The following is a 57,671-nucleotide window of genomic DNA, read 5'->3' on the forward strand; positions in this document are numbered from 1 at the left end:
CTCAAAATGTAGCGATTCATGCAAGCGCCAATGTAGCAATATTTAGTTTGGAGATGGGGGCAGAGCAACTTGTTATGCGTATGCTTTGTGCGGAAGGAAATATTGATGCACAGAGACTAAGAACAGGTAGTCTGGAAGCAGAAGACTGGGGTAAGCTAACGATGGCCATGGGTAGTCTTTCTAATGCCGGTATATACATTGATGATACCCCTGGTGTAAAGGTAAATGAAATACGTTCTAAGTGTAGACGTCTACAGCAAGAACATGGTTTAGACATGATATTGATTGATTATCTTCAGTTGATCCAAGGTAGTGGAAAAAGTCGTGAAAACAGACAGCAAGAGGTTTCAGAGATTTCCAGACAGTTAAAGCAGCTTGCAAGAGAGTTAAATGTTCCACTAATTGCATTGTCTCAGTTATCACGTGGGGTAGAGCAGCGACAAGATAAAAGACCAATTATGTCTGATATTCGTGAATCGGGAAGTATTGAGCAGGATGCCGATATTATCGGGTTCTTATACCGTGATGATTATTACAACCGTGAAGATTCAGAGAAGGAAAATATCATTGAAATCATTATCGCAAAGCAAAGAAATGGTCCGGTTGGTAATGTGGAGCTTGCCTTTGTGAAAGAGTATAACAAGTTCGTCGATTTAGACCATCGATATAGTGCAGAGCAAATACCACCAGCATAAATCTAGGAACCTATTATTAGTTGTCTTAAGCAACTTAATAATAGGTTTTTTTATTGATTAGATATTTAGTCTATCCATCTTAATTGGCAGCTAAGAATCCAATTTGTCCTTGTTCATTCATTTTCATAGGTGACAAAGTATATAAAGAAACGTATTGAAAATACTAGGAATAGCAGGAAATATTACAATTTACGAACAAAATCACATATACATATAAATATGTTCGGTATATATTGACACTTGAATGAGAATATTGATAAAATTGGTAGGTATGAAAAGAAAAAATATAAAACAGATGTTTTGAATAAATAGCAAAACAACTTTGGAGGTGCCTTTATGACAACAGCGGTAGTAGTTGGATCACAATGGGGAGATGAAGGGAAAGGGAAGATTACAGACTTTTTATCTCGCCAAGCCCATATTGTTGCACGATATCAAGGTGGGAACAACGCTGGTCATACAATTAAGTTCGACGGTGAAACCTATAAACTTCACTTAATCCCATCAGGTATTTTTTATCAAGATAAAGTTTGCGTAATGGGTAATGGATTAGTCATTAACCCAAAAGCACTAATGGAAGAAATAGAATATTTAAAAGAACGCAATGTTTCAGTAGATCATTTGAAAATCAGCAATCGGGCACATGTTATCTTGCCTTATCATATAAAGCTAGACCAATTACAGGAAGCTGCCAAAGGGGATAATAAAATTGGTACTACTATGAAAGGTATTGGACCAGCATATACAGATAAAGCATCGCGGGTTGGTATTCGTATGGCTGATTTATTAGATGAAGACATTTTTAAGGTGAAGCTTGAACAAAATTTAAACGAAAAGAACCGTATTTTTGAAAAGCTATATGAATCAACTCCAATGCGTTTTGATGAAATTTATGAAGAGTATTATGCTTACGGTCAACAGTTGAAAAAATTTGTTTGTGATACATCCGTTATTTTAAATGATGCAGCAGATAATGGTGAGCATATTTTATTTGAAGGTGCTCAAGGTGTTATGTTGGATATCGACCAAGGAACTTATCCGTATGTAACATCCTCTAACCCAACTGCGGGTGGTGTTACAAATGGTGCAGGAATTGGTCCATCGAAAATAAACCGAGTGATGGGTGTTTCCAAAGCGTATACAACTCGAGTTGGTGACGGTCCATTCCCAACTGAATTAACAGATGAGATTGGCGACAAGATTCGCGAAGTAGGAAGAGAGTATGGTACGACAACTGGCCGTGCAAGACGTGTAGGTTGGTTTGATGCAGTAGTTGTAAACCATGCACGTCGCGTGAGCGGAATTACGGATTTATCGCTAAACTCTATTGATGTACTAACAGGTATTGAAACAGTAAAGATTTGTGTAGCATATAAACATAATGGACAAAGAATAAATGAGTATCCAGCAAACTTGAACATGCTGGCGAACTGTAAACCAATTTATGAGGAGCTTCCTGGTTGGAAGGAAGACATTACAAATGCAACATCATTTGAAGAACTACCAGAAAATACAAAGACATACATTCGCCGCGTATCGGAATTAACAGGCGTTCCAATTGCAATCTTCTCTGTCGGACCAGATCGTACACAAACGATTGTATTAACCGATATTTACGAATAAACAGAAGGAAGGATGTTTTCCATATTGGAGGACATCCTTTTTTTATTTATATAATCACCTTTTTGATATCTAGTAATCCTCTTTGCTTCTAAAACCACGAAAATCGCAAATTATCGATATAAAGTGCGAAATCAGCTTTATCTTTTTTTACAAATCCTGCACATTTTCTAGTAAATTTAATAAAAATCACCCAATTTATTCAGAAATTTTACAATAATTATACAATTGTGTTACAAATTACTAGAATCTATTTATTTATGTCTTTACTATATGGTAGATTAGTTTGTGTAACTTCATAATCCACAATACCTACAACTTATATACATAAAAGAAAATTTAATTTCAAAAGAAAGGGTGTGAATCACATAAAGAAGAAAGGGAAAGTCCTTTACTCTAGCATTTTAACTACTATTCTTTCGCTTCTAGTTGTTTCTTCTATTCACGCTGACTCAGGCTTATCGACTCTTTATCATGTTTATATAAATGATGAACATATCGGTACAGTTAGTAGTCAGGAAGTTGTAGAAGAATTTATAGAAAAAGAGCGAAAAAAGAAAGAAGCGACTTATGGTGATTTAACACTCACCATTAACGAAAATATTACATACGTCCCAGAAATGTCTTACAATCCTACATATAATAATAGTCTTGTAGAAGCGGAATTAGCTGATCGCCTAACCTATAGTGTTGTAGCCTTACAAGTAGAAATAAAGGACGAAACAATTGGCTTATTTAAAAATGAGTCAGAAGTAAATCAGCTTTTTAAGAAAGTGAAAGCGAAGTATGTACCAGAGGAAGTTCTAGCAAATTTAGATACCGATTTGGTTCAAGTGGAACAGGATGACTTGACGAATGGTATCCAAGAGGAAGATTCCATCGTCCAGTACAAGCTTAGAAGTGCGAAGGAAAAAGATTCGACGAAACAAGTGGACAAGGGATCAAAAATTGTAAATGTTGGACTTTCAGAAGAAGTCCTTATTAAAGAGGTAAAGGTGAATCCAGATGAGTTGAGCACTATTCCAGAGACAATGGAAATACTTGATAAAGGGAAGCTAAAGAATGTTACGTATACCGTTGTTGAAGGAGATACGGTTTCAACTATTTTGGAGAAATATAACCTTACTGAAGAAAAATTGTTAGAGTTAAATCCACAAATTGACAAAGAGTCTCTAACAATTAAAGTCGGACAAGAAATTATAGTTCCAGATTATGTTCCATATATAAACGTAATTGTGACAGAACAGCGTACAGAAGAAAAGGAAATTGATTATACTACCAAATACGTGGAAACAGACGAATTATATGTTGGGGACGAGGAAGTAGTGGAAGAGGGTAAGCCTGGAGTAAAGAAAGTAGAATATGAAGTAATCAAAGTAAATGGGAAAGAACAGAAACGTAAAATCATCAAGGAAGAAGTATTAGAAGAACCGGTTGAAGAAGTTATTGAGAAGGGCACTAAGGAGTATGAGCCAGTTCAACAAAGTGAAAAAATGCTCCCAAGCCAAACCATGAAATCACCTGGTATGTTAGGTTGGCCGACAGCTGGAGGATTTATCACGAGCCATATGGGGCCAAGATGGGGCGGTTATCATAATGGGATTGATATCTCCGGTGTAAGCAATCGAACTATATTTGCAGCAGCTGACGGGGTTGTAACAACTGCATCATACCAAAATAATGGTTACGGAAATCGTGTTGTCATCACCCATAGTAACGGTTTAGTAACAACGTATAGCCATTTATCATCTATTGCAGTTCAATCAGGCCAAACCGTTCAAAAAGGACAAGCAATAGGTGTAATGGGAGCAACCGGTAACTCAACAGGTGTTCATTTACATTTTGAAGTGTACCAAAATGGTTCCATAGTAAACCCAATGAATTTTTACTAAAAGAAAAAAGTAATTCATTAAAAAGAATAGATAAAACCTCTGGCTTTTGGAAGGCTAGAGGTTTTCTTACTTAAAGAATGGAATTAGGTTGTGACGTCTTTTTTAATTGAAAGACTTTTGTTGTAAAATAAGATAAAATAAGTATTGATAACAAATTTTCCACAAGGGAAGTGATGAGTGTTGAGTCATAAAGTGTTAGTCGTTGATGATGAAAAGCCGATTGCAGATATTTTACAATTTAACCTAGAAAGAGAAGGTTATGAGGTTGTTTGTGCATATGACGGTGAGCAGGCGGTGGAGCTTGCACATCAAGAGCGACCAGATTTAGTCTTATTAGACATAATGCTTCCCAAAAAAGATGGTATGGAAGTGTGCCGCGAAATTAGGGGCTCCTATAGCATGCCTATTATTATGTTAACTGCAAAAGACTCTGAAATAGATAAAGTATTAGGCTTGGAACTTGGAGCGGATGATTACGTAACAAAGCCATTTAGTAATCGTGAGCTAATCGCAAGAGTGAAAGCAAATTTACGAAGACATCAAAAAAATGATGAACAAGGAACTGGGGAATCACAGGATATCCATATTGGTAAATTGATTATTCATCCAGATGCATATACGGTGACTCGTGATGGCGATGAGATTGAGTTAACCCATCGTGAGTTTGAACTACTTCATTATTTAGCAAGACATATTGGGCAAGTAATGACCCGTGAGCATTTGCTTGAGACGGTGTGGGGCTATGATTATTACGGGGATGTTCGGACTGTTGACGTGACCGTGCGTAGACTACGTGAAAAGATTGAGGAAAATCCAAGTGATCCAAAATGGATTGTAACAAGAAGAGGCGTAGGTTATTATTTGCGTAATCCAGATCAGGAGTAGTGTTCCATGAAGAAAAAGGTTAAGTTTCATCAATCCATTGGCATAAAAGTAATCATCATTTACATTCTGTTACTCCTTATTGCCGTCCAAGTAATTGGTGCTTATTTTGCCAACCGATTACAACATAATTTAGAGGAGAACTTTAAAAGCTCCGTAATCGATAATCTAGAATTATTAGCACTGCAAATTCAAGAAGAAATCATGCAAGAAAATAGGACAGAAGAAGACCCTACTTTACAACAAGAGATAGGGTCTATTTTGTCTAATTACGATTTAGATAATATCACCGAGGTACAAGTGTTTGATAAGTTTGGTAAAATCCTTGGTACTTCTAATCGATGGGATCAAGACATTGTCGGAAATATAACGAATAACAATAAGGTAAAAGAAGTCATTACGTTTGGAACAGATTATAAACCAGAGATTGTGTATAACCCAGAAACACGTAAAAGAACAGTCGTTAAATACATGCCTATCTTAAATGATGATGATGATCCTATTGGGGCGATTTATCTCCAAGCAAATATTGAAGGCGTGTATGATCAGTTGCAGGATATTAGCAAGATTTTCACCAGAGGTACACTAATTGCCATCACCGTTACAGCAATACTCGGTATCTTAGTTGCTCGAGCGATTACCAAACCAATTTCAGCTATGAGAAGACAAGCACATGTCATGGCTGGTGGAGACTTCTCCAAAAGGGTTAATGTTTATGGAATGGATGAAATCGGTCAGCTTGCAGAATCCTTTAATCATCTTAATGATAAGCTTAGGCAATCTTATGCCACTACGGAGGGAGAGCGTCGTAAGCTAACCTCAGTATTAGCGAACATGAATGATGGCGTTATTGCAACAGACCAAACGGGTGGGATTATTTTAATGAATGATCCTGCTAAAAAGCTACTCGGCGCCTCATTCGAGGAATTGAAGGGTAAGTCTTTATTAGATGTATTAGGTATTGATGAGCAAATAGAAGATATTGAGATCATTCATGAGGTTGGTTCCATGATCATCGATTTCAGTGAAGGTGATGAAATATTACTATTAAAGGCAACCTTCTCTAGTATTCAAGATGAAAACAATCGTATGAATGGGTTCATTACTGTGCTTAGTGATGTAACAGAAGAAGAGAAGATTGAACGAGAACGACGGGAGTTTGTTGCGAATGTTTCCCATGAACTGAGAACACCGTTAACGACGATGCGAAGCTACCTAGAATCTTTAACGGACGGAGATACTTGGAAAGACCCTACTATTGCACCGAAATTTTTGCAGGTCACTCAGACGGAAACAGAGCGAATGATTCGATTAGTAAATGATTTATTGCAGCTCTCCAAAATGGATAATAAGGATTACTATTTAAATAAGGAAAAGGTGTCCTTTAATAAGTTTATCCATCATATTATTGATCGATTTGAGATGAGTAAGCCGGAACACTTACATTTCGAACGAAAAATTACGGATAAACCAATTTGGGTCATCATTGACAAGGATAAAATGACGCAAGTGTTAGACAATGTTATTTCCAATGCCATTAAATATTCCCCTGAAGGTGGTAAAATTATATTTGAAACAAATCTAAAGGGTAATATGATGCAAATGCTAATTACCGATCAAGGGGTCGGAATTCCGGCTGACCAACTAGATAAAATCTTTGAGCGCTTCTACCGTGTAGATAAGGCGAGAACGAGAAAATTAGGTGGAACTGGATTAGGCTTGGCAATTGCAAAAGAGATGGTGGAAGCACATAAAGGAAGTATATGGGCAGAAAGCGAAGAGGGTAAAGGAACAACCATTGGAATATCCTTACCATTTTTGCGTAAGAAACGAGGGGATGCTTCATGAATTTAGAAAGCATCAAAACGTTCATTTTAATCGTGTTAGTGTGCATTAGTTTAATATTTACAATGAGAATTTGGAATTTCTCACCAGGAACATTTGAGGCGGAGGATGCCCCTTCGTCTCGGCAAACATCGATAGGTGGACAGAAGTTTACTGTGAAAGATGTGATTATGCCGAATCAAATGATTTTCCATAAGTATGACAACCACTACCAATTAGCAGTAAAGGATAGTGAGTTAATACTTTATAAGGAAATGCAGCAATGGGTCATTCAGCAGTTTGGTGCCATTAGTATTCAGGAGGACCGTTTGCACTTTGATGAGCCCTTTTTAGAGTTAACCTTCCCAACAGAATTACCAATTGAGATTGTTTCCAAGCTGTTTCGGGTAAGTGATAATGAGGATTTTGCTGGGCTAGAATTCCAGTTTGATCGTATGTATTTTGTTCCTAATGATGATGCGGAGCCTTTGGTGAAGGTAACATTTGCATCAAGTAAGCATAATCAAACCTTAAGTGGAAGCATCTACGTTCAGGAAACAAATCCATATCGAGATTTATTAACTTATATAGAAAATGATGAGGCTTTAGTAGAGCTTATGCCAGTAGAAATTAAAGATGGGAAAATAACGTACCTCCCATCCGAAGAATTAAAGATTGATAGTCAATACTTTGTATTAAATGATATAGCCGATATGCCGTTAATTAATATGTTATTCCAAGATCCTGCTGCTGTAACCTCAAGCTCAGGCTACTTTACGGATGGTGCCCGAAAATTAGAAATTCATAACTTATATAATGGGAAAAAGTATATGGAGTATGTAAATCCTATTTCGAATAATTCGATGACCGTTAGTACCAATGAGCTTATTAATCAAAGCATTAACTATATAAACAACCATGATGGCTGGACAGATAATTTTGCAATGTTGAATTTAGATAAATCGGATATGTCGATTGATTTTCAACTATTGGTCAATGGTTATCCAATATTAGATGGATTAGGGAATCTCCATTTGACAATGAATAATAAAGATGCAATCGAATATAATCGTCCACTGATTAATTTAAATACTCCTCTTGACTTATATGAAGGGGAAACGGATGGATTAGCAAGTGGAAATGTTTTGATTACGTACATTAATTCGGATCATTCCACGATAAGCATGAATCAAATTGAAGATATTCGCGTCGGGTATCGTGTAATTGATGTTGATGAAGAGGTAGAAAATAATGAAGGCTCCTTATTACAACCACGTGAGGGTCTCTTATTAGAGCCTAGCTGGTATGTAAAGGTAAATGGAGCATGGCGTGTGGTTAATATTGATACATCTGAACAAGGAGGCGTGTGAATATGCAATGGGGACAAATTAAAACCATATTCATTATTTGTTTTCTTGTTTTAGATGTGTACTTAATCACACAGGCCGTGGTGAATGACAATGAAAATGAATCGATTGTTATTACAAGTCCAGAAACAACTTCAATAGAGGAGAAGCTGGTAGAGGAAAAAATCAATTTTGATAAGGTTCCAAAGGAGTCACCAAAAGCAACGTATATTTCTGCATTTTGGCATACCTTTACCGAAGAAGAAATCGGCCAACTAGAAGCGAAAGGACAAAAAGTAGCTTATAATGATGGAATGGTATATGCAGAGTTTGAGAAACCTGTACCCATTAAAGTAGAGAGTACTCCTGAGGACATTACGGAAATCATTGGGTCCAAAATCTTATTTGCCGATCAATATACCTTTCACCATTGGAATAAAGACGAGAATGTCATGATTTTTTTCCAGCATTATAATAACCAACCGATCTTTTATAACAATGGTGGATTATTAATGGTCTTCTTAAATGAGAAAAATGAAGCAACAAGCTATTTTCAAGCAAAGCAGGAAGAAATCGAGCAACAGGCAGAAGAAAAAGAAGTTAGTAGACCACTGGAAATTGTTGAAGTTTTATTAAATGAGGATAAAATTAGTGAAGGGGATACGATTTCCTCGATGGAACTGGGATACCATACGTTTTGGCCAGTAGGTGGTGTTCAAGCGTTCGTCCCAACATGGAAAATAAGTGTCAACGAAGCGGAAAACGTCTTCTATGTGAATGCATTGGACGGTAGAACCATTAATATTAATGAAGTAGAGTTTCTTACAGATATAAGAGAAGAAGCAAATAACTTAAAGGCACTACTAGAATTAAAAGAAGAAATGGAAGAGCAGGAAGAAACAGAGGAAGAAATCGAAGCAGAACAAGGGGAGTGAGGAGTCGTGTCATTACATTTTAGCGTTTTAGCATCAGGATCAACCGGCAATGCCTTTTATATCGGAACCGAGAATCAGAAACTCCTCGTAGATGCAGGGTTAAGTGGGAAGCAGATGGATCAATTATTTAAAGATATTCATGTTTCGCCAAGTGAGTTAAATGGAATACTAGTTACACATGAACATAGTGATCATATAAAAGGGTTAGGAATTCTAGCACGGAAATATAATTTACCTATTTACGCGAATGAAAAGACTTGGAATGCGATGGAAGGCCATATAGGGAAGCTTACGACAGATCAAAAGTTTCTATTTGATATGGAAACTACGAAAACGTTTGGAGATATAGAAGTAGAATCCTTTGGTGTGTCCCATGATGCAGCAGAACCAATGTTTTATGTGTTTCATCATGCTGGTAGAAAAGTAGCCTTAGTAACCGATACGGGCTATGTTTCTGAACGGACGAAAAAAATTATAGAAAATGCCGATGCCTTCATATTTGAATCCAATCATGATGTAGGAATGCTGCGTATGGGACGTTATCCATGGAATGTAAAACGTCGTATATTAAGTGATCTTGGCCACGTATCCAATGAGGATGCTGCCATTGCACTGACGGATGTCATCGGAAATGAAACAAAGCGCATTTATTTAGCGCATTTAAGTAAAGATAACAATATGAAAGATTTAGCACGGATGTCTGTATCGCAAATTTTAGATGAGCGTGGTTTTCATGTGGATCGAAATATTGAGCTTCATGATACCGACCCTGCCTCTCCTACGCCAATCTATAAAGTTGGATAACATGTTTAAAATTAGAAAAAAAGAGGAAAATAATTTCTATGAAGTAAATCCATTTCGTATGGTTGTTACGTATTTATAAAGACGAGAGACTATTTAAGAAAGGCCAGGTGAATCATGATGGGTTACTATGATGATCACGCACAAAGTCGAAATACCCAAAAAAAGAAACAGTGGTTCATACCGACATTGATTGGCTTTATTATAGGTGCAGTTTTAGTTGTATTAGCCTTACCTGCTCTCATAGATGCTGATATTTTACCTTATGAAATTGAAAGTGCAAATACGGAGACGAACATAGGGAATCAGACGGAAAATGCTGGACCTACGCAAACCGTAAATGTAGATATTCAGACACAAACGACGAATGTGGTTGCGGAGGTAACAGAAGCGGTTGTAGGGGTTGTAAATGTACAAGGGGATAGCTTTTGGATTGACCAGGCTAGTGATGCTGGTACCGGATCCGGTGTTATTTATAAAAAGACCGATGACGATGCCTTTGTTGTAACGAATCACCATGTTATCCAAGGTGCTGATGAAATTGAAATTTCACTAGCTGATGGAGAAAGAGTACCAGCTAAACTATTAGGTAGTGATCCTTTTAACGATTTAGCAGTGCTACGGATTGATCCAGAGCATGTAGATAAAGTCATTGAGCTTGGGAACTCCGATAATTTGAATATTGGTGAGCCTGTGCTAGCCATTGGTAGTCCATTAGGGCTTCAGTTCTCTGGATCGGTTACACAAGGTATTATTAGTGGGAAGGAACGTGTAGTTCCTCAAGATATAAATGGGGATGGCGTTGAGGATTGGAGTGCGGAGGTTATCCAAACCGATGCAGCTATCAATCCTGGTAACTCTGGTGGAGCACTCATTAATATGAAGGGGCAGTTAGTTGGCATTAATTCCATGAAAATTGCAGAATATGCTGTTGAGGGAATTGGTTTTTCCATTCCAATTAATACAGCAAAGCCTATATTAGACGACATTGAGCAAGATGGAAAAATTACGCGTCCATATATGGGGGTAACCCCAATATCGTTAACAGATATACCAAGCTACAACTGGCGCTACAGTCTAAGGTTACCTGAGGATGTTACACATGGTGTCATTGTGGATAACGTGGAGCGGATGTCACCGGCAGCTCAAGCTGGTTTAGAACCATTTGATGTGATTGTTGAATTAGATGGTGAGCCAATTCAGGATGTCATTGATTTACGTAAACATCTATATATAGATAAGCAGCCAGGAGAGGAAATGGAAGTCACCTATTACCGAAATGGTGAGAAAAATACCGTAACCATAACATTATCGGCAACGGATCTATAGGAAAAGCGGGGATAAAGATATCCTCGCTTTTTCCGTTATCTGAATAAAAAAGGAGACGAAAAGATGAAATATTATGTATGTGATCGTCATGTAGACTATGCATTAGATAAGCTTGTAAATCAGTTTGAACTTCCTCCAACACTAGAGAAATTCACAGGAGAAGACGAGTTATCAACAAACTGTGAATATTGTGGGGAAAAGTCTACATATATAGTGGCGAACATAAATTCGGACACTAAATAAAGTACAAACATATGTGCATATGTGGATAACTTTGTGTATAAGTGGATTATTTCGTGTAAAAGTTGTGAATAAAGGCGATTTTCACATGGTGTGTGGATAGTTTTGTGAATAAAATTGGTTAACTACACAATGGATTATGGTAGCATAAGGATAGCTATTCTGTTTAAGGAGTTTTAATTTATGAAAATCACAATTATTACAGTAGGAAAATTGAAGGAAAAGTATTTAAAGCAAGGCATTGCTGAATATATGAAACGATTAGGTCCTTATGCAAAAGTCGATATTGTAGAATTAGCCGATGAAAAAGCACCAGAAAACTTAAGCGCAGCTCAAGAGGAGGAAATAAAAGCTAAAGAAGGCGAGCGTATTTTGGACAAGCTATCCACAGATACCTTTGTTATCACACTAGAAATTAAAGGCAAACAGTTCACATCAGAGGAATTAGCGGCTAAATTAGATGAGCTTGCTACCTACGGAAAGAGTAAAATTGCATTTGTAATTGGTGGATCGTTAGGCTTGAGTGAAGCGGTGATGAAGCGGAGTAATATGGCATTATCTTTCTCGAAGATGACATTTCCACATCAGTTGATGCGACTTGTGTTGGTGGAGCAAGTTTATCGAGCGTTTCGGATTAATCGGGGGGAACCGTACATCTTTTAAGGGTAAAATATTAAGCGAATCCATCATTTCGCTCAACATTTTACCATCCTCATTTTCTAACATCCATGATTCAACAGGTGCAAAAAAATCCATAGAAACTGTGTCTAATAAATCCAGGGTATGTTCTTCTAATCCCTCTATTGTAAAGTCAAAGTATAGATTGATTTTCTTTATATGTCGCCCAATCCCACGAGGTGCCTCTTTGCTAATCTGTATATTCTTTATGATTAAGCGGAGTAATGCCTTTTGTTGTTCAGGCTCTGCATCCTTTATCACCTTATCAAAGTTTGCTAAAAGGTTATGCAATGCTTGAGCATCAATAGGTGTTGTATCACATTCTTCTAATTCAGTATTTAAAGCTTTAAGTTTGCTTTGGAGCTCTGCTTGTTCTTCGGTAAGCACAGTTAATTTTGGCTTGAAAATAGCAACCAGTGAGGGATCATCCATTAATTTATTCGTAATGTTATTAATTCGAACTTCTACCTTATTCAGCTTAGATTGTAATATCTTAATCTCATCATTAATTGGGGTTCTTGCATCAATACGCTTCTCATTAACATTATCAACAATCCGTTTCAATACATATGGCTCAGACACGATGCGTTCCAATTCCTCAAATACTTGTTCTTCTGCTCGATCTGCACGAATGGAATGTGCACTACATGCTTTGCTACCTTTATTGTGGAATAGTCCACATACATAATAACGGTATTTTTTACCCTTCGCTCCTTTTGATGATCCAGAAACCATCCCATATCCGCATTCAGGGCATCTAATAAGTCCATTTAATATGTATGGATTGTTAGATTGTGCAGGTTTTATTGAGCGTTTTTTTCGAGATTGCTGTACGCGATTCCATTGCTCCTGTTCGATAATGGCTTCATGTTTCCCGTCAACAAGGATATAATCTTTGTTCTTTCCTTTACGATGTTTTTCAGCCCAGTTTTCGTACCTATTAAAACGAATTTTACCTATGTACAGGGGATTGTCTAGGATTTGATTAATGGTGTTAATGGAAAAGTCAAATCCTCGTTTTGTTTTATAGCCCATGGTATTAATACGACTTACAATGGCCTTATAACCTAAATCCTGCTCGGCATAATCAAAGATTAAGCGGATGATATGAGCTTCTTCCTCATTTATCACTAAATGTTTATTGATACTGTCGTAACCTAGCACTCTTCCTCCATTGTAATAGCCTTCTTTGGCACGTTGAACCATCCCCATTTTAGCGCGGTCAATAATAGTGGAACGTTCCATTTCTGCAACTGAACTCAAAATAGTGAAAAACATCTTTCCGCCAGGGGTAGTAGTATCGATGTTTTCAGAATAACTGATTAGCTGAACATTATGGAAATCGAGCTTCTCTGCAATTTCTAATGCATCCTTTGTTTTTCGAGATAGACGATCGAGCTTATATATAATAACGGCATGAAAGTTTTCCTCCCGAGCGTCTCTCAATAGACGTTTCATTTCAGGTCTACCTTCAATACTTTTACCACTTTTTCCTTCATCGATATACTCTTCAATGATTTCAATGTTATTCTTGTTGGCGTATTCGTATAGAAGCTCTTTCTGAGCATTTATACTATATCCTTCTGTAGCTTGTTCTTCGGTACTAACACGTGCGTAAAGTACAGCTTTCATTTTGTTATCCATTATTTCTCCTCCTTAATTGTGGATGAATACGATGATTGGATCAAATCAGAAAGCAAATCAATAAAACGACTTTGGTTATTTTGCTTATCCTTTATCCACTGGGCAATGTTCTTCTCCTTTTCTTCTGTGGAATTTTCTTTTCTATTCAAAGAATCACTCGCTTTCATTCTTGTTTTTGGTTAATTCGTAAATCACATTTGAAAACTGCTTTTTCGAAATGTAGGGGTAAATCTCTTCGGTTGCTTGAAATAATTTCATGCTTTTATCAAAGGGACTTTCCTTTCTAAACAGTTCAGAGATATGAATGGAGTTTTCCATCTGATAAAGCTCTAACTCATAAATAAATCGGGATAGTAATTTAATGAAATCGATGTCTTTTACATGAGCGATTTCTTCATTCAAAACAAATCGAATTTGATTTTCACTATTTGCTTGATATACCAAGATTCCTAGGTTGGGGGCAGAATCGTCGATGATTTCAAAGTCTGTGAAGTCAATATCTACTTCAATTGGATGACCTATTGTAAATAATTTTTCCTCTTCATAAAATTCATTTGTAGCAGCTTCTAAAGGGATACCATATTCTTTAGTCAGCTTATGAATGAGTTGGAAAGAGGGCTTCTTCGATTCCCCTCGCTCAATGGCCGAGATGCTTTGGGGAGTAACACCTACTCTTTCAGCAATAGCAGTTGTTGTGTAATCTTTATCAGGATCAAGCTTTTTGACCTCCATTCTAAAGAACTTTAAACGATCTCCAAGCGAGCTTTTAGCAAGTAATTGAAATTCTAATGAATTGATTTGGCGACTGGACAAGTTATAATTCCACCTTTCGTATTTAGTACTTTACTCAATTATAACTCTTTGTTAACATAAATACAAATATACCATTTATTAAAATATATTTGTTTTTTTATTCGAGGCAATTGTTTGGTAATAGCTATCCTTATTGATGGTCGCATAAGGTTACTTGGAGCCTTGAGTACGAAGGGTTTCCCTATAAAAATATGGAGGGGTAATAAGATGTGGAGATTTAATAAAACGAAACTTGAACAGCAGCTAGCAGGTGTATATGAATTGCAACATATATTATCTAAGATTGAACCCGTCGATTGGACTTGCCCTTATGATGGGATCATTTTTCACTCTGACTTAACTGTGACAAGTAACTTTTGGAACACAGTAAAGCCTGCATCGTATTTCAGTAATGCGTGCCCCGACGATCGATACAGTTATATGCTTTCACATCCGCTATTTCAAGTTGTATGGGGAAGGATATATACTAATCTACCGAATACTATTATCAGAATTAATCCTGATATTAACCATTTAACACCCTCAGATATGTTAGATGTTATAACGTTTATTTTAGGAACTTTTAATGGTGTTGAAGTAGCATCATGGGACGAGAAAATAGATATCGATGCATTCACATCGTTAGAAGTCGCGGAAAGACTATTTGTAGGTTCTCAAAGAAACAATCCCAAAGTGCCTAGTGTAAGTAGTACAACGATTTATTGGGGGAAAAGGAATGGACAACAAGTTAAAGTATATGATAAGGCTAAGCAACGTGGTTTAAAAGGGAAGCAATTAACTAGGATAGAAAGAACACGAAAAATTCCAAAGAAAAATAGAGAAAATGCTTCTTATTTTCTGTTGAACGCAAGAAATGATGGATTTAAAAATATGAATATGGTCGATATTGATTCTATTGACGGCAGGTCTAAAATAAGGAGATTGATAAAAGCTGAAGGCTCGATAAACACTGCGTATAAGAAGTTAACGAGGGCTGAACAGAAGGCATTCAAAAAGCACTCTGCATACGTATATCCGGTTATGGATATACAGAGTGTATTAAGTAAAGATATAGAGGAATGGATGAGAAGATCTCCATTACTCCCTTTAAAGATCATTACTGAGACTTGGAAGGAAATGAGTGTTTGGGGAGGTAGAAATACGTTAGTGGCAGTAGAATGTAATCCGATAGCTCTTCAAACATATGATAAAGTAAGTATAACTGGATGGGACTTTGGTAGAAGGTATAATACAGAAAGGTTTACACATATTGAACCTATAGAATTGTAGTAAGGACTATTATATCGGGAGAGATCATAGATGCAGATACAAATTGTTAGCGTAGGGAAAGTGAAAGAAAAGTATTTAAAATTAGGTATTGCTGAGTTTGAAAAAAGATTACGACCATATTGTAAATTAACAATGGAAGAGGTAAATGATGAACAAGCTCCTGAGCAATTGAGTGATAAAGAGTTAAACCATGTAATTCAAAAAGAAGGAGAGCGGATTTTAAGTAAAATAAAGCCAAACCAATACGTCATCGCTTTGGCGATCAATGGAGAGAGTTGGTCATCAGAACAATTGGCTGATGGGATGGAGAAACTCGGTATTCATGGTAAGAGTCAAATATCATTTATTATTGGTGGATCAAATGGATTAAGTGATGATGTTCTAAATCGTGCAGATCAAAAACTATCTTTCTCAAAAATGACATTTCCACATCAATTAATGAAGCTTATCTTAATGGAGCAGGTTTATCGTGCATTCAAAATACAGAAAAATGAACCATATCATAAATGATTTATATTGATAGTTCACATCTTCGTAGGTAGGGTATTTATAAATATTTCCAGTTTCTCGAATTTCAATGTTACAATATCGGGTTGTAGCAGATTAATACATAGTAGTTGGGTATTTTTAGTTTTTGCTAGATTATAATATTTATACGGAATTCTTAGGAAACGCCTATATTCCAAGGTTTACGGTCATTTTCATTGCGCTACCCATCAAAAAAGTGATGATTTTTTCAAACTTTAGCCCATAACTTGATGATTAAAAGAGAAAGCCAGTGTTGGTGCTATTTCTAGCACTTTCACTGACTTTCTCGAAATTATTTTTTATAGATATCCTTTTTCTTTCAAACTAGTATATTTTTCATGGCCAACAATGATATGATCCAATATCTCAATACCCATCATCTTTCCAGCCTCGCCCAAGCGCTTTGTTACATTAATGTCTTCCATACTTGGTGAAACGTCTCCACTGGGGTGGTTATGTCCCACAATTGCACTAGCACAGCTACGGCGTACTAAATGATTGAACACCTCACGTGGATGTACGATACTAGCATTTAGTGAACCGACAAATACTGTTTCACGGAAAACTATCTGGTTCTTTGTGTTTAAGCCCAGAACTACAAAGTGCTCCTGCTGCAAATATTGCATATCCTTTAAATAATCAAAAGTATCTTGTGGTGAGCGTATTGTAAACCGTTGTTCAACAGGGCAAGGGTTCATCCGTGCAAGTTGTAAAGCAGCAATAATTTGCTTAGCCTTTGCTTTTCCGATTCCCTTGATTTGCAGCAGCTCATCCTCAGTTACAGCTAATAATTCCTGAATAGAAGGGTAGCGGGTAAATAGTTCATTCACTACATAACTATCTTCCTTTTCACGAGTTGTTGTTGCTAATAGATTTCTAAAAGTGATTTTATCGATTGAATTGTTCATTATAAATTCCTCCATTGTTTGTTTGATTGAATTAAAAAAGGAGAGACGAAATACGTCCCTCCCGATTGAGTTAATACTTTTTCTGCAATATACTGTTGTTGAGAGATGTTTTAGATGAGTTCATGTGCTGATGGGCTCATCTATTTTTGTGCAATAAAAAAAGCACATCGACCGCATCTGCAATCCATGTGCTTTCAATCAATATGGTTTTGTTCATCCATCGTTCTCACCTCCTTCAGCATCAGTAAATCTTGAATAAAGTCCGATGCCTGTTTCTTGGTTAACTGTGTACTACGCTCAACTCCAAAAGTCAACTTCATCAATTCCTTTGCAACATCTGTCGGCATGTCCATTTCATTCACGATACTGAAGATCTTTTGAAGTTGGGCTTTTGTTGCTTGTTCACCACCTCCTTTATTAGCTTTTGTTTTCGCTTGTGAAAAATCTTCAATGTCTTGGGTGAAGATACCACTTGAACGTGTTGCAGATAGAACTGCATCAATTAACGCTCTCTTTTTTGCCATCTTTAACACGGTGTTGACGATTGTGTAAGGATCTTGTTGCTGAAAGGAAGATTCCTTGCTATTGCATGAACCTAGGCCTTCAGCTTCAACGAGCCCATTGTCTTTGCGTATTAGTGTCATCTTCACTTCATAAGCGAATATACCTGAATCCCATTGTTCGATGCGATTGACAACATCTGCTGTTTTCGAAAACCCAAATACATCACATAGTTTCTCAGCACCTGGTTTTAGTAATGTAGGCTTTGAAAATCCATTCACTAACCCGTAATCAACACCTTTTACCATTACTTCATCAACGAATGTTTGTAGTTCTTCTACCCGTCGTTTTGATTCGATAGTCGATACGACAATATTAGGTAGTGAAACAATTTCAGATTCACTGTTGTTGGAAAAGGGTACTATATTGTTCCTTTTCGAATGCATACCTGATTTCATATAATTCTCACCCCCTTTCAATAGATTAAGACTTTTTATTAATTGCATCTGAAAGCTTGGATAATCCCTGAGAAGCCACCATTAATAGTAACTTGCCTGCATTGAGATTTAGTTAATTACCTTTACTGAATGCTTTAGATGAAATGTCTAATGACTTAGTTACCAAGCTGTGTGCTGATTGATTCAATTTCTCCAAGCTGTTTGTAACATTTAACAATACATCTTCACCGTTTGCTTCCAGAGAATTTGCAGCATTGCTAAGTACATGCGAAACTCGTTCTTTAGTAGAAACATAATCTTTCAAATCATCTTCATGTAATGACTCGACTTCCTTTATAGCAGATTGAATCTTACTTCTACTAGCTAGTAAATGAGATAGCCTTACGTAGTCATTGCATTCAATGGAATTAACTATCTCAACTTTAATTCTTTCATTTTCATTTAATAATGACTGATAGATTGTTTTAATCTCTGGAATAGGAACTCCTTTCCCATTAATCAATTCATGATCCAGCCATAAGTTCTTCCGCATAATAAAATTCCTCCTAAATGTTATTGGATAAACCTAATTATTTGTTGAAGTGGTGATAACCCTTGAGTGTTAACTTCAATACCAATTCATCTGACTTACTTTTCATAGTCAGAATGAGTCCATCGTCCTCAAGTTTTGATAGGTCAACAATTTGAATGTCGTACTTCACTAGAAACTTGGCAGGTATCCATTTGTTTAGTTTTTTAGCTTCAATAAGAATCTTTACCAATGAGTTGTTCATCTCCATTCCACCTTTCATAGTGCGCTCCTCTCACCACGCATGTCGTCTCTGTAATGCAAAAAAACCGTTATCTATCCATAGGGATAAACAACGGTCTATATAAGGGGTGGGGCATGAAACGGATGGGTACCCCCTTTCGTATATGAATGGTGGTAGCGGGAGAAAATTTGTATGGTTTTTAAGCTATATAAAATCACTGGAATATGGTTCCTTAGTAAGGAAGTATAAAATAGGAAAAAAGACATAAGGAAATATCGTTAATTCAAGTGAATCCGTTCCCATCTATCTTCCAATCGTGTAATATTGATATAAGGATATCTCTATAAAAAGAGGTGAATAAATGAATATTATCGAGAGGCTAAAAGAAGAAATCCTGGCTATACGAAGACAAAGGTACCAATTCTTACTTTTGAAGCATCAACAAAGTAATGAAAAAGAACTACATGATGGAATTGGAAAAATGGGTATTCCATCTGTTAATGTAAATAAGGAATTAGCTATACGATTAAAAGATGTACCAGTATCTAGACGACAACGAGTAGTAAAAGATGAACTGCAACAAATAACAAATAGATTTGACAATGATGTTATTTTCTTAAGTCGAGTACACTATTTATTTGACGAAGAGCTAAAACAAAATCCAATTGGCTTATTCGAATATATCAGTGGCAACAAGGTAATTCTAATTGATTGGCCAGGCGAAGTAGCTAGGGGATCTACAAAATATGGAACACCTGATCATCCAGAGTATTTTGAAGCAGACGGATTTGAAGATCATATTATACATGTCTAAAAGGAGAGGTCATTATGCAATATCGTGATTTGATTCAATTTGATCCAGTCGAAACAATTGTACAGTTGAAAGAATCCACCAATACCGAAAAGGCATTCGAATTAGTTGATACATACGTAATTTCTGACCGTATGGCAGAAGTGATAAACGAAACGATTATTGAGCAATTACAATTTGAACGACCTGCAGATAATAAAGGGTTACTCGTTGTAGGTAACTATGGAACGGGTAAATCACACTTAATGAGTGTTATTTCAACGATAGCCGAACTCAGGGACTCTGCTGAAAGGGTTAATCACTCACAAGTAGCAAAAAAAGCAAAAGAGATTGAAGGTAAATTTAAGGTTCTTCGTACAGAGTTAGACGGTATACGTATGTCTCTTCAGGAATTTGTGTTTGGAGAACTGACTGATTATCTACAATCAATTGGAGTTGATTACGAGGCTCCAGACCTAGAAAAAATACGAAGCAATAAAGATGAATTAATCAAGATGATGGCTACTTTTGAAGAAGAGTATCCAGAACAAGGTTTACTTTTGATTGTGGATGAGTTACTTGATTATTTACGTTCTCGAAATGAACAAGAACTTATGCTCGACTTAAACTTCTTACGTGCAATGGGTGAAATATGTGGAACATCTCGTTTCCGATTCATTACCGGGATCCAGGAAATGTTGTTTGATAATCCAAAATTCTCGTTTGTTGCCGAACAACTTAGCCGCGTAAAAGAGAGGACAGAACAAGCCGTTATTGTACGTGAGGATATTGAATATGTAGTTTCAAAACGTTTACTACGAAAAGACGATCGACAAAAGGCTATTATTCGAGAACATTTACAACGGTTTACACCGCTATATAATAAATTAAATGAACAACTAGAAAAGTACGTTGAATTGTTTCCAATCCATCCATCTTACTTATCTACATTTGAAAGAGTAACAGTAGCAGAAAAACGTGTAATTCTGAAAACATTAAGCCTCGAAATGAAAAAATTGCTTGAACGAGAAGTGCCAAATGACCAACCGGGATTCATTTCGTATGATAGTTATTGGCCATATATTGAAGGGGATAAGGCATTAAAAGCAAACCCAAATGTTAAAGAAGTGATGTCAAAAGCGACAATTTTATTAGACCGTATTGAAAATGCTTTTACGAAACCATTATATCGTCCAATGGCGTATCGTGTCGTTCAAGCACTTTCCGTTTTCCGATTAACAACAGATAATATTTTTTCAAAAGTTGGGGTTACTGCTGAGGAATTACGTGACCAACTATTTTTGTATGCTCAACTTCCAGAAGAAGACTCTGAATTTCTAAGAGGCTTAATTGAGGTAGTTTTAAAGGAAATACAGAAAACAGTGAGTTACCAATATATTTCAGTCAATCAAGAAAACGGACAATATTATCTAGATTTACAAAAGGATATTGATGTAGATAGTTTAATTGAACAAAAAGCCGAAATGTTAAGTAAAGACAAAATGGATCAATATTATTTTGATGTGCTTTCTGTACAAACAGGTAATACTACAGAAACTAGATATAGATCTAATTATCGTATATGGCAACATGAGCTCCCATGGTATGAGCATAAAGTAACTCGTCCAGGCTACTTGTTCTTCGGTTACCCTGATGAGCGTTCCACTACTCAACCGGAACGAGATTTTTATATTTATATGCTACCTATTTTTGATAAGAAACATTTAAAAAATGAAAATAAACCAGATGAGGTATTCTTCGTACTGGAAACAAAAGATGAAGATTTTTATCGCAATTTAAGATTCTATGCTGGTGCTAGAGAATTGGCAACGACGGCCTCTAGTGGCTCACGTAATCTATATGAAGATAAGGCTTCTCATTATATGAAGCAACTTACTGCATGGTTTAAGGTAAATATGCCGACAGCTTATAAAATGACGTATAAAGGTGAGACAAAACGAATTGCGGAATGGAGTATTTCAGCACCTGCACAAGCATCTGTCAAAGAGGTAATTGATGCTGCTGCAGATGATTGCTTGAACGGATGGTTCAATGATAAGTATCCGGATTATCCGACATTCCGTAATATTAGAGAGCCAATTACAAGAAGTAGTATGATTACTACGTACATCCCTGAAGCTATTCGAAATATCAAACAACCTAAAACAAAAAATGGAATTACAATTTTAGATGGGCTAGTCCTTCTTGATGAAAATCAAAAGTTAAATGTTCGTAAATCAGGTTATGCCAAATGGGTAATTGAAGTATTGGAATCAAAATCGGAAGGACAAGTTGTTAATGCCTCTGAATTATTGGATATTATTGAGACATTTAATAAAAATGAAGAAGTAAAAAGAACCGTAAAATTTGATTTGGAACCTGAATTATTTGCAGTGCTTCTAGCAGCACTCGTCTTTAACGGTGACATTGTGATTACAATTAATGGTGCTACATATGACGGGATGAAATTTGACGAGCTGATTAGGTTATCTGCTGAACAAATTGCTGATTTTACTCATATTAAAAAACCAAGTGATTTACCATTAGCTGCACTAGGAGAGCTATTTGATTTATTCAATATAGGTAGAGGGTTACTACAAAATAATGCCCTCCAATTAGCTGTAGGACAATTAAATAGGGAGTCAAAACTGTTATTGGATAAGGTAGTTCGATTAGACCATGAAATTAAAAATGGCATACCTTTCTTAGATGTAACATTATTTAATACGGATCAAGTAAACGATTTCCGTAAAGAACTTGCGAAATTAAAATCATTTTTAAATGATTTACAAATTTATGATACACCTGCAAAGCTGAAAAACTTTAAATTCAGTGTAGATGAAGTCATTGAGCAGAAGGAACGTATAACCTTAACCAATAATTTAATTGAACAACAAAAACGTACGATAGAGATATCGCAGGAAGCAATGTATTTGGTTAATGCACAAAACCATTTGCTATCATCTCATGAGTGGAATAGAAAAGTTGAAGGGGCATTAGAAGACCTTATTCATGCGTTAAGAAACAATGAAGATGGTCAGCAAGAAAGACAGGCTCTAAGGAAATTAAAAGAGGAATATTACTCAATTTATTTAGCTCTTCATGATAAAGCAAGAATTAACGCAACAGAAGAAAATAAAAAAGAAGCTTTATTAACAGATAACAGAGTAGATGCCTTGCGAAAGCTTTCAAAGATTTCCCTGCTTTCATCTCAACCTCTTGATCAATGGTTACAAAAAGTGGATGATATGATTGCATGCTGGGATTTAACAAAAGAGAAGTTAGAGCATTCGCCAATTTGTAAAGCTTGTCATTTTAGACCAAAAGATGAGCCATATACTCGCCATCAGAATTTAGACGAACTAGAAGAAGAGTTAGAAGATTTATTGACTAATTGGACTTCTACATTACTTACGACTTTACGTGATCCAGAAATAAAAGAGAACATTGATATGCTACAGCCGGATCAAAGACAATTAGTTAATGAATTTATTCAACAACAAACATTAACATTACCTATCAATATAAGGCTTGTCGAGGCAATTACAATTCTACTTCAAGGAATTGAGAAGGTAACTATTACTGTAACTGAATTAGAGCAGATGATGAACAATGGACAGCCATTAACTGTTGAAGAACTAAAGCAGCGTTTTGATCAAATGCTACTACAAAAAGTTGGGACTCAACCGAAAAATAATGTGCGAATTTTATTAAACGTGTAGGAGGTAAACCATGTCTGAAAAAGTTGAACAAGCAACCTTGTTCGAAGAAGAAGCAACAAAAGGCCCAGTTACATGTCTGGGTCTCACTTTTAATAATGATGATGAACGAAGAGAACATTTTCGGGAAGAATTACGGAAAAAATTACCTGAATTAAAAAAACTTGAAGGATTTCCAATTGGATCAGATGAAGATATTATCGGACTTTCTGATCCGCCTTTTTATACAGTTTGCCCTAATCCTTGGCTTAATGAGATTATTAGGGAATGGAACTTTAAGTCCGAGAATATAACAACGGATGAAAAATACAAGGTTGAACCTTTTGCAAGTGATGTAAGTGAAGGAAAAAATGACCCTATCTATATGGCGCATAGTTATCATACTAAAGTTCCACATAAGGCTGTAATGAGGTACATTCTTCATTATACAAAACCTAATGATATAATTTTGGATGGTTTTTCTGGAACCGGAATGACAGGTGTAGCTGCTAACCATTGTGGTAAAAAAGAAGAAATTAGTAGCCTTGGGTTTCAGGTACTAAACGATGGGACTATTCAAGATATGGAAGGAAACAAGGTTTCTAAAGTGGGTGAAAGAAACGTAATTTTAAATGATTTAGCCCCTGCTGCAACCTTCATTACTAACTGTTTTAATGCTGGATTTGATTTTAGTAAATTACACGGAAAACTATTAAGTATAATTAGTGAGGTCGAAGAAGAATATGGTTGGCTATTTGAAACTAATCATACACTGAATAATAAACTTTTAGATAAAAAAAACACTAAAGGTAAAATTAATTATATAGTATGGAGCGATGTATTTTCTTGTCCTACCTGTTCGAGTGAATTGAAATATTGGGATATTGCTGTAGATTTAGAGAATAAGAAGGTAAAAAGTGAGTTTCTATGCCCAAATTGTAATTCGCAACTAAGTAAAAGAAGTTTACAAAGGAAATTCAATACATTTTATGATGTTGATTTAGGTTACACAATCAATCAAGCAGAAATAGTACCTGTCTTGATAAATTATTCAGTAGGAACATCGAGGTTTGAAAAAATACCTGACAAGCAAGATATGGAACTATTGGAGAAAGTCAGGGATATGAAAATAGATAGTTTTATCCCAATTGAGAAATTACCTGAAGGTTATAATACTGAACAACCTATTAATAGTCATGGTTTTACGCACATTCACCACTTAATGTCCAGAAGGAATAATATTATTATAAGCAAAGTAATTGAAAAGATAAAAAAGACGATAGGGATAAATGAGGCTCTATTCTTTATTACAGCCTCTATACCTAATTTAACTTGGATGTATCGTTGGAGAGCTAGTGGAAAAGGAGGTATTATGACAGGAACATACTACATATGTTCAACTCCACAGGAAAACAACGCATTTAACCAGTTAAAAAGGAAATTAGCTGATATATCAAATGTAAATTTTAAGAAAACAAATAGAGCTATATCAACACAGTCATCAACTTCTTTAACAAATATTGACGAAAATTCAATAGATTATATTTTTACTGATCCTCCCTTTGGTGCCAATATAATGTATTCCGAACTTAATTTTTATTGGGAAGCGTGGCTAAGAGTCTTCTCAAATAATAATTCAGAAGCGATAATAAATACAGTTCAGAGAAAGGCTTTACCTGATTATCAAAGGCTTATGGAAGAGTGCTTTAGTCAATTTTATAGACTTTTAAAACCGGGAAGATGGATGACAGTAGAATTTAGTAACTCTCAATCTTCGGTTTGGAACGCAATTCGGGAAGCTATTGAGCGCGTTGGCTTTGTTATAGCTAATGTTTCTGCTTTAGATAAAAAACAAGGTAGTTTTATGGCGGTAACTTCAACTACTGCAGTAAAGCAAGATCTAGTAATTACAGCATATAAACCTACTAATGAGAGTATCAAAAAGATAAAAGAGGTCATAAATACTGAAGATTCAGCTTGGGAATTTATAAACCAACACTTAGAAAAACTACCAGTTTTTTTAGGTGGAAAAGGAAAAACCGCAATTATTACTGAACGAACACCACGTATCTTATTCGACAGAATGATAGCTTATCACGTTCAAAATGGACTTCCAGTACCTATTTCATCCGCTGAATTTCAATCTAAAATTAGTCAAAGGTTTCCAATGAGGGATGGAATGGTGTTCCTTGAGAGTCAAGTTGCCGAATATGATAAGAAAAGAACACTTGTAAAAGAGTTTTCTCAATTAAGTTTATTTGTTTCGGATGAGAACAGTGCTATCGAATGGATTCGTCAACAATTGATGAATAAACCTCAAACTAGGCAAGATCTTCATCCTAACTTTATGAGAGAGATTCAACATATTGCAAAACATGAATTATTACCTGAACTAGATGATCTATTAGAACAGAACTTCCTAATGTACGATGGTAATGAAGATGTTCCAAGCCAGATCCATGGTTATTTAAGCTCTAATTATAAGGATTTACGTAATTTGGAAAAATCAGATTCAAGGTTAAAGGAAAAAGGGAAGAATCGTTGGTATGTTCCTGATCCAAATAAACAAGCGGATTTAGAAAAATTACGTGAAAAGTCATTGTTACGTGAGTTTGAAAGCTATAAAACTGAAATTGAAGGTAACAAAAAGAAACTAAAACAGTTCCGTACAGAAGCAATTCGTACTGGATTTAAAAAGGCCTGGAGCGAAAAAGACTTCGAGACAATTGTAAAAGTAGGAGAACGATTACCTGAAAAAGTAATTCAAGAAGATGATAAATTACTGATGTATTTTGATCAAGCGCAAATCCGCATAGGAATGTAGAGGAGTTGTGGAGGAAATGAATGGTTGGCGACAAAAATTAATATCACAAATTCCTTTTCAACAACATAAACTTCTTTTTGTGTACGATCGGGATGACATTTTATCTGATGAGGAACTCTTATCATACCTACAACAAAATGAGGTAAATGTATTTTCATTTAAGGATCGTGCCGAATTAAGAATTCATTATGAAGGGCAGTTGGAGTATTCTAGCGGTAAATGGATTTATAAGTATGTGGGGGAAGGGTCGTTCACCTTCCCTTTCGACATGCTTAATAACCAGGAGCCGATTGAGTTAACTCTTCACATTGCTTTTCCAAATCTATCATTACCAATATTACATCAGCTTGATCATGATGTACTTGATGGGGTATATAAGGTTTCAGATTCTTTACAAAGTCCTCTCACCGATTCAGAAACAATGGAATTTCTATTAAGGAGGGTGTATAAGCTTTCCTTTGACACGATTGAAAATGAGGTGGAATGGCTTTCTTTCTTGATACAATTACATGACCACCGATTATCAATACCGAATGTACTAATTGATTTTATAATAGAACATATATCTTCAAAATCAGTACAATTTCAGGATCTATTTCCATTAGCATACTTTAAAAATAAATTTATGGAATTTTTGCAGAATCATTGGGATGAATATGTGAAAAAAAATATTAATCAAGATATATCCATACAAGAAGGTACTACGTCAACCTATCATAAAGATCATCTGTTTTCATATGAATCAATGCGTAGAATGATCCAGCATTATTTCATTGAAGGAAAGCTCCTTCCTATAGAAATTGATAAGGAACGCAATATTCCAGTTTGGGCGGAACATGGTGTGAAGCAAAAGTCTTATCAGCCATTAAAAGATATTCATCATCTAGGTGAAAAAATTGAATTGTTTTTGGAGGAAGGAAAGATTCAACATAAAGATTGGATTGAGGTAGCAGGTCTTTATGGTCAAATGAAAATGCTGCAAATCCAGTACGGAGTCGGTGAACAGATTGTAAATGAATTTGATGAGAAAATAAATCAATTATTTCAAGATTGGATGCTGTTGAACTATCAAACACTAGCAAGTTTTTCGCCTTATATCCGACCGGCTATGGTTCATCATGTTCTCCCGTATATGCAATTTCAAGAAGAACGAAAACAAGTAATAATAGTTTTGGATGGTATGAGTTTTGTTCAATGGAAGCAAATAAAGCAGGCTCTGGATGTTTCCTTTGTGTCTGAAGAAAATGGTGTCTTTGCTTGGGTTCCAACTATAACTGAAATTAGTAGACGTTCTATTTTTCACTCGAATATCCCTAGACTTCAATCTTCAATTTCTGAAGAAAAGGCTTGGAGGCAATTCTGGAAACGAGAATCGATTGCTGATATGCACATTACTTTTGAAAATCACTTGGCTCAAGGAGAATTTGATATAAGTCAAATTGCTGCACTACAAAAAACAAATACAAAAAAAGCTTCAATAATTTTACGGAATATTGATGCTCTTACACACGGTGCAATTCAAGGGTTAGAAGGAATGTACGCTGAAATTGATGTATGGTTGAAATCAGGCTATTTACAACAACTCATTCTTAAGCTGGTAGAGGAAGGGTATGCAGTATATATTACCTCTGATCATGGGAATACAGAAAGTATTGGGATTGGTAGACCAAGACAAGGATCATTGGTTGAAACGAAGGGTGAACGTGTTAGAATATATAGAGACCAAATGTTTCGGGATGAAGCTGCAAGTCTATATACAACTATTAAATGGCCCAATGATGCTTTATCCAAAGAACATTACTATTTACTGGCAGAAGCAAGAGAAGCGTTTGTAACTAAGAATGAACATATTGTAAGTCATGGTGGTATCACGTTAGAAGAAGTGGTTGTACCATTTATTAAAATAGACAAACGCAAATAAGGATGGATTCAAAATGAAAAAAGCAGTTGGATTTGATCAAAAAATCCTTCTTCATCAATTAGATTTTATAGCAAGAGAAATTCCACGAACAGTATCTCGTCAAGAATTGTATGAGAAAGTTGAGGAATTTTTAACTGCTGATATTGCTGGTCAGAAATCACGATTAAATGCAAGAACTATCCTTTTTAAGATATGGTATCTAGTCGAGGATCAGAATCTACATTTACAAAGGGAAGCTTTACGTTTGTTTGACGAAGTGACGCAGGAGGAGCGTAAAGTATTGCATTGGGGAATGACATTGCTGGCGTATCCCTTTTTTACAGATTTGGTAAAGGAACTTGGTTTACTGTTTAAAATACAAGATGAAGTTCCTTCAGAGCAGTTATCAAGAAAGATCAAAGCTTTGTATGGGGATAGAAGAAGAGTTGAAGTGTCTACAAGTGCAACAATGACTAGTCTACGTTCTTGGGAAGCTGTTGTATCAGAAAAAAGGAATTTACAGGCATTGCCATCCAATCGAACTGTCATAAGATCAGACCAATTAAAACAGTGGACAGCTGAAGTATTAATTCGGGTTTTACAAGTTACCTCATTACCAATTGAGGAATTTAAAGACCACCCACTTCTATTTCCGTTTCGCTATGATATTACGACAGATGAATTGGATAAGAATCGTTTTGAAATTATTCGACAAGGTGTCAATATGCGGATGATAAGTCTTAAATAAATGATAAAGTGAAATTGACCTATTACATATTTTGAGTAATAGGTCATTTTTTCGGTAAAATGAGAGAAGGAAATGGAAATTTTCTGTATAATTATAAGAAAATAATACTAAAGGTGATTATATGATTAAGGTTGGAGATATTGTAAATGGTTCGCATTTTCCAGAAACAGTAGAAATTAAGCAAGTAGAGTCGTTCGGAGATGAATATTTTTCTGTAGCAGCAACTGGTCGGGATTCACATACATATTATGAACGAATGCTAGAACGTCATGAATTGTTATCCTTAACTAAGGTTAAAGGTGAACGTGATGAAAATGATGAGGTTGAGCCTACTGATATTCAGCATCTCCTTCAATATTATACATTTCAAGTTGAAGAGAGGTATTCGAAAGGAAGAGCATTAGGAAATAAAAACTTAATGCCTTTACCACACCAGATTGAGGCTGTTTATAGTAAGATGCTTCAAGTCCCGCAAGTTCGTTTTCTATTAGCGGATGATCCAGGTGCAGGAAAAACCATTATGTCAGGTATGCTTATTAAAGAGTTGTCTGCTAGGGAGAGCGTAAAACGTATTTTAATCTTAGTACCACCTCTAGTTCTTAAACAATGGCAGGAAGAACTACATGAAAAATTTAATGAACAATTTTTTATCATTAATCGTTCAGTAGTTCGGCAATATGGTGGCAAAAATCCATTTATAGAACATGACTTATGTTTGGCTTCAATTTATTGGGCAGCTCGGGAAGACGTTAAAGGCTTGGTGCAAGAAGCGGATTTTGATCTAGTTATAGTTGATGAGGCTCATAAGATGGCTGCATATACTCATGGAACCATTAAGAAAAAAACGAGTAAAACGAAGCTTTATCACTTGGGAGAGTCAATTTTACGTAAAGCACAGCATTGTGTTCTTTTAACGGCTACTCCTCATAAAGGGGATGTTGAAAATTTTCGACATCTCATGAGATTAGTTGATTCTGATATTTTTTCAAGTGTCACAGTAAATGAATCATTGAAAGAAAAGTCCAATCCTTTTATTATTCGGAGATTAAAAGAGAATTTAACAAACTTTGATGGTACACCACTTTTCCCGAAGCGAGTAACGAAAACGCTTCAATTCGATCTATCCGAAAAAGAGTTAGCCCTCTATGAAGCTGTTACAGAGTATGTACGTAATCATTTCAATCGTGCAATGAGTAACGGGAATAACAGTACAGCTTTCGCCATGATGTTATTGCAAAGACGGCTATCTTCTTCAACTGAAGCTATCCATCTCTCGTTACAACGAAGAAAAGAACGCCTGGAAAGTTTATTAAAAGAAACCGAGCAAGAGCGGAAAAAACTAGTTAAAAAACTACAAAAGTTAGAGATAGATGATTTTGATGATGAAGGTTTCGAAGAACAGCAGCGATTAGAAGCTTCACTTGAACAGGCAGTAGATTTAATTGATACAGAAGAACTAAAAATTGAAATAAATGAGTTAGAAAAGCTGCTTCAGCAGACAAGTTATCTACGTTTAAATATGATGGAGCGTAAGTATGACGAATTAGAAAGAACTCTTTTTGGAACAAACGGTTTACTAGAAAAAGGTGAAAAAATTTTACTCTTTACTGAATCTACCGATACTCTGAATTATTTGGAGCGACGATTAAAGGCACGCATTCCTGTGATCGCAAAAATTATTGGGAAGTACTCAATGGATGAGAGAAGAAGACAGGTTGAGCTTTTTAGAAATGAAAGTCAAGTGATGCTTGCTACGGATGCCGGAGGAGAGTCTATAAATCTTCAATTTTGTAATCAGATGATAAATTATGATATACCGTGGAACCCCAATAAATTAGAGCAAAGAATGGGGCGTATTCATCGAATCGGTCAGAAGAATGAGGTTGCAATTTTCAACTTAGTTGCAGCTAATACCCGTGAAGGGGATGTAATGATACGTCTATTAGAAAAGATGGACAGAATGAGAGAAGATCTAGGATCTGACCTTGTTTATGATTTTATTGGTGAAATCCTTGACGATGAGTATGGTAATCTAGCTAATTTAATGGAATCAGCAATTCTTAATAGGGAAAATTTAGATGACATCATTGCAAAAATGGATAAAAGTATGTCCGAAGAGCATCAAAGATTGCTTAAATTTTTTGAAGAAGAAAGAATTGCTGAACAGGCTTTCGACCTGCCTACTATGAGGCGCGAACAACACGACCTATTAATTAAAAGGCTACCACAGCGGGTTTATGTCCCTTTCGTAGAGCACATTTTTCAAAAGAATAATATTCGAATATATGATTCGTTTGAAAATAAAGTGCACAGGATTGATAGATTCCCTAAGTATATTAGGGAGATAAGTCGGAAATATCATTTTGGGATTGAGCAGTTGAGGGACACCATTAGATTTACAGGATATACAGAGTATGAAACGGCAGAAGTTACTCGACTAGATAGCGATCATCAATTAGTTAAACTAGGAATGTTTTTAAGCAAAAAGGGAGCGGAAGAACATTCATTTAAGAGGTTTTCAATATCATATCCAGTTTTAGAGCCTTTGTCCGTAAATGTGTATTCAATCATTATTACAGATGGGACAGGTGCTGAATTAGCAAAGGATCTTCTATTTTTAGCTAAGCGTGAAAATGGAGAAGTAATGCTAATGGATTCCTATTGGTTATTTCGGCAATTTACTGGTGCAGTCATGCAATTTGAAAATAAAACGTATCCAGACATTCAACGTGATGCCGTGAAAGCAACTATTGAGCTACGGAATCAGGTTAAGAAACAACGGGAGCAGCAGCTAGACAAGGTTGCAGATTATCTTCAAAAAACGTTTAAGAAACAAATTGATGACATATTAGATAAGCGGTTTATATACGAACAAGAGAATATGGATAATAAAAACAGCGCGTTAATCAATCAAATGAATGCTAATTTAACTGATACTGAAATTAGACGTGACGAACGCCTCATGATGATTGAACGACAAAGAAACATTGGAATGGAGCCACCTAAATTACTAATGCAGCTTGAATTAACTCCAAATCATCAGTTAAATAGACTGTTTTCAATAGATTACAAGGATATTGTAGAAAAATACGAACAGAGTAACGGAAGAGGTAATTTCAAAACCTTTAATACATTCGCTTTAGTCGACTTTTATAGTGAGCGATTCAATGGTGAACCTAGATTTATTATTGTAACGGATAGAGAAGATTACTTGCCATCAGAAGATCATTTAGAGGATTTACAGGATATTTTAGATAAGGTTTATATTTATGTTGTGCATAATGATGAAATTGTACAAGAGAGAGCAATGAGAGATGAAATATTAATTTATAAACAATAAACGTTCGGGGTGAGAGTTAATGAAAAATCAAAGAGAAACTATTCGTAGGATGGTAGGGTATTTAAATAATGAGGAAAAGGATGGGGGCTTCTGGCTGCCGAATATTCAAAGACCATTTGTCTGGAAAGAGGAGCAAACAGAGCGTCTATTTGATTCAATTCTTAGGGAATATCCTATTAGTACGTTGCTTGTTTGGAAGACTAAGAGCAGTATCAAACGTCGGGAATTCATCCAAAACTATAAAAAGAAACAGAAGTTGTCGGATTTTTACGTATTAGAGGATTCAAGAATAAAGATGTTAGTACTAGATGGTCAACAACGATTACAAAGTTTGTTCATTGGCTTGAAAGGTAGTTACGAGGGTAAAGAATTATATTTGGATATTTTAAGTGGTGATTTAACACAACCTGATGATATTAGATACCGATTCAAGTTTATGGAAAAGGACAAGGTTAAATTCCCTTGGATAAAGTTCAAAGATATCGTATTTAGTAATGAAGAATACGATGAAATCAGTGAAAGACTCATAGATAATAGCAATATGGATCTTACTAGGGAGCAAGAAAAGCGCATTAGAAGAAATGTTTCTAAGATAATTAGAATCTTTACATCGGAAGAAACCTTAGTTTACCAAGAGTTAGATAGTGTAGACAATCAAGAAGCATATACTGAAGATGATGTTGTTGAAATTTTTATAAGAGCCAATTCTGGGGGAACAGTTCTAGGTAAATCAGACCTTTTATTTTCACTTCTCTCTGCTAGTTGGTCAGAATCCGATGAAAAAATGGAGGAATTGTTGGAGGATCTCAATAACACGGGATATAAGTTTAATCGTGATTTTGTACTAAAGACATGTCTTGCTTTACTTGATAAAGGGGCAGCTTATAACGTATCAAAATTCAGGGATGAAACGACGAGAGAAGATATTTCAAATAAGTGGGATGACATTGCAAATGCTATAAAAGATGTGAAGGATTTCTTATATGGCAAGACTTATTTAAGATCCGACAAAGCTTTAACATCATATCTTGGGTTAATACCGGTGATATATTTCAGATATCATTTTAAAAACAAGTGGGCAAATGTGAAGATGCTAGATGAGTATATTCTAAGAACTCTACTAACAGGTGCGTTTAGTGGAAGTCCAGATACGGTTATTGACCGTTGTATTGACACTGTAAGAAAGGCGCAGGATTTCAAAGTAGATGAGTTATTTGATGCTATACGTAGAAGCGGAAGAAACTTACAAATTGATGACGATACAATTCTCGATCTTTCTTATGGCTCGAAGAATATTCATCTCATATTTAATTTATGGTACAAGGATTTTTCATATCACCCGGCGTTCGTTAATAATCAACCGCAAGTTGACCATATCTTCCCTCAAAGTGCTTTAAAGACAGTAAAGAAAGTAAACCCTGAAACAGGAAGAAAGGTCTTAAAATATAAATCTGAAGATCGTGACCAAATTGCTAATTGTATGTTATTAACACAACAAGAAAATGGTTCTGGTGGCAAAAGTGACACTCTTCCAGAAAACTGGTTTCAAGGTAAAACAGATGGTTACTTGGAAATGCATTTAATTCCGAAAGACAAAAACCTATGGAAAATAGAAAACTATGAACAATTTTTAGCGGAAAGAAAGAAGTTAATACTGGATAAGTTTAAGGATTTACTCTACTAATCTATTGTTGAGGAGTTAAGACTATGGAATATAAATCAGTAGAAGATATTTTTCCTCTTATGAAAGATGAATACCACCGAAAAATGGCATACAAAATCTACTACTATATAGATGGGAATTTTGATGATATAGAAATTGTTTCCCTTAGAAAATGTATTTCGATTGCAAAGAAAGGTTTTATAAAGTTTGCTACGATCACGACAGAAAATGGTAATGCACTATTACTGCATTTTCCACCTGAAATTAGAGATAACCTCTTAACACGAAAAGATGAATTTAGTGTTCAGTATGAAAAGCCAAAGCGGGAACTGTATATAAACCAAATCAATATTCCTTTTGCTTACATACAGGATGTGAACGAGTTACAAAAGTTAATTAAGATTGCTTATGATAATCCAAGAATGAAGAGGCATAGAGGTAATCAAAAAAGCTCTCTGTGAGGAAGGTGAAATTATGTGGATGAATGTTGATCACCCGACAAAAAGGATTACGTTTCATGGAGACAACTGTGTTTTTATTGCTACAACAGATTCAAAGTACAAAAAAGTTAATGGTCTACTTCGTGATGGTGGCTGGCTTTATTTTAAAGATCTTCAAGAGGCACAATCCTTTTATGAAGAAAATTATAAGGAATATAAACGCGGAAGTTGTAATGGTTGCAAAGAAGACTAATTAAAAATTTTTAATGGTTTAGGAGATTAAAATGGTAAAAGTAGGTAGGAATGATCTGTGCCCTTGCGGAAGTGGAAATAAATATAAAAAGTGTTGTATTAATAAGTCTGGTCGTAATATCTCCAATGTAAATACTATACCAATTGAAAATTCTGAGTCAGATTTTGAATATATTGAGGATAATTCAAAGAAACTTGAGAAAGTTATTTCTCAATATACCATTGAAGATGTAACAAGGGCTATTTTCTGTATTAATTCATGGGCAGATAATCGTTCTGCGTTAGCTCAAACATTAACGCTAAATCAGTCATTGAGTAATATTAAAGAGTTTGGAAAACAAGATATTAAGGAATATTCTGAGTTTAAAGCGTTTTTTGATGAAATTGCTATTTATTTGCCAATCACATATAGAGAAGATTTGACATTAAATGATTTTGGCGAAGTGAAGATTAATGTTGATGGTGAGACTTTTCCGGTGATTCTTGGTACCGGTCATGAGCAAGTGTTTGGTGTTATGCACTTTATGCCTGTATTAGCAAGAGTTACGGAAATGACAGCTGACCTTAAAAATAATTTACATTATAATCGTATAATAATTAATTCGCTTGCTGATAGTAACACTTCATTTAATGAAAATTATGATATAGCTTTTGAAATTCCTTCCGAGCAGTATTGGCTTGCTGTGAATTCTCTTTTAAATTCAAAGGAATTTATAAAACACGCCAACCAAGCTTCTCAAATAATGGGACATCAAAAAGGCCCAATTGAAATGCGCCATTTTTTCGTATATAAGGGAGATTACTATCCGCTTTTTAATACCTCAATAATGGTAGATTTTTATAAAAGGCTTCTTTCATTGGCGACAGCGGAGGAATACAATCGCCATATCAACTTGACATTTAGGAGTCTGTTAGAAAATTCCTTTAATTTTTCGGATAATACTAGGTCAAGAGTACTTATTGCTCCTAAAGTTTTTAATAGAAGCACAGGGGAACTATGCACTGACAATCATTTAGCATTTATGACTGTCAGTAATGACAGAGTGTTAGTTGCGATAAATAAAGGAGACTTTAATAATGTTGATAGCATTAACAATGAAATTAATTTAATAAATTCATTGCATGAAAGAAATCAACTCCGTTTCTGTGAAACGATATACAGAAAAGAGCTAAAAGGTGGATATGCATTTGATGTTTTAGCCGAAATGCCAGTATATATCTTGTTGATTGAACCGCTCACTGATATATCTGCACATGGAGCATTATTTGGTAATGCTACAGAAAATTTCTCATGTTCTGCTCTTGATTTGTTTTATATGTTGGGCTTTATGGAAGATTTCAATGAGCTGTTAGATTTTATTGAATATGAACAGACAGAAGAAGCCCAAATAATGGCCATCGGTGGAAAGAGCAATCTCTTTTTTTCTTGGAAAAATGCACACCAACATATTGCATCAGGCGCAATTGAGTTCGGTCTAATTTCTGTATCATATGGAAGTGCAGATCATTACGTGTTTGAATACTTTACAAACAACCTGAATAATTACCCTTTTAATTTACAATCTGAAATGTTTGCTAACCCACTTGATTGGAAAGTTAAAGAAGTGGATTTGGGATACTCACATTTTGATCACAAGGGATGTCGAGGTTTCGGGGGAGAGGGTAAGAGGATTGGAGCATCAACTTTTCTTTTTCTTGCCCACAACGTAGAGTTTTTTATAAAAGAAGACTTCACGCATGATAATCATGCTGCACTAAGAACTATTGATGACTTAAATCAGCGTCTTTTTAATAGATACGGAGAAATACTTGCCTCGTCATCACTCCTAAAGGGAAGAATACTGCAAGTTATGTATATGCCCATGCATTACGCAAAAGGAGTTGACCATTCTGGATTTACTTTAGACAAGGATAAAAAATATGTCTTTAGTGACATTTATGTCGGAACAGATACAATTATTATTAGATATGCAGTTAATATAGATAAGTTAATGTCGAGCATAATGAATGCTAGCGATAAAAGTATAGAATCGGCATATTTTTTGGAGTTAGTTTCTCCTCTGAAAAAATATATGCAGTCTTCCTTTGAAAAATTAGAGTCGATTGTCAAAAATGACTCTTCACTAAAAAAAGAAGTGGGCGTATTTACAGTAAAACTAGACTACTATTATTCTGATATGGCGCCAGATATTCAAATAAAAGCTCAAAGCCTTGTAAAAGCAAGGAAAGAAATTGCAAAAGTTTGTTTTGAAGCAGGTGTAGAGACTGGAGAATATAGAGGAAGAAAAGCGACCCGCGCAATAAGAAAAATGCAGACAGAAATTGTAAAAGTTTTTGAGAATCAAATATCACAATATGACAAAATAAACTTACACAACAAAGTTTTGAACTATTATTCTACTCAATTGCATGGGATAATTATTAATCTCAAACGATACTCAAGTTTTAAAGACTTAGATCCTTTAGTTCAAAGTGAATTTGAGGAGAAAACAAGAAATATTCGGGAAGAAAATAGGCGAAATCTAAGAACGGCTCAGTATCTTTTAGAGAGTAACCTTGCAGTCCAGCGTCAAGAGAACGACAGGTCTGACTGTGATGATGCTGAATTTCAAAATTTATTGGCATTTGCTGATTGGCTAGTTGTACTTCAAGACAATGCCGATAATTGCCATTTCTCGGATCTTGATGTATCTATTCAAATTGATAATGAATACAAGGTCGATACTGTTTTGTCTCAATATAGTAGTCTGCAGTATGAGGAAATGATCCTGCGAAAGTATGGACAAAATGATTACACAATTAAAAACGACGAAATAGACAAAGAGTACCTAATTCAATGTTCAAAAGCTTTTTTAGCAGATACAGGAATAGAACTGAGCTTATTAATATCTTTACTTGAGTACCTACAACTAGAAGTCGTAGAAAAGCCATTTGTAAAGGAGATATATCCAAATGTTTTCGAAGCTCCAAAGGCTGATCTGATAAGTGATTTCTTTAAACTGTTAATAGAGCATAAAGATATGGAAAAAGTTGAAAATGCTCTACATTTTATTACACTTGATTGTAGTAAATTAAAATTTTTGAATGGAACAAATCATGATATTTTACCATTTTGGGATCGAGAAAACCGTAAAGATAGATTTGATATTAAACCTATTATAATTCAAGACAGTAAATGTATATTTTCTCCAGTTGTTATTAAACAATTAGCTACATCTTGGAGAAGTGGATTACTAGATTGGTATCCACCTTACGAAATAGGCTTACAAAGTGTAAAAGATGTACTAACAAAGTGGAAAAAGAGATATGAAGATGAGATGGTGAAGGATATAGCTAACGCATTTACAGAAAAGGGGTTTCACCCTGTTTTTTCTGATTTTGAACTAGCATTTAGATATCCTAAAAGTGAATTCCCCGATTACTTAGGTGATTATGATGTTTTTGCTGTTAATCAATCAAAAAGAGAAATATGGATAATTGAAAGCAAAGTTCTACAAAAAGTAGGATCAATTTACGAGGATCAAATGCAGCAAAAAAGCTTCTTTTTCCAACATAAAGATGACGAAAAATTTCAGAGAAGAATTGACTTTATGAGGAATAGCTTTTCTAAAGTAATATCTGTTTTAGGTTTAGAAGCTATGGATTATGAGGTGATACCATACATGGTAACCAATAAACTATTTACTTCTAGGTATAAGAAGTTAGATTTCTCAATAATATCCTACTATGAATTAATGAAAAAAATTGAAGATTAGGTTACATTGGTGAAAATCACCATATGAGGGTAGTGTTGGGCAGAAATAGTGCATTTCTCTCTTTATTTGAAACGAAAAAGATAGAATTAAACAAATCTAGCCCATAGTATGGAAGAAAAGTGGATGTTTCCGTGAGGACATTCGATTGGGATATTAAAATTAAGAAAGTGATTAAGGTTTGGAGGGATAGAAGTGGAAAAATTACCAGAGGTTAATAGTTTAAGAAATGCTGTTCAAGAAGTAGTCAAGAATAATAAGTCTATAGGATACAATCCCACCCGATTTATGCAAATAGTATCCGTAAATGATAAAGAACTAATTAATGTGTGTACTAGTTTAGTGAAAAGCCAAGATGCTCTTAGTGCAATATTCGACGCATTATTAAAATATCCAAATCTTTTAACTCTTGAAGACCTTGTTGGAGTTTATGGAGACCAATGGGGATTTGATACCGAGATTATTGAGGAAGCTAAAATAAGGAGCAACGCTTATGATGAGATAATAGGTAGAAAACGATTTACAAAAAGTTAAACATTTTATTGTATGTTAGAGAAAGACCTATAAACTAATGTGTTAGATAAAGGCTTATTAAGTTCACATTCAATTTATTGAAGGTGTTTGTGCCTGAGTAAAATTTAAGATATTTATAATGAGTTAATATAGGTGAAAGGAGAATTAAACGTGATTAAATTCAAAAAAATTATTATTAATGGATTTAAGGATTCATCAAGGGAATTAAAGTTAGATTTTTCAAACGAAATGATATCTGTCATTTATGGAGATAATGGTAGCGGCAAAACAACACTCCTTAAAATCCTACATGGTTTATTATCAAAAGATGAGAAGCTGCTATTAAGAGAAAAGGTAAAAAATATTACTATTTATTTTACTGAAGGAGATATCTGTAACTCTGTAACTATATCACTTGAGCATGAATTTCTTGACAGTGATGAGCTAGAAGAAGGGAAATCAATATATAATTGGTCAGAATTTGATAATTCCTCTCTCTCGGAAACCTCCTCTATCCTATTTGGCGTAAATAGAGGAATACCTAGTAGACTAGGTATAGATGATCACGATGTTTATAGGTTTATATCAAGGAGCAATTATTATAGAGATGTGTTTAAGGAAAGTGCGATAGCAAGAGAGTTCTCTAGAGATTTGAATAGGTATTTACGTAATCAAGACATTCAAAATAAGAGAAGTTATTTATTTGATAGAAAGATTGCAAAATTCGATAAGAAACATTTATTGGTAGACAATATAAACATTGAAACAATTCAAGAGATTATATTCAGGAGATATACAATAGCTAAAAGGATCTCGTCCGAAAGAGTTCAGAAAGCTCTTTTTGACACATTATCTTTTGCTATAAACCCCGAATTTAATAGTGGGGGTTATGAATACTTAATGAATGAAGGAGATTTTATCAATCAATTATCAAATAACAAAGACAAATTATTAGAGGCATTATCAAATGCTGCAGATAATGGTCTTAGAAATGAACTATTAAACATATTACAAAATAATGATCTAAAGGAAATAATGGAATACTGTTCTAAAAGTGATCTTCTCTCCAATTTACTGTATAGAATGATACATGAACTAAAAGAAGAGGAATATATTTTAGAATCAATAAGTACCTTAGAAGATATCTTTAATAGTCATTTATCTAAAAATAAGAAAATTGTTATTACAAACGATGAGGTGTATATTAAATTAGAATCTGGAAGTCATAGTTTAAATGAGTTATCTAGTGGAGAAAGGCACCTTCTTACTTTTTTAACAATGTTCCTTATTGAGGGAGCAAGTAAACAATTTTTAATAATTGACGAACCCGAACTATCCCTAAATATTAAATGGCAGAGAGAAATATTGCCTTTGTTACATAGACTGGCTCCAACTTCTCAAATAATTGTTGCATCTCATAGTCCTTCTATAGCTAAAAAAAATACAAACTACCTTGTAAGGTTAGATTGAGGATAAATAAAGTATGAAACATGATTTAGAAGAATGGATTACTGAAGCTATAATGGCAGATACACCCGTAATTATAGTGGAAGGACATGATGATATTCAATTCTATGAAAGATTAATTATTGACATGGAAAAAGATGCAGTTGTAGAGGCAGTTGAAAATATTGAAGGCTATAATGAAGGTTCTGATGGAGTAATTAATTGTATAAAAGATTTACAACAAAAGTTTGATGAGAGAGATGAAAATAAAAAATATATTTTGGGTATTATAGATAGGGATGCTAGGTTTTATAGAAATGAAATACCTGATTATTTAGGTTTACTAATACTTAAATTCTATTCATTTGAAAGTCACTTTATAACACAAAGGAACTTAATAGAGTTAATTCCAAATCTAACATATGTTAGTAAACGAAGTGTAGACGTAAAAACTATTAATTATATTGAGGATGAACTTTATAAAAGGGATTTTGTGGATTTGTATTATTTTTCATTAGAAGCACTTAAGAATTCATGTGAAAGAGAATATACAGGTATTGTAAGTTATAGTGATGAAGCAGGGAGTATCTTCTCTGAAGGATATAAACCGATATTATCAGAAAAAATATATGCAAAAAAAAATGAATTAGATGAATTTGCTATATCTAAAGGCATAACCTATGGTGATTTAAAATATATTGCAAAAGGAAAATGGATACTACATGTTTTTAGTAAGTATTTAACATCTAAGATTAAACAATTAAAGGACGCATGTGAAAATAATGATATTAATAAATGTAATTTTTGTTTAACTGGTGTAAACCATAAGTGTTTGTGGAAGGTCAAAGGAAACTTTCAGCATGGACATGTTAGCAATATAATTACAAATTATATTGATGAAACTGAGATAAAGTATATAAAGGATCGCTTTAAGCTTCTTGCATAATGATTTATTATATTAACTTAACACAATCATCAGGTAAAGAAATATACCTACCATTAATATAAACTGTGATAGGATATGATCTAAAATAATCAATTGAAATTATCGTTCCTTCCTTATAAGCAACATCTTTGTATGTGGAATGGAAGGGGAGTAAACCTGTTACGAAAATTTGATTTCCAATTTCAAAAGGCATTTAAATCACCCTAATAATAAAGTTTATTAAATATATTATTACCAAATAAGACGGTAATGAAACGAGTTTTTTCTATATTATTCGTTGAAATATAAAAATATGATGGCATTCTTAAAAAAATTATTATGGGCAGAGTGCTATTAACTCTACCCTTTTTTATTAGTTTACCCTATCCAATGTTACGGTGAACCGTATCACAAATAACGGTGAAGAAGAGAGCGGAAGCAACTCCAGATAAAGCAGTACTCAAAGACTACATTAAATTGAAGGAGACCGTTCATGTGTTTAAACGGTCTCCTTTTCCTATTCTTAAACTTGAACTTCACTCATCAATGCAAGCGTATTATCTTCTGTATCTTTAAAAAATACCACCCATGTTTCCGTTTGTCCCATTTTCGCTACAGCATATGGTTCATCGATAAAGATAACTTCTTTATTTACTAGGTACTCATACGTTTCTTTAATATTAGTGACTTGAAAATAAATAACCGAACTTGAGTGGGCAAATTCTTCTTTTTCAGGCAGTGATAACATTAGGCGCAATCCATTACATTCAAAGAAAGCCATACTATCAGTGTTAAATAAAAGAGGAAGACCTAGTTTTTCTTTATAAAAGTCTAATGCTCTATTCAGGTCTTTAACAGGTACACCAATCTGTCCAACTTTTTGAACGGTTGCCGTTTCCATATACATTTCTCCTTCCTAGTTTCTATTCTATACAAGAATTTCATCTAGTTTTATAGGTTTATCAAAATAAGATCTAATATAATCATGTGCAATACTTATCCTTCTAAATAATTGCTTGCGTGTAGCATTCTATTTCTTTATATGTATTTGATTGTTCAATCCGATTCGAGCAATAATTGACTATTTTAGTTTAGCAGTTACAGAGTTGAGCTCCAAATACCTATTTCGTAGTGAAAACATCATTTTTAAAACGTTTCCCGCAGACGTCGTATATCTTTCATTGGGGACAGGCCAAATCTACGGCTGTATTCCCGACTGAAATGCGATGGACTTTCATAACCTACCTGGAACGCTGCCTCAGCTGCTTCCAGGTTTTCTGTTAAAAGCAATCTGCGTGCTTCCTGCAATCGGAGTTGTTTCTGATACTGGATTGGACTCATGCCCGTGACTTCCTTGAAATGATTGTAGAAGGAGGAGGAGCTCATACTAGCTTCTTTCGCCAAATCAGCAACCTTCAAGGGCTGATTGAATTTTTGGTTCATTACCCCAATCACCTTTGCAATTCGATGCGCCTGAGTACCTACAAGTGCAAAATGCCTTAAGAAACCATTCTTTTCATTCTGTAGAACCCGGTAAATAATTTCACGTATGATACTTTCGGCAAGGACTGGTATATCCTTTGGGTTCTCCAATAATCGAATAAGCCGTAATACTACTTCGAGGAGCGGGTCATTTATCCGGCTGATTACCAGTCCACGTCCTGGGGAGCTACTAGGTCTATCTTGTTTCGATGATTGAATGACTTCAAAGATCTGACTCATTTCAAGCTGCAATTGAATACATAAATAAGGTTTTTCTGGTGTAGCCTCTACAATTTGTCCGGTAATTGGTAAATGAACGGAGGCAGTCAAATAACTGGCCGAATCATACTTATAGCTTTCTTCCCCGAGCAAGACCAATTTTGAACCCTGTGCCACAATACATAGGGAAGGCTCATAAACAGAGTAAACAGGTTCGGAAATTTGGGAGGAACGAACAAACCTTAGACCTGCTATAGACGTCTCGTGCGTTCCATCCGTCGTTACATTTCGCTCCATGAACTCTGCTAATTCCTTAATTCGCTCCATGGGTAATTCCTCCATTTTTTCCAGCAAAAATTATCTATCTCTTACATACTATACTATATTATTTGGAGTATTAGGCAATGATTGTGTAATTTCCAGCTACCCCCTATTCGGCTCAAAAGTTCATAATGAGTTTAGGGTGAGACACTTACCTTGGAGGATAAGAAATAAAGAAACAAATCAAGTTTCTGAGACTCGCTCTATGGTTCGCTATATTTTATCCTGCAAAAAATGGAGTGCCATCCATCGTTTTAATAGGAAAGGAGATTATGAAATGAAAAAAGAACAGAAACATTCACATCCCTATTTGGGTACATGGGTAACCGCAGACGGCTATATACGTCATGAGCTGCTTCCGAACGGACGATACGACGAAGCCCGTGGTGACCGCAAAAGTGCTTACCAAGGCAAATATACCATCAAGGGCAATCATATCGACTATATTGATGATACAGGCTTTACTGCTGATGGTGATTTTATTAACGGGGTGCTTTACCATGCGGGTATGGTGTTATATCTTGAAGATCCCAGTAAAGGGAGCAAATAATAATTTCTGCACTGAATGGAAAAGTTGTTGTGATTACAGGAGCAAGTAGCGGTGGTGAAGCAATAGCCCGACTGCTTACTAACTTTCTTTTCTTTAACCTATACTAGTTAACCCAAAAAAAGCTGATTAACAAAAGTTAATCAGCTTTTTAATCGAAAAAGTCTGCTTACTTGTACTTTCAGCAGAATGGAAGATTAAAAAAATTATTTATACAAACCAAACGTATTATTTACATCTTGAATAAAGATAATCCCATTTCCAGGTTCATCAATCTTAAGCTTATTTCTTATGGATGAAACTATATTTTCCGTACTTTCTCTTTCACTAAGGATCAAAACTATCTCTTTTTCAGGCTCTATATCCATAGCAAATACCTTGCTCGTCTCATGAATCCCGGAGCCTCTGCCATTAATAATTGTGCCCCCTTTAGAGCCTGCCTCCGTCGCTGCATCAATAACTTCCTCGGCATTTCCTTTTTCAACAATCACCGTAATTGCATGATACATAATAGGATCAACACCTCTTTCTTGTTTCAAATGACTTCCTTTATAATTCCTCGCCCCAAGTATTTCACACACAGAAATGCTAAATGCAATACCTTGATGTTTTTTAATAAATTTGAATTTGTTATCAAGTTGTTCGATTGCATAATTGGCTGTTTTCCTATTAGAAACCATCAAAACAATCTCTTTCCGAACATCGTTTATTCCTAAAAAATCTAAGAGGCGGTTTTTTAATGTCCCTTTACCTAATAGCACTGTTCCACCTGAAACGCCATGTTTCTTAGCTGTTTGTACTACTTTACTTCCTAAACCAAAGTTAACAATAACGCATACTAATTCTAGTTCAGTTAGATCAGAATTATTGGACATCTTTTACTTTGCCTCCTTTTCTAGCTTTTAACTTAAATATAAAACCAACTATTTGTAATGTGATTAACGGGGTTAATGCTACAAGTGCAATCATACCAAATCCATCTATTAATACGTTTGCACCCTCTATCGCTTCCGCTGCACCTTGTACAAACGCCAATATAAATGTAGCAGTCATTGGTCCTGATGCAACGCCTCCTGAATCAAAGGCAATTCCGACAAATAACTTAGGTACAAAATAAGTCATAGCTATAGCGATAATATAACCTGGTAAAAGGTAATGCCATAATTGGAGCTCTGGAATAAGTATTCTTAGGATCGATAAAGCCACGGCAAGACCAACCCCGATACAAAGAGAAAACATGACAACCTTTCTTTTTACATACCCGCTAGTAACATCCTCTATTTGATGCGTTAATACATGTACTGCTGGTTCTGCAAGTATCGTAACAATTCCAAGAACAAAAGCTATAATTACAATATATGATTTATTATCTAAAGATGCGATTGAGTGCCCAATAGCCATTCCAACTTCCATAAATCCCGCGTTAACACCAACTAAAAACAATACAAGACCTACAAATGTGAATGCAATCCCTATTAATATTCTACGAACTGCTTTTAAAGACATTTTAAACGAAATTTTTTGAAATACAAGGAAAATTATTAGAATTGGTAAAAGCGCCAAAGTTATTTCTTTTGCAATGATAGGAAATTCGTGTAAAAAGTGGCCGAGTATCGACATTGAACCAGCTTCACTTTTTTCAGCGCTCCCTGATATTTTATCGGTCTGTGCAATAATGTTCATAATCATAACAGCGATAATTGCACCCGTTGAAGCAATAGCAACAAGGCCAAAGCTGTCCTTCTCAGAAGCTTTACTATCCTTTTTTAATGTGGAAATTCCTAGTGCAAGTGCCAGAATAAAAGGGACTGTCAACGCTCCGGTTGTCGCTCCAGAAGCATCGAAGGATATAGCTAAAAATTCTGGTGAAGTAAAGATAGCAAGAGCGAAAATAATTAGGTATAAAATAGTTAAAACTTTATACAACGGAATATTAAAGACAATTCTAGCAAGCCCTATGGCAATTAGTGCTCCAATACCTATGGAAACAACAATCACAATACTAGTTTTTGAGATTAGACCTGATGTAACTAGATCAACCTGTCCGGCCAATATGTGTAAATCAGGTTCAGCAATAGAGATGAAAAAACCAAGTAACAGTCCAGCAATCACAACAATCCAGATCTTGTTTGACTTTGCCATTGATTTCCCCATTATTTTGCCGATAGGTGTAATTCCGATATCTACACCAAATAGAAAAATTGATAATCCAATAATTATCAAAAGAGCGCCTATAATAAAGCTGATTATTAATGATGAATCCAATGGAGCTAATGTGAAGTTTAAGATTAGTACCAATACCGTTATAGGAAGAACGGCATACAATACTTCTTTTATCTTTGAAACTAGTACATTCAATTAAACCCATTCCTTTCTATATATATGTAGGTATTTTTTATTGGCTTTGATACGTGACAATTTAGTAGAAACTAAAAAGGAGATTTGAAAATGGCGGACAACAAAAGGAAACATTACGTTTAAGAGAGATATGAAAGTAATCTTAAGTGTCATAAGTTGACATCCACTTTAATTAATTGTTCTTCCTTTTTATCTATACCAATGTAACTAAAGGTCTCTGATGTAGAATGATGATTAAATATTTTCATTAAGATTGAAATGGCAATTCCTTTCCGGTATGCATGATATCCAAAGGTTTTTCTTAGCGTATGGGTGCCTATTTTTCCAGTTACTCCAGCATTTCTAGCTGCTTGGTTAATAATGCGATAGGCTTGTTGCCTGGAAATAGGCTGGTTTTTCTTCTTAGATTTAAAGAGAAAATCATTCGAAGATAAATTTTGCATAGAAAGATATTTTTTAAGCTCTTTCCTTACATTATGGTTTAAGTAAAAAGGCTTATTTATATTGGATTCGGTTATGTATATAAACTCCTTTATCTGTTCGTTGCTGTCACATACATCATTGACAGTTAAAAATAGTAAATCGCTAATTCTTAATCCTGTATTAATCCCTAAAACAAAAAACAAAAGGTCACGCTGTGAATGCTTTAATTCATGTTTTATTGCATGTATTTCTTTAATGCTTTTTAATGGACTGACACATTCCAAGTAAAATCCCTCCTGACCTAATGTTACATAACTATATTTTATCTGAATTTATGTAACATTACCATTAATAAGACGTTTGATTGCTTTCTGTTATCGAAAAGTTTAATCAAAAGAAAAATCCCACAAAAAAGGTGGAAATTATTGGATTCAATATTATATACGTGTCATAATCATTTTCATCTTCTCATTTGCAACTCTTTACCTATTACATATATATTTCAATTCTATTAAAACCCCTCCAGAAATAGTTTGCTATAGGAAGTCTATAACACCTAGGAAAAAATATTGGAGGATATTAAAATCATGAAAAAATTAACGAAAAAGTGTTTATCACTAGTAACAATTACATTAGGAGTAACTCTATTTTCGACCCAAGCTTATGCAGATAGTAGCTATCAAGTGCAATGGGGCGATGTTCTATCAAAAATTTCAAAGGAACATAATGTAAGCATTGATGCTTTGGTTGAGGCTAACGCTTCTATTAAAAATCCGGACATTATATTCGCCGGACAAATGATCACGATACCAGATTCAAAGAAGGAAGAAACGTTTCGAGTAACGGCTTACACAGCAGGCTATGAATCTACTGGAAAAAGCCCTGGTGATCCAGGTTATGGGATAACAGCTTCAGGTACCAAAGTGGAAGAAGGCCGAACACTCTCTTGTCCACCATCATTTGCCTTTGGTACAGAGGTGTATATTCCTTATTTTGATGATACATTTACATGTGAAGATAGAGGTGGGGCAATTACAGAAGGGCGTATGGATGTCTATATGGAAGATTTAGAGGATGCGCTAGATTTTGGTGTTCGAGATTTGAAAGTGCATTATTAAGGAATTTATGCATATAGGAACACAAGAAAAAAGAATTACCACTCCATTTGAATGGTAATTCTTTTTTTATTTATTTATTGTTCCTATCCTTTTTTTGCATTCTCCTAATATTGTCTGAGTGATAAGCGGAACCTTCAACTTCATTTACCACACTAAATGGATTACCATCCAAGTCAAAGAAATCAAAAAATTTCATTCCACCAAAATCATCAATCTCGGTAGTAGCGATGCCGTTGTTTTTAAAATGTTGGTGTGCCGAATCGATATCATCAACTATAAAATTAAAATAGCAATTCTTCCGATCCCCTTTTGTAATAAACTCAGTGGGCTGTGGAGATTCAACTTGTACCAAGCCTAGTTGTGTGGAACCAGAGGGTAAATAGAAGCCAACACCATCTCCCCAGCTATCAATAACTTTTGCACCAAGAAACTTTACATACCATTCTGTGGATTTTTCGATGTCTGTGACGGGAATAAAAACACTACCTACTTTAAACATAATCTTCCTCCTTGAACTGAATTTCTTACGTATAACGTTTATAATAGTTTAAAAGTTACACATTTTATAAATATTTAAATAAAAGGGTGTTAGAAAATGGTTTTTGATGATTTAGAGCTTGAGATTAAAAAACTTTATAAATATTGTTTAAAGCTGTCAGGTTCGCCTTGGACAGCTGAGGATCTAGTTCAAGAAACAATGTTAAAGGTTTATAAGGCAAAAAGGACTGATCCGAAAAAAGAACTCACTTTTTCCTATTTATGTACGGTGGCTAAAAACCATTTTATCGATGAGAGAAGGAAATATAAAGAAGATATCGCCCTGAACGAAGATTTGTTCGGTGAAGAGTACGATTTTATCAATTCCTATAGTTTAATCGAAATATTACTTAGCGCCCTACCTTTGAAACAGTCTATGTTAATAACGTTGAAGGATGTATTTGGGTACACCTCAAAAGAAATAGCAGCTATGTTAAGAGTAAGTAATGAGTCGATTAAAACAGCACTTCATCGTTCTAGAAAGAAATTAAAATTACAAAGTAACAATCTAGACAATAAAGTTCCAACACCTAATCACGAAATGATTATAGAACTCTCAAAAGCAATACGGGAATCGAATCCAGTACAAATATTTTATTATTATCGACTATTGGAATCACAAAATTATCAAGTGAAAAGGAGTTCTGGGCAATCCGTATTTCATGTAATAGACCCGGATGGGAATATTTTGGAGGTTATGTCTTCGTAATTTGAACTATCTCCCTACTAACACAACGTGGTATTATTAGTATTACTATTCTAATAAATTTAATCGAAATAATTTAATCGGTATGTAGGATTTACGTTTGCAGAAAAACTTACTTCATAGATAGGAGCAATGTTCATGGCAGTCATACATAAAGGGCATAATGAATTAAAACAAAAAGCAAGAAACTATTTAATACTTGCTATCACTTTCTGGATTCCCCCTGTTCTTTACATTATTGCCTTTACCCAAGGATTTCACTTTGAGGGTTTGGCTCATCTTTTTCCATTTTTATTAGGTGGAATTGGGACGATCCTTGGTCGCAAATATTCTGCGTTACGTTCAGGCATCGTAGGGGAAGAAAGTACTTCAAATGTACTTCAAGAACTTCCGGACGGATATGACGTTTTTAACTCCGTTCGCCTGACAACAAAAGATGGACGGGCAGAATATGATCATGTGATTGTGGGCGAAAATGGTATATTCGTAGTTGAAGTAAAAAACCATAACGGCACAATTGAAGGCAGAGAAGAGGAGCATTCCTGGACACAACACAAGGTTGGTAGAAAAGGTGGAGAATATTCCAGTCAAATGAGGAATCCTGTAAAACAAGTGAGAAGACAGGTGCATATTTTATCTAGTTATTTAAAGGATAACCAGCTTAGGATCTGGGTAGAAGGAGTAGTATACTTTTCAAATCCTAAGGTACATGTTTATGTAAACACAGTTAGGACACCTGTTTTTACATCATCAAGTGCATTGAGTCATTTTCTAACAAGCTATGAACCAAGAAGAAAAATAGCAGATAACGAGTTAGAGAAAGTACGAAGATTACTAGGAAACGAATTTTAAACGTTGGAGGAATTGTTATGAAAAGAATTTGGACTTTATTTCTATTTATTACAATGATTAGCTTGGTGACTGCTTGTTCGAATAGTGATGATGCACAGGCAGCAGATAGTAAGAACAATGCAGAAGAAGCTAAGGAAGATAGTCAAAAGAACCTTTCCAAGCTTTCTGAGGAAGAATTGGCTACACATTTCTTTAATGTTATTACGACTGGTGATGTAGAAGGTATTTATGAAAATGCGTATGAAGGACAGCTTGACAGTCTTAAGAATGGCATCAATCAAATAGAACAACAGTTAAATAGTGCTGAATTATCAATGGAAGTAGAAGAAGTGCTTGGTAAGGTAACACTAGAGGAATACACACTTGTTGTATTATTAAATAAAATAATGGACAAGGAAGGAAATATCCTTAATTACACAACAGGGCAAATTGGCTTGATGAATGTTGATGGACAGTCCCAATATGTTTGGGATTTCACGACAGTACCTGATCACATTGTGGCTCAAGAAGCTCAAGTAGTAGAGCAATTAAATGCGTTAATGGAAAATGATCAGAAGGTAATGGAAAGAATCCAATGGGCAGAGGAACAAAACCGATTGCACCAAGAAGCATTCAATCTTCACATTCAAGCACAGCAACAAGCTGTAGACCAACAAAATCAAGTGAATCAACAACAGCAGCAACAGCAACAACAGATGCAACAACAGCAACAGCAAATGCAGCAACAAATGATGACACCGCCCCCAGGATTTTAAAGAAAGCATTAAGGAGCTGCGATAGCGGGCATCTAAAGCTGAACAATTCTTATAAGTGAGATGAAAAAGACATTGGTAAATAATGGACCAATGTCTTTTTTCTATTACGAATCCTCGATGTACGCTATCTTAATGAAGATCCCTAGCACTCTTATTCTCTAGTAAAGCAATTTCTAGTAATATATACTAGGTATGGAAGTTGGATGTACTATGATCGAAGTGTAAATATTCTGGAGAAAGATGGGTTTTGTATGAAGTTATTTAAAGCTTTCGGATTACTATTACTTGGTGGACTTTTAGTATTAGGTGGACAGCACCTTTTAGGGGAAGGTGCAACATTATTTGGAGGTTCAGGAGAGAAAAAGGATAGCCAACAAAAGGAAGAGCAGCTACGAAAAGATATTGAATCCTTTTACTCCGCTTATCAACAAGGTGCATACGATGTTATGTACGAATACTTATCTTCATATGCAATGAAGCAATATCCACAAAGAGATGTGTTTATCGACGAATTTGGGGAGTATAACGATAAGCTACTAGATTATGAAATAGTAAGTATTAATTCAAGAGATAAAGTAGATCGAGATCTAGGCTTGATGTTTGCCCATATTAAATTTACGAAGGAAGCTATTGCGAATCGTTCTTATAGTGACCCGTATAGTGAGGGCGACGTCTATGAAGAAGAAAGGATTATTCGCTTTGAATATAATCGACTAAAAAAACGTTGGTTATTTTTAGATACATATGATCTTTCACCTAATCAGTTTTATTTACAAGTATTTCTTAACGATATTACTCAGGAACGGTTTGAATTATTTCGTTTATTATTTAATCATGATGCATCTGAAGCATTAACGATTGAGAAACTTGGGGAACCTGTTTCTCGAGAATTAGACGAACTTATATATGACAATTTTTCTGTTGTCTTTTCTGATGGAACGGTCTCTCAATTTAAAATGACTCTTTCTGAAAAATATTCTACTGAAGAAATCATAGATAAGTTTGGCGAATATGATGAAGAGAATGAGAGTGGTTTTACTTATTACTTTAAAGATAGATACATAACCTTTTATTCTTCTAATGGAGGTCAAATAGATTCTGTAGTTTATTCAATGCATAATAATGTTGCAATGCAGGATACAAGTTCATCTTATTCCTATGAAGATGAGATTGGTGATCCGCTTGAGGGAGCAAACAAGCTAGCTGAAGCAGTTGAAAATAGAGATGTAGAAGCTGTTAAAAATTTATTGGATGCAGGGGTGGATCCTAATGTGGAAGCATACCAAACGCCATCTGCACTAACAATCGCTAAATATAACGGTTATGGTGAAATAGCAGAATTATTAATAGAAGCGGGTGCGAAAGGCGATTTTGATGACCAAATTATTGATGTTGTGAATGCAATTATGGAGGGAAATAATGATTATCTTAAAGTACAGTTAGAGAATGGGCTTGATCCGAATAGTGTTGATGAAAATGGAACAGAGTTATTATATATAAGTGTTTCCAGTAACAATTTAGAAGCCGTAAAGATGCTATTATCTGCAGGTGCAGAATATGAATTTGAAGGCATCACGCCACTTATGATTGCAGCGGAAAATGGTAATATAGACATTTTAAACGTTTTGATAGAAGCAGGTGGAGACATAAACAAAATAGCAAATGGAACGGAAACAGCTTTAATTTTGGCAGTAAGGGCGGGGCATGCAGATATGGTTCAAGAACTAATAAACTATGGAGTGGATGTAAATCCGCCAATTGACGGTTATTCTCCTCTTAATGAAGCGATATATTATGGGGATACAGAAATAATCGACATGCTAAAGCAAGCCGGAGCAAGGGATTATGAATAAGAAGCAGCAAGGCAGGTAAATATACCTGCCTAGTTTTCTATCGTTTCACAATTAGCGTTCAATCTTTATGATAGGATAGAAATAAAAAGAGTGACAAAGACAGGGGAACAACATGAAAAAGATTATCGTACTTATTTTACTATTATTTATATTAACAAGCTGTAGTAAGGAAGCAACGAATTCTGCTGAAAATGGTAGTGATGCTGATTCTAGTCTAATGAAGGAGCAGAGTCTAGAAGTAGGAGCCATTCCTCCAGACATTTCTGGAATAAATTTGATCGACAATAAGGAAATCGATTTATCCGATTTTCAAGGCAAGAAAACCATCATTTATTTTTGGGCAACCTTTTCCGAGCCTGGTGTGGGTGGTATGGACAAGCTACAAAAGCTTTATGAGGAGCAGGAGGTTTCTATTCTTGGTGTAAATATTGAGGGAGACGTTACTGCCGTACATCAATTTTTAGATGAGCATACGATATCGTTTCCAGTCATAATAGATGAAACGAACTTAGTAGATACTTTTCAGGTGGGAGCATTGCCTAAAACGATTATTCTAGCAAGTAATGGGACCATTTTGGCTAGTCAAGATGGTGCTAGTGATACACCGTTGTGGGAGCAATCCTTACTTGATACTAGTGAGAGCAATGATTTAGTGAAGCAGAGCAGTTCGAATAATAACGCAACGGAATCCTCCAATGAAAAATTACTAGATACGTATATTCGAAATGGGGATGCGGAAGCTATTTTAACATTATTGGAGGAACACCCGAATCTTGATGTGAATAAAGATAGAAAAGAGACAAGGCCGTTAATTGTTGCTAGTAGATTAGGTGAGAGAAGGATTGTAAATATTCTTTTAGAAGCCGGTGCAGACCCAAACCTAACAAGTCCAGCTGTGCATTATACACCCTTAGAGGCAGCTTTTGAACCTTCATCTGAGGGCGAGGAAAAACCAGATTATGTCATTTATGAAATTGTTTTATCGTTATTGGATTATGGAGCAGACCCAAATGTACCCTTTGTAAATGGGGGTTCAGCTTTACAAGTCGCTGAAAGCAAGGAGCTGCATTATGTAGCAGAGATATTGGAAGACCATGGTGCAGGGAGCTCTGGGGATACAGCAGATACTAGTGTTGAGGAAAATGCGCCGAGAGTATTTGATACATACGAAAAACGAGCAGAGCTAGCTGAATTTACAAAGTCGGTTCAAATTGGAGATGACGAAGCAAAGGTTAGAGACTTCGTTGGGAATGGAACGAAATACGCAACGGATGAGAGGTTCACAGTGTATGGACCTTTTCCGTCTAAGTTTATTGCACAGGAAGGCGTTATTAAATTGGTGAGCTGGGGAAGGGTTAAACTGTTTGATATCCCACTACCAGGTGATGCTTTTTATGAGTGGAAAACAGACGAAGGAGTAGGTCCTTATGCCACGTATGAAGAAGTAATCGAAGCGTACGAGGAATATGACCCTAAGCTACTTTATAGACAAGGTGAAGATTATCCAGCTTATATTATGGTTGACTACACCGATTATCTTCTCGTATTTACCTTTTATGATGGAGTCATTCAGACCGTATTTCAATGCACACCAGAAATGTTAGAAGAGGATATGGTTAGGAATACAAGCTTCACGTTCGATCATTTGGAGGATCACCCTTTTTAATAGAATATACGAACTCTTTGTAAATCCTGAATAGTTAAGTCGTCTTAAATAGAAACTTGTTTTAAAGCCGAAAATGGAAGCGTAATTTCCATTTTCGGCTTTTATCGTAAATCAAGAACAAAAAATGGCATTCCATCTCTATTTTTCAAAAAATTATAACTTTTTAAACTTTCCTATTGAATCACACGTAACGTGTTGTTTTATACTTAAGGAAATCATCATGCACAAAGGAGTGTGGAAATGTATACGATTGGGCAATTATCAAAGAAAACCGGTGTAACTGTTAGGACGTTAGACTACTATGATGAAATTGAATTAGTTAAGCCTTTGTCGAAAACAAGTGGAGGTCATCGTTTATATGATGATGAGGATGTTATGCGGTTAGAGCGTGTCTTGGCGTTAAAATATATTGGCTTTTCATTAGAACAAATTAAAACGATATTACATAGTTCAACCCCAACCTGGCAGCAGTCCATTCAAGAGCAGTTACAGTTGGTTAAGCAAGAGCAAATTCGTTTAAAGAAATTGGAGAATGCGCTTCTTCGTGTATCCTCTGCCATTGAATTAGAAGGAGAAGTGAATTGGTCCATTCTATTTGGAATCATCCAATTGTTTCAGCGAGGACCAGGGGATGAATTTCAATCCTATAAAGAATACTTAAATGATGATGAACTGCAAAAAATGATGGAAATGGATGCTCAAATGACAGAAGAGGATATGAAAAATTGGGTGCAGGTAATTCGTGAAATTAGACAAAATCTAGATGCAGATCCCTCATCGGAATTGGCTCAACAGCTTGTAGAACGATGGGCAAATCAAGCAGACAGCATATTCGGTCATGATGAAGAATTACTTGGGGATATGTGGCATGCCCTTAAAAATTTGAAAGAGGGAATGGCCTTTTACCCATTGGATAAAGAAATCATTGATTTCATTGAGCGTGTTTATATGGCGAAGGAGGGACAGTTATGATTTTAGAGGTAGCAGGTGTGACGAAGGTTTTTTCTGGGAAAGGAGAATCCAAAACAATCGCAAATGACAACCTTTCCTTTCGTATTAACGAAGGGGAACTATTTGGTCTGCTTGGACAAAATGGAGCAGGCAAAACAACATTGGTGAACCAAATACTAGGATTGGTAACTCCGGATAAAGGGGATATTCATTTGCTTGGAAAATCAGTGCTTCAATCACCGAAGTGGGCACGGACCATCTGCTCTGTGCAGCCACAATCACAAGTGCCATTAGGTTTTCTCACGCCTAGGCAAGCAGTGACATTAATGGGGAAAATGAGAGCAGGAAAGGCTTTTGATTCGAAGCGGGTGGATCAGCTTTTTGACTCACTAGACATGGGGGAATGGGCAAATAAAGAAGGGGAAAAACTGTCTGGAGGAGCTAGACGACTAACTGCTTTTTGTATGGCAGTAATTGCACCAGGTAAGTTAGTAATCCTAGATGAACCTACGAATGATGTGGACCCTGTACGCAGGCGTCTGCTTTGGAACGTTATACGTGATTTAACGAATGATGGGACCTCTGTCATTTTAGTAACACATAACGTAGTAGAGGCTGAAAAGGTAGTGGACCGGGTGGCTATTATCAAGCAAGGGCAATTTTTAGCGGTTGGATCTCCATCTGAAATAAAAAGCTCGGTAAGTAATTTAATGCGTATTGAGGTCAATCTTGCCAGTGACTTAGTAAATATTCAGATTCCGAGTTGGGCATTATCGACCTATCAGAAAGGCTCTCGTTTACTATTTTCCATGGACCCATCGGATGTGCTACCAACAATAGATTGGGCGAAGGATCAGTCCGACAACGGTCTTGTGATCGATTATTCCTTATCTCCTACTACTATTGAGGATGCTTATATTGAGTTAACCTCTAGAAAGGCGGGTGTTGTATAATGCCCCTCTTTAGTCATTACAAATATGTCTTTCAATTACAGTTTTTACGAAATGCAGGTTTTCTTATATTTATGGCCATGATCCAAATATTAATATCCATTGGTATTGTTATTGGGTTTACCTATCTTATACCAACTCCAAATACAAGCACCATCCTGTATTTAGCAACAGGAGCACCAACCATTATTTTAATTTTTACAGGACTCGTAATCTTACCGCAACAGGTGGGTACCTCTAAATCGGATGGTTATATGGAATTTATGCGAACATGGCCAGTAAATCGTGGTGTTATCCTCGGGGCAGATACTACGATATGGTTATGCATTACGATTCCAGGAATAGTAGTTTCCACCATTGTTGCCCATTTTACGTTTCATCCAGGCTATGATATTTCATGGACTGTAGTTCCTGCTTTATTGATGATTGCCTTAACCTCAATTGGGATTGGATATGGATTTTCCTACCTCTTGTCACCTACAGCATCGTTAACCATTTCTCAAATTGTTGTTTTTGGTGCGCTCATGTTTTCTCCAGTCAATTTCCCTATGGAGCGGCTTCCAGAATGGCTACAATCCCTTCATGAAGTATTGCCTATTTATTCCATGGCTGAGGTTACTCGTGCTTCCTTAGCTGCATCTACCTTTGATGCTAGTTTCGGAAACTATCTAAATCTATTTATCTGGTGTGTGATTGGGTTTGGGGGTGCCATTTATATTTTGAATAAAAAGTAATTACCTTTAAAGCATTCCCTTCCTCAAGTAATTCCTGTAATATTTTAAACTAGAGACAAAAATGTAATTCTAGTAATAGGATACGTATGGGAGGTACTACTTTTTGATAGACAACAAGATGATGAAATTAATGAAAAGAAATAAAGCTTATATGATAATTTTACTAGCAGTTTTCTTAACTGCTTGCAGTGGGGAAGGAGAAACGTCGAAAAGCAATACTGGAACAGTAGATGTTTCGGAGGTTATCGATCATTTTGAGGAATCTGGTTTTACTATTGGAGAGAAAAAAAGATTACTTGCTGAAGTAATCGGTGCGGAGTATGGGTACGAAGTCGTTGTTAATGATTCCGACCGTGATGTGGAGCTTTATCGGTTTGATATTAACAGTGCGGACAAAATCTTAAAGGAAACCATCCAAAAGGCAAAACAAACTGGTATCTTTGAATTCAATGATCAAACGATGGACATGTTATTTAACGGCGAAGTTGCAATGTATGTAAGTGACGAACATCCAAATAAAGCACAATTGGAAGAAGCATTTATGGCATTCCCTGATGAATATAGCTTTGAAAATGTGGGAGATCAGCAGAATGTTTCAAAAGAAAATATTATTGATAATGTAACCAATATAACTGGAAATAATGTGGTATTAGGGGATACATATCAACATGTTCGTGGATTGCTTGGTGATCCAGATGAAGAATATGGTGAGGGTGGAGAGTCCTATTTAAAGTATAATAAGGCAATACTAGGGTTTAGTGCAGTGATGATGGATTCAGGAGAAATAGAATCC

50 protein-coding genes and 1 pseudogene (2 of these 51 cut by a window edge) are annotated in these 57,671 nt (G+C 35.4%); 38 read left to right on the forward strand and 13 right to left on the reverse strand.

Annotated features, from left to right (window positions below; translation table 11 throughout):
• The 11 genes from dnaB to rlmH (C1A05_RS00345) form a co-directional block, all read left to right on the forward strand.
• Positions 1-695, forward strand: the 3' portion of a protein-coding gene (gene dnaB / locus C1A05_RS00295; protein ID WP_102026179.1) for a replicative DNA helicase. The gene continues 670 nt to the left of window position 1, outside the view; the window shows 695 of its 1,365 coding nt (coding positions 671-1,365); its start codon lies off the left edge, out of view; it ends in the stop codon at positions 693-695.
• 336 nt (positions 696-1,031) lie between these two features.
• A complete protein-coding gene (locus tag C1A05_RS00300) occupies positions 1,032-2,318 on the forward strand; it encodes an adenylosuccinate synthase (RefSeq protein WP_102026180.1) in 1,287 nt (428 codons plus the stop codon).
• Positions 2,319-2,674: 356 nt separating this feature from the next.
• Complete coding sequence (locus tag C1A05_RS00305) at positions 2,675-4,207, forward strand: peptidoglycan DD-metalloendopeptidase family protein (RefSeq protein WP_102026181.1); 1,533 nt, start codon at positions 2,675-2,677, stop codon at positions 4,205-4,207.
• Between the two features lie 180 nt (positions 4,208-4,387).
• Positions 4,388-5,092: a response regulator YycF gene (gene yycF, locus C1A05_RS00310; RefSeq protein ID WP_102026694.1), complete on the forward strand. Its 705-nt coding sequence runs from the start codon at positions 4,388-4,390 to the stop codon at positions 5,090-5,092.
• A gap of 6 nt (positions 5,093-5,098) precedes the next feature.
• Complete coding sequence (gene walK / locus C1A05_RS00315; protein ID WP_102026182.1) at positions 5,099-6,937, forward strand: cell wall metabolism sensor histidine kinase WalK; 1,839 nt, start codon at positions 5,099-5,101, stop codon at positions 6,935-6,937.
• Complete coding sequence (locus tag C1A05_RS00320) at positions 6,934-8,283, forward strand: YycH family regulatory protein (protein WP_102026183.1); 1,350 nt, start codon at positions 6,934-6,936, stop codon at positions 8,281-8,283. The genes walK and C1A05_RS00320 overlap by 4 nt, the downstream gene beginning before the upstream one ends.
• Positions 8,284-8,285: 2 nt before the next feature.
• Positions 8,286-9,194, forward strand: a complete 909-nt coding sequence (locus tag C1A05_RS00325) for a two-component system regulatory protein YycI (RefSeq protein WP_102026184.1) — start codon at positions 8,286-8,288, stop codon at positions 9,192-9,194.
• Positions 9,195-9,200: 6 nt separating this feature from the next.
• The gene (locus C1A05_RS00330) at positions 9,201-9,998 is read left to right on the forward strand and encodes an MBL fold metallo-hydrolase (RefSeq protein ID WP_102026185.1); all 798 of its coding nucleotides are present in this window, start codon (positions 9,201-9,203) and stop codon (positions 9,996-9,998) included.
• A gap of 117 nt (positions 9,999-10,115) precedes the next feature.
• Positions 10,116-11,324, forward strand: coding sequence for a S1C family serine protease (locus C1A05_RS00335; RefSeq protein WP_102026186.1), 1,209 nt, complete (start codon positions 10,116-10,118; stop codon positions 11,322-11,324).
• A 63-nt stretch (positions 11,325-11,387) separates the two neighbouring features.
• Complete coding sequence (locus tag C1A05_RS00340; RefSeq protein WP_102026187.1) at positions 11,388-11,567, forward strand: CxxH/CxxC protein; 180 nt, start codon at positions 11,388-11,390, stop codon at positions 11,565-11,567.
• Positions 11,568-11,747: 180 nt separating this feature from the next.
• A complete protein-coding gene (rlmH, locus tag C1A05_RS00345) occupies positions 11,748-12,227 on the forward strand; it encodes a 23S rRNA (pseudouridine(1915)-N(3))-methyltransferase RlmH (protein ID WP_102026188.1) in 480 nt (159 codons plus the stop codon).
• Here rlmH (C1A05_RS00345) and C1A05_RS00350 read toward each other — a convergent pair.
• From C1A05_RS00350 to C1A05_RS00355, 3 genes are read right to left on the reverse strand one after another with little or no spacing between them, the layout of a single operon-like run.
• The gene (locus tag C1A05_RS00350) at positions 12,120-13,886 is read right to left on the reverse strand and encodes a recombinase family protein (protein WP_102026189.1); all 1,767 of its coding nucleotides are present in this window, start codon (positions 13,884-13,886) and stop codon (positions 12,120-12,122) included. The genes rlmH (C1A05_RS00345) and C1A05_RS00350 overlap by 108 nt on opposite strands.
• Complete coding sequence (locus C1A05_RS17905; RefSeq protein ID WP_159461945.1) at positions 13,886-14,035, reverse strand: hypothetical protein; 150 nt, start codon at positions 14,033-14,035, stop codon at positions 13,886-13,888. The genes C1A05_RS00350 and C1A05_RS17905 overlap by 1 nt, the downstream gene beginning before the upstream one ends.
• Before the next feature lie 4 nt (positions 14,036-14,039).
• Complete coding sequence (locus C1A05_RS00355; RefSeq protein ID WP_102026190.1) at positions 14,040-14,699, reverse strand: helix-turn-helix transcriptional regulator; 660 nt, start codon at positions 14,697-14,699, stop codon at positions 14,040-14,042.
• Positions 14,700-14,906: 207 nt separating this feature from the next.
• Here C1A05_RS00355 and C1A05_RS00360 point away from each other — a divergent pair, with 207 nt between their 5' ends.
• The gene (locus tag C1A05_RS00360) at positions 14,907-15,968 is read left to right on the forward strand and encodes a hypothetical protein (protein WP_102026191.1); all 1,062 of its coding nucleotides are present in this window, start codon (positions 14,907-14,909) and stop codon (positions 15,966-15,968) included.
• Positions 15,969-15,998: 30 nt separating this feature from the next.
• Positions 15,999-16,478, forward strand: coding sequence for a 23S rRNA (pseudouridine(1915)-N(3))-methyltransferase RlmH (gene rlmH / locus C1A05_RS00365; protein WP_102026192.1), 480 nt, complete (start codon positions 15,999-16,001; stop codon positions 16,476-16,478).
• A 317-nt stretch (positions 16,479-16,795) separates the two neighbouring features.
• Here rlmH (C1A05_RS00365) and radC read toward each other — a convergent pair whose 3' ends face one another.
• The 4 genes from radC to C1A05_RS00385 all read right to left on the reverse strand — a co-directional run bounded on the left by radC (position 16,796) and on the right by C1A05_RS00385 (position 19,136).
• Positions 16,796-17,404: a RadC family protein gene (gene radC / locus C1A05_RS00370; RefSeq protein WP_234998230.1), complete on the reverse strand. Its 609-nt coding sequence runs from the start codon at positions 17,402-17,404 to the stop codon at positions 16,796-16,798.
• 194 nt (positions 17,405-17,598) lie between these two features.
• A complete protein-coding gene (locus C1A05_RS00375; RefSeq protein WP_102026194.1) occupies positions 17,599-18,363 on the reverse strand; it encodes a hypothetical protein in 765 nt (254 codons plus the stop codon).
• A gap of 112 nt (positions 18,364-18,475) precedes the next feature.
• A complete protein-coding gene (locus C1A05_RS00380) occupies positions 18,476-18,895 on the reverse strand; it encodes a hypothetical protein (protein WP_102026195.1) in 420 nt (139 codons plus the stop codon).
• A gap of 37 nt (positions 18,896-18,932) precedes the next feature.
• Positions 18,933-19,136 (reverse strand): hypothetical protein, encoded by a 204-nt coding sequence (locus tag C1A05_RS00385; protein ID WP_145997272.1) that lies wholly within the window; start codon positions 19,134-19,136, stop codon positions 18,933-18,935.
• Between the two features lie 340 nt (positions 19,137-19,476).
• Here C1A05_RS00385 and brxF point away from each other — a divergent pair, with 340 nt between their 5' ends.
• The 13 genes from brxF (at position 19,477) to C1A05_RS00450 (ending at position 41,427) form a co-directional block, all read left to right on the forward strand.
• Positions 19,477-19,929: a BREX-3 system P-loop-containing protein BrxF gene (gene brxF, locus C1A05_RS00390; protein ID WP_102026197.1), complete on the forward strand. Its 453-nt coding sequence runs from the start codon at positions 19,477-19,479 to the stop codon at positions 19,927-19,929.
• A gap of 14 nt (positions 19,930-19,943) precedes the next feature.
• Positions 19,944-23,627: a DUF6079 family protein gene (locus tag C1A05_RS00395; RefSeq protein ID WP_102026198.1), complete on the forward strand. Its 3,684-nt coding sequence runs from the start codon at positions 19,944-19,946 to the stop codon at positions 23,625-23,627.
• 10 nt (positions 23,628-23,637) lie between these two features.
• The gene (locus tag C1A05_RS00400; RefSeq protein WP_102026199.1) at positions 23,638-26,427 is read left to right on the forward strand and encodes a DNA methyltransferase; all 2,790 of its coding nucleotides are present in this window, start codon (positions 23,638-23,640) and stop codon (positions 26,425-26,427) included.
• 16 nt (positions 26,428-26,443) lie between these two features.
• Entirely contained in the window at positions 26,444-28,348 is a 1,905-nt protein-coding gene (gene pglZ, locus C1A05_RS00405) for a BREX-3 system phosphatase PglZ (RefSeq protein ID WP_102026200.1), read from the forward strand.
• A 13-nt stretch (positions 28,349-28,361) separates the two neighbouring features.
• On the forward strand, positions 28,362-29,075 hold the full coding sequence (locus C1A05_RS00410) for a hypothetical protein (RefSeq protein ID WP_102026201.1): 714 nt from the start codon (positions 28,362-28,364) through the stop codon (positions 29,073-29,075).
• A gap of 121 nt (positions 29,076-29,196) precedes the next feature.
• Positions 29,197-32,415 carry a DEAD/DEAH box helicase gene (locus C1A05_RS00415; protein ID WP_102026202.1) on the forward strand — a complete coding sequence of 1,073 codons (3,219 nt, stop codon included), beginning with the start codon at positions 29,197-29,199 and terminating at the stop codon, positions 32,413-32,415.
• A 19-nt stretch (positions 32,416-32,434) separates the two neighbouring features.
• Positions 32,435-34,099, forward strand: coding sequence for a GmrSD restriction endonuclease domain-containing protein (locus C1A05_RS00420; RefSeq protein ID WP_102026203.1), 1,665 nt, complete (start codon positions 32,435-32,437; stop codon positions 34,097-34,099).
• Between the two features lie 23 nt (positions 34,100-34,122).
• Entirely contained in the window at positions 34,123-34,539 is a 417-nt protein-coding gene (locus C1A05_RS00425; RefSeq protein ID WP_102026204.1) for a hypothetical protein, read from the forward strand.
• 13 nt (positions 34,540-34,552) lie between these two features.
• Complete coding sequence (locus C1A05_RS00430) at positions 34,553-34,771, forward strand: hypothetical protein (RefSeq protein ID WP_102026205.1); 219 nt, start codon at positions 34,553-34,555, stop codon at positions 34,769-34,771.
• Positions 34,772-34,802: 31 nt separating this feature from the next.
• On the forward strand, positions 34,803-38,525 hold the full coding sequence (locus C1A05_RS18220; protein WP_234998232.1) for a YecA family protein: 3,723 nt from the start codon (positions 34,803-34,805) through the stop codon (positions 38,523-38,525).
• Between the two features lie 192 nt (positions 38,526-38,717).
• Entirely contained in the window at positions 38,718-39,056 is a 339-nt protein-coding gene (locus C1A05_RS00440; protein ID WP_102026206.1) for a hypothetical protein, read from the forward strand.
• Positions 39,057-39,206: 150 nt separating this feature from the next.
• Positions 39,207-40,505 carry an AAA family ATPase gene (locus C1A05_RS00445; protein ID WP_159461946.1) on the forward strand — a complete coding sequence of 433 codons (1,299 nt, stop codon included), beginning with the start codon at positions 39,207-39,209 and terminating at the stop codon, positions 40,503-40,505.
• Between the two features lie 13 nt (positions 40,506-40,518).
• Positions 40,519-41,427 (forward strand): DUF4435 domain-containing protein, encoded by a 909-nt coding sequence (locus C1A05_RS00450; protein WP_102026208.1) that lies wholly within the window; start codon positions 40,519-40,521, stop codon positions 41,425-41,427.
• A gap of 502 nt (positions 41,428-41,929) precedes the next feature.
• On the opposite strand, the gene C1A05_RS00460 is transcribed toward C1A05_RS00450, so the two are convergent.
• Both C1A05_RS00460 and C1A05_RS00470 read right to left on the reverse strand, forming a co-directional pair.
• Positions 41,930-42,307, reverse strand: coding sequence for a VOC family protein (locus tag C1A05_RS00460; protein ID WP_102026210.1), 378 nt, complete (start codon positions 42,305-42,307; stop codon positions 41,930-41,932).
• A 245-nt stretch (positions 42,308-42,552) separates the two neighbouring features.
• Complete coding sequence (locus tag C1A05_RS00470; RefSeq protein WP_200816453.1) at positions 42,553-43,434, reverse strand: AraC family transcriptional regulator; 882 nt, start codon at positions 43,432-43,434, stop codon at positions 42,553-42,555.
• A gap of 271 nt (positions 43,435-43,705) precedes the next feature.
• Between C1A05_RS00470 and C1A05_RS00475 the strand changes: the two genes are divergently transcribed.
• Positions 43,706-43,978, forward strand: a complete 273-nt coding sequence (locus C1A05_RS00475; protein ID WP_102026211.1) for an Atu4866 domain-containing protein — start codon at positions 43,706-43,708, stop codon at positions 43,976-43,978.
• A 2-nt stretch (positions 43,979-43,980) separates the two neighbouring features.
• A pseudogene (locus tag C1A05_RS18510) lies at positions 43,981-44,055 on the forward strand (oxidoreductase); the annotation flags it as partial.
• 126 nt (positions 44,056-44,181) lie between these two features.
• Here C1A05_RS18510 and C1A05_RS00480 read toward each other — a convergent pair.
• From C1A05_RS00480 to C1A05_RS00490, 3 genes are all read right to left on the reverse strand, one after another.
• Entirely contained in the window at positions 44,182-44,850 is a 669-nt protein-coding gene (locus C1A05_RS00480) for a P-II family nitrogen regulator (protein ID WP_102026212.1), read from the reverse strand.
• Positions 44,840-46,333, reverse strand: coding sequence for a DUF1538 domain-containing protein (locus C1A05_RS00485; RefSeq protein ID WP_102026213.1), 1,494 nt, complete (start codon positions 46,331-46,333; stop codon positions 44,840-44,842). The genes C1A05_RS00480 and C1A05_RS00485 overlap by 11 nt, the downstream gene beginning before the upstream one ends.
• A gap of 149 nt (positions 46,334-46,482) precedes the next feature.
• Positions 46,483-47,040, reverse strand: a complete 558-nt coding sequence (locus C1A05_RS00490; protein WP_102026214.1) for a tyrosine-type recombinase/integrase — start codon at positions 47,038-47,040, stop codon at positions 46,483-46,485.
• A gap of 303 nt (positions 47,041-47,343) precedes the next feature.
• Between C1A05_RS00490 and C1A05_RS00495 the strand changes: the two genes are divergently transcribed.
• Complete coding sequence (locus C1A05_RS00495) at positions 47,344-47,874, forward strand: LysM peptidoglycan-binding domain-containing protein (protein ID WP_102026215.1); 531 nt, start codon at positions 47,344-47,346, stop codon at positions 47,872-47,874.
• 70 nt (positions 47,875-47,944) lie between these two features.
• Here C1A05_RS00495 and C1A05_RS00500 read toward each other — a convergent pair whose 3' ends face one another.
• The gene (locus tag C1A05_RS00500) at positions 47,945-48,373 is read right to left on the reverse strand and encodes a VOC family protein (protein ID WP_102026216.1); all 429 of its coding nucleotides are present in this window, start codon (positions 48,371-48,373) and stop codon (positions 47,945-47,947) included.
• A 96-nt stretch (positions 48,374-48,469) separates the two neighbouring features.
• On the opposite strand from C1A05_RS00500, the gene C1A05_RS00505 reads away from it, so the two are divergent.
• The 9 genes from C1A05_RS00505 to C1A05_RS00545 all read left to right on the forward strand — a co-directional run.
• Positions 48,470-49,120: an RNA polymerase sigma factor gene (locus tag C1A05_RS00505; RefSeq protein WP_102026217.1), complete on the forward strand. Its 651-nt coding sequence runs from the start codon at positions 48,470-48,472 to the stop codon at positions 49,118-49,120.
• Positions 49,121-49,255: 135 nt separating this feature from the next.
• Positions 49,256-49,969, forward strand: a complete 714-nt coding sequence (locus tag C1A05_RS00510; RefSeq protein WP_159461947.1) for a nuclease-related domain-containing protein — start codon at positions 49,256-49,258, stop codon at positions 49,967-49,969.
• 17 nt (positions 49,970-49,986) lie between these two features.
• Positions 49,987-50,724 (forward strand): hypothetical protein, encoded by a 738-nt coding sequence (locus tag C1A05_RS00515; protein WP_102026219.1) that lies wholly within the window; start codon positions 49,987-49,989, stop codon positions 50,722-50,724.
• A gap of 251 nt (positions 50,725-50,975) precedes the next feature.
• Positions 50,976-52,577: an ankyrin repeat domain-containing protein gene (locus C1A05_RS00520; protein WP_159461948.1), complete on the forward strand. Its 1,602-nt coding sequence runs from the start codon at positions 50,976-50,978 to the stop codon at positions 52,575-52,577.
• Positions 52,578-52,689: 112 nt separating this feature from the next.
• A complete protein-coding gene (locus C1A05_RS00525) occupies positions 52,690-54,243 on the forward strand; it encodes a redoxin family protein (protein WP_102026221.1) in 1,554 nt (517 codons plus the stop codon).
• Positions 54,244-54,483: 240 nt separating this feature from the next.
• Positions 54,484-55,215, forward strand: a complete 732-nt coding sequence (locus C1A05_RS00530; RefSeq protein ID WP_102026222.1) for a MerR family transcriptional regulator — start codon at positions 54,484-54,486, stop codon at positions 55,213-55,215.
• Complete coding sequence (locus C1A05_RS00535) at positions 55,212-56,147, forward strand: ABC transporter ATP-binding protein (RefSeq protein WP_102026223.1); 936 nt, start codon at positions 55,212-55,214, stop codon at positions 56,145-56,147. Before C1A05_RS00530 ends, C1A05_RS00535 begins: the two co-directional genes overlap by 4 nt.
• A complete protein-coding gene (locus tag C1A05_RS00540; protein ID WP_102026224.1) occupies positions 56,147-56,878 on the forward strand; it encodes an ABC transporter permease in 732 nt (243 codons plus the stop codon). Before C1A05_RS00535 ends, C1A05_RS00540 begins: the two co-directional genes overlap by 1 nt.
• 103 nt (positions 56,879-56,981) lie before the next feature.
• Positions 56,982-57,671, forward strand: partial view of a hypothetical protein gene (locus C1A05_RS00545; protein ID WP_102026225.1) — the 5' portion only. 531 nt of this gene lie beyond the right edge of the window; the window shows 690 of its 1,221 coding nt (coding positions 1-690); the start codon lies at positions 56,982-56,984; the stop codon falls past the right edge of the window.

Origin of the sequence: Salirhabdus sp. Marseille-P4669, from assembly GCF_900240405.1 — a bacterium.
Lineage (GTDB): Bacteria > Bacillota > Bacilli > Bacillales > Alkalibacillaceae > OEQK01.

Bases quoted from the DNA above. Each gene is read 5' to 3' on its own strand.
- C1A05_RS00300 (WP_102026180.1), top strand. From the start codon at position 1,032: ATGACAACAGCGGTAGTAGTTGGATCACAATGGGGAGATGAAGGGAAA.
- walK (WP_102026182.1), top strand. From the start codon at position 5,099: ATGAAGAAAAAGGTTAAGTTTCATCAATCCATTGGCATAAAAGTAATC.
- C1A05_RS00320 (WP_102026183.1), top strand. From the start codon at position 6,934: ATGAATTTAGAAAGCATCAAAACGTTCATTTTAATCGTGTTAGTGTGC.
- C1A05_RS00325 (WP_102026184.1), top strand. From the start codon at position 8,286: ATGCAATGGGGACAAATTAAAACCATATTCATTATTTGTTTTCTTGTT.
- C1A05_RS00335 (WP_102026186.1), top strand. From the start codon at position 10,116: ATGGGTTACTATGATGATCACGCACAAAGTCGAAATACCCAAAAAAAG.
- C1A05_RS00340 (WP_102026187.1), top strand. From the start codon at position 11,388: ATGAAATATTATGTATGTGATCGTCATGTAGACTATGCATTAGATAAG.
- rlmH (WP_102026188.1), top strand. From the start codon at position 11,748: ATGAAAATCACAATTATTACAGTAGGAAAATTGAAGGAAAAGTATTTA.
- C1A05_RS00350 (WP_102026189.1), bottom strand. From the start codon at position 13,886: ATGGATAACAAAATGAAAGCTGTACTTTACGCACGTGTTAGTACCGAA.
- C1A05_RS00360 (WP_102026191.1), top strand. From the start codon at position 14,907: ATGTGGAGATTTAATAAAACGAAACTTGAACAGCAGCTAGCAGGTGTA.
- rlmH (WP_102026192.1), top strand. From the start codon at position 15,999: ATGCAGATACAAATTGTTAGCGTAGGGAAAGTGAAAGAAAAGTATTTA.
- radC (WP_234998230.1), bottom strand. From the start codon at position 17,404: ATGAACAATTCAATCGATAAAATCACTTTTAGAAATCTATTAGCAACA.
- C1A05_RS00375 (WP_102026194.1), bottom strand. From the start codon at position 18,363: ATGAAATCAGGTATGCATTCGAAAAGGAACAATATAGTACCCTTTTCC.
- C1A05_RS00380 (WP_102026195.1), bottom strand. From the start codon at position 18,895: ATGCGGAAGAACTTATGGCTGGATCATGAATTGATTAATGGGAAAGGA.
- C1A05_RS00385 (WP_145997272.1), bottom strand. From the start codon at position 19,136: ATGAACAACTCATTGGTAAAGATTCTTATTGAAGCTAAAAAACTAAAC.
- brxF (WP_102026197.1), top strand. From the start codon at position 19,477: ATGAATATTATCGAGAGGCTAAAAGAAGAAATCCTGGCTATACGAAGA.
- C1A05_RS00395 (WP_102026198.1), top strand. From the start codon at position 19,944: ATGCAATATCGTGATTTGATTCAATTTGATCCAGTCGAAACAATTGTA.
- C1A05_RS00400 (WP_102026199.1), top strand. From the start codon at position 23,638: ATGTCTGAAAAAGTTGAACAAGCAACCTTGTTCGAAGAAGAAGCAACA.
- pglZ (WP_102026200.1), top strand. From the start codon at position 26,444: ATGAATGGTTGGCGACAAAAATTAATATCACAAATTCCTTTTCAACAA.
- C1A05_RS00410 (WP_102026201.1), top strand. From the start codon at position 28,362: ATGAAAAAAGCAGTTGGATTTGATCAAAAAATCCTTCTTCATCAATTA.
- C1A05_RS00415 (WP_102026202.1), top strand. From the start codon at position 29,197: ATGATTAAGGTTGGAGATATTGTAAATGGTTCGCATTTTCCAGAAACA.
- C1A05_RS00420 (WP_102026203.1), top strand. From the start codon at position 32,435: ATGAAAAATCAAAGAGAAACTATTCGTAGGATGGTAGGGTATTTAAAT.
- C1A05_RS00425 (WP_102026204.1), top strand. From the start codon at position 34,123: ATGGAATATAAATCAGTAGAAGATATTTTTCCTCTTATGAAAGATGAA.
- C1A05_RS00430 (WP_102026205.1), top strand. From the start codon at position 34,553: ATGTGGATGAATGTTGATCACCCGACAAAAAGGATTACGTTTCATGGA.
- C1A05_RS18220 (WP_234998232.1), top strand. From the start codon at position 34,803: ATGGTAAAAGTAGGTAGGAATGATCTGTGCCCTTGCGGAAGTGGAAAT.
- C1A05_RS00450 (WP_102026208.1), top strand. From the start codon at position 40,519: ATGAAACATGATTTAGAAGAATGGATTACTGAAGCTATAATGGCAGAT.
- C1A05_RS00460 (WP_102026210.1), bottom strand. From the start codon at position 42,307: ATGGAAACGGCAACCGTTCAAAAAGTTGGACAGATTGGTGTACCTGTT.
- C1A05_RS00470 (WP_200816453.1), bottom strand. From the start codon at position 43,434: ATGGAGCGAATTAAGGAATTAGCAGAGTTCATGGAGCGAAATGTAACG.
- C1A05_RS00475 (WP_102026211.1), top strand. From the start codon at position 43,706: ATGAAAAAAGAACAGAAACATTCACATCCCTATTTGGGTACATGGGTA.
- C1A05_RS00480 (WP_102026212.1), bottom strand. From the start codon at position 44,850: ATGTCCAATAATTCTGATCTAACTGAACTAGAATTAGTATGCGTTATT.
- C1A05_RS00495 (WP_102026215.1), top strand. From the start codon at position 47,344: ATGAAAAAATTAACGAAAAAGTGTTTATCACTAGTAACAATTACATTA.
- C1A05_RS00500 (WP_102026216.1), bottom strand. From the start codon at position 48,373: ATGTTTAAAGTAGGTAGTGTTTTTATTCCCGTCACAGACATCGAAAAA.
- C1A05_RS00505 (WP_102026217.1), top strand. From the start codon at position 48,470: ATGGTTTTTGATGATTTAGAGCTTGAGATTAAAAAACTTTATAAATAT.
- C1A05_RS00510 (WP_159461947.1), top strand. From the start codon at position 49,256: ATGGCAGTCATACATAAAGGGCATAATGAATTAAAACAAAAAGCAAGA.
- C1A05_RS00515 (WP_102026219.1), top strand. From the start codon at position 49,987: ATGAAAAGAATTTGGACTTTATTTCTATTTATTACAATGATTAGCTTG.
- C1A05_RS00520 (WP_159461948.1), top strand. From the start codon at position 50,976: ATGAAGTTATTTAAAGCTTTCGGATTACTATTACTTGGTGGACTTTTA.
- C1A05_RS00525 (WP_102026221.1), top strand. From the start codon at position 52,690: ATGAAAAAGATTATCGTACTTATTTTACTATTATTTATATTAACAAGC.
- C1A05_RS00530 (WP_102026222.1), top strand. From the start codon at position 54,484: ATGTATACGATTGGGCAATTATCAAAGAAAACCGGTGTAACTGTTAGG.
- C1A05_RS00535 (WP_102026223.1), top strand. From the start codon at position 55,212: ATGATTTTAGAGGTAGCAGGTGTGACGAAGGTTTTTTCTGGGAAAGGA.
- C1A05_RS00540 (WP_102026224.1), top strand. From the start codon at position 56,147: ATGCCCCTCTTTAGTCATTACAAATATGTCTTTCAATTACAGTTTTTA.